46 protein-coding genes and 3 CRISPR repeat arrays are annotated in these 57671 nt (G+C 69.8%); of the genes, 20 read left to right on the plus strand and 26 right to left on the minus strand.

Annotated elements, in window-relative coordinates; translation table 11 throughout:
- Positions 1–4 precede the first annotated feature (4 nt).
- Positions 5–549: a CRISPR direct-repeat array (repeat unit 30 nt; unit sequence GTTGCGACCCCTCTCAGGGGCGATGAGGAC).
- A gap of 132 nt (positions 550–681) precedes the next feature.
- Genes cas2 through AB0H21_RS10060 form a run of 8 tightly spaced genes read right to left on the minus strand, consistent with a single transcriptional unit; the run spans position 682 to position 8627 of the window.
- A complete protein-coding gene (gene cas2, locus AB0H21_RS10025) occupies positions 682–945 on the minus strand; it encodes a CRISPR-associated endonuclease Cas2 (protein WP_358514062.1) in 264 nt (87 codons plus the stop codon).
- 6 nt (positions 946–951) lie between these two features.
- On the minus strand, positions 952–1932 hold the full coding sequence (gene cas1b / locus AB0H21_RS10030; RefSeq protein WP_358514064.1) for a type I-B CRISPR-associated endonuclease Cas1b: 981 nt from the start codon (positions 1930–1932) through the stop codon (positions 952–954).
- Entirely contained in the window at positions 1933–2430 is a 498-nt protein-coding gene (locus AB0H21_RS10035) for a CRISPR-associated protein Cas4 (RefSeq protein WP_358514066.1), read from the minus strand.
- Positions 2427–4775, minus strand: a complete 2349-nt coding sequence (cas3, locus tag AB0H21_RS10040; RefSeq protein WP_358514068.1) for a CRISPR-associated helicase Cas3' — start codon at positions 4773–4775, stop codon at positions 2427–2429. The genes AB0H21_RS10035 and cas3 overlap by 4 nt, the downstream gene beginning before the upstream one ends.
- Before the next feature lie 2 nt (positions 4776–4777).
- Entirely contained in the window at positions 4778–5446 is a 669-nt protein-coding gene (cas5, locus tag AB0H21_RS10045; RefSeq protein WP_358514070.1) for a CRISPR-associated protein Cas5, read from the minus strand.
- On the minus strand, positions 5443–6477 hold the full coding sequence (cas7i, locus tag AB0H21_RS10050; protein ID WP_358514072.1) for a type I-B CRISPR-associated protein Cas7/Cst2/DevR: 1035 nt from the start codon (positions 6475–6477) through the stop codon (positions 5443–5445). The genes cas5 and cas7i overlap by 4 nt, the downstream gene beginning before the upstream one ends.
- Positions 6478–7902, minus strand: a complete 1425-nt coding sequence (locus tag AB0H21_RS10055) for a hypothetical protein (RefSeq protein ID WP_358514074.1) — start codon at positions 7900–7902, stop codon at positions 6478–6480.
- Positions 7899–8627 carry a CRISPR-associated endoribonuclease Cas6 gene (locus tag AB0H21_RS10060; protein ID WP_358514076.1) on the minus strand — a complete coding sequence of 243 codons (729 nt, stop codon included), beginning with the start codon at positions 8625–8627 and terminating at the stop codon, positions 7899–7901. The genes AB0H21_RS10055 and AB0H21_RS10060 overlap by 4 nt, the downstream gene beginning before the upstream one ends.
- 299 nt (positions 8628–8926) lie before the next feature.
- Positions 8927–9672: a CRISPR direct-repeat array (repeat unit 30 nt; unit sequence GTCCTCATCACCCCTGAGAGGGGTCGCAAC).
- Between the two features lie 207 nt (positions 9673–9879).
- Here AB0H21_RS10060 and AB0H21_RS10065 point away from each other — a divergent pair.
- The 8 genes from AB0H21_RS10065 to AB0H21_RS10100 all read left to right on the plus strand — a co-directional run bounded on the left by AB0H21_RS10065 (position 9880) and on the right by AB0H21_RS10100 (position 23008).
- The gene (locus AB0H21_RS10065; protein ID WP_358514078.1) at positions 9880–10968 is read left to right on the plus strand and encodes a hypothetical protein; all 1089 of its coding nucleotides are present in this window, start codon (positions 9880–9882) and stop codon (positions 10966–10968) included.
- Positions 10953–12560, plus strand: coding sequence for a hypothetical protein (locus AB0H21_RS10070; protein WP_358514080.1), 1608 nt, complete (start codon positions 10953–10955; stop codon positions 12558–12560). The genes AB0H21_RS10065 and AB0H21_RS10070 overlap by 16 nt, the downstream gene beginning before the upstream one ends.
- On the plus strand, positions 12557–14878 hold the full coding sequence (locus AB0H21_RS10075; RefSeq protein WP_358514082.1) for an RAMP superfamily CRISPR-associated protein: 2322 nt from the start codon (positions 12557–12559) through the stop codon (positions 14876–14878). The genes AB0H21_RS10070 and AB0H21_RS10075 overlap by 4 nt, the downstream gene beginning before the upstream one ends.
- On the plus strand, positions 14875–16557 hold the full coding sequence (locus AB0H21_RS10080; protein WP_358514084.1) for an RAMP superfamily CRISPR-associated protein: 1683 nt from the start codon (positions 14875–14877) through the stop codon (positions 16555–16557). Before AB0H21_RS10075 ends, AB0H21_RS10080 begins: the two co-directional genes overlap by 4 nt.
- Positions 16554–17105: a CRISPR-associated protein Csx19 gene (gene csx19, locus AB0H21_RS10085; protein WP_358514086.1), complete on the plus strand. Its 552-nt coding sequence runs from the start codon at positions 16554–16556 to the stop codon at positions 17103–17105. Before AB0H21_RS10080 ends, csx19 begins: the two co-directional genes overlap by 4 nt.
- On the plus strand, positions 17102–19351 hold the full coding sequence (locus AB0H21_RS10090) for a TIGR03986 family CRISPR-associated RAMP protein (protein WP_358514088.1): 2250 nt from the start codon (positions 17102–17104) through the stop codon (positions 19349–19351). Before csx19 ends, AB0H21_RS10090 begins: the two co-directional genes overlap by 4 nt.
- The gene (locus AB0H21_RS10095) at positions 19293–21713 is read left to right on the plus strand and encodes a hypothetical protein (RefSeq protein ID WP_358514090.1); all 2421 of its coding nucleotides are present in this window, start codon (positions 19293–19295) and stop codon (positions 21711–21713) included. Before AB0H21_RS10090 ends, AB0H21_RS10095 begins: the two co-directional genes overlap by 59 nt.
- A gap of 434 nt (positions 21714–22147) precedes the next feature.
- On the plus strand, positions 22148–23008 hold the full coding sequence (locus tag AB0H21_RS10100; RefSeq protein WP_358514092.1) for a hypothetical protein: 861 nt from the start codon (positions 22148–22150) through the stop codon (positions 23006–23008).
- Positions 23009–23197: 189 nt separating this feature from the next.
- A CRISPR array of direct repeats spans positions 23198–23814; the repeat unit is 30 nt; unit sequence GTCCTCATCGCCCCTACGAGGGGTCGCAAC.
- A 67-nt stretch (positions 23815–23881) separates the two neighbouring features.
- On the opposite strand, the gene AB0H21_RS10105 is transcribed toward AB0H21_RS10100, so the two are convergent.
- A complete protein-coding gene (locus tag AB0H21_RS10105) occupies positions 23882–24103 on the minus strand; it encodes a hypothetical protein (RefSeq protein WP_358514094.1) in 222 nt (73 codons plus the stop codon).
- A 136-nt stretch (positions 24104–24239) separates the two neighbouring features.
- On the opposite strand from AB0H21_RS10105, the gene AB0H21_RS10110 reads away from it, so the two are divergent.
- Genes AB0H21_RS10110 through AB0H21_RS10125 form a run of 4 tightly spaced genes read left to right on the plus strand, consistent with a single transcriptional unit; the run spans position 24240 to position 27496 of the window.
- Positions 24240–25463 (plus strand): hypothetical protein, encoded by a 1224-nt coding sequence (locus AB0H21_RS10110; RefSeq protein ID WP_358514096.1) that lies wholly within the window; start codon positions 24240–24242, stop codon positions 25461–25463.
- Positions 25464–25521: 58 nt separating this feature from the next.
- Positions 25522–25953 (plus strand): BlaI/MecI/CopY family transcriptional regulator, encoded by a 432-nt coding sequence (locus tag AB0H21_RS10115; RefSeq protein WP_358514097.1) that lies wholly within the window; start codon positions 25522–25524, stop codon positions 25951–25953.
- A 3-nt stretch (positions 25954–25956) separates the two neighbouring features.
- The gene (locus tag AB0H21_RS10120; protein ID WP_358514099.1) at positions 25957–27066 is read left to right on the plus strand and encodes a M56 family metallopeptidase; all 1110 of its coding nucleotides are present in this window, start codon (positions 25957–25959) and stop codon (positions 27064–27066) included.
- A gap of 13 nt (positions 27067–27079) precedes the next feature.
- Positions 27080–27496, plus strand: a complete 417-nt coding sequence (locus AB0H21_RS10125) for a PPOX class F420-dependent oxidoreductase (RefSeq protein ID WP_358514101.1) — start codon at positions 27080–27082, stop codon at positions 27494–27496.
- Positions 27497–27698: 202 nt separating this feature from the next.
- Here the strand turns inward: AB0H21_RS10125 and AB0H21_RS10130 are convergent, their stop codons facing one another.
- From AB0H21_RS10130 to AB0H21_RS10140, 3 genes are all read right to left on the minus strand, one after another.
- Complete coding sequence (locus AB0H21_RS10130) at positions 27699–29369, minus strand: alkaline phosphatase D family protein (protein WP_358514103.1); 1671 nt, start codon at positions 29367–29369, stop codon at positions 27699–27701.
- A gap of 173 nt (positions 29370–29542) precedes the next feature.
- Positions 29543–31222 (minus strand): L-glutamate gamma-semialdehyde dehydrogenase, encoded by a 1680-nt coding sequence (gene pruA, locus AB0H21_RS10135; RefSeq protein WP_358514105.1) that lies wholly within the window; start codon positions 31220–31222, stop codon positions 29543–29545.
- An 8-nt stretch (positions 31223–31230) separates the two neighbouring features.
- Positions 31231–32148: a proline dehydrogenase family protein gene (locus AB0H21_RS10140; protein WP_358514107.1), complete on the minus strand. Its 918-nt coding sequence runs from the start codon at positions 32146–32148 to the stop codon at positions 31231–31233.
- 95 nt (positions 32149–32243) lie between these two features.
- Here AB0H21_RS10140 and AB0H21_RS10145 point away from each other — a divergent pair, with 95 nt between their 5' ends.
- Positions 32244–33329, plus strand: a complete 1086-nt coding sequence (locus tag AB0H21_RS10145; protein WP_358514109.1) for a helix-turn-helix domain-containing protein — start codon at positions 32244–32246, stop codon at positions 33327–33329.
- Here AB0H21_RS10145 and AB0H21_RS10150 read toward each other — a convergent pair.
- Positions 33307–34413, minus strand: a complete 1107-nt coding sequence (locus tag AB0H21_RS10150; RefSeq protein WP_358514111.1) for a family 16 glycosylhydrolase — start codon at positions 34411–34413, stop codon at positions 33307–33309. The two genes, AB0H21_RS10145 and AB0H21_RS10150, sit on opposite strands and share 23 nt — an antisense overlap.
- 110 nt (positions 34414–34523) lie before the next feature.
- Between AB0H21_RS10150 and sthA the strand changes: the two genes are divergently transcribed.
- Complete coding sequence (sthA, locus tag AB0H21_RS10155; protein ID WP_358514113.1) at positions 34524–35927, plus strand: Si-specific NAD(P)(+) transhydrogenase; 1404 nt, start codon at positions 34524–34526, stop codon at positions 35925–35927.
- 264 nt (positions 35928–36191) lie between these two features.
- The gene (locus AB0H21_RS10160; protein WP_358514115.1) at positions 36192–37103 is read left to right on the plus strand and encodes a GNAT family N-acetyltransferase; all 912 of its coding nucleotides are present in this window, start codon (positions 36192–36194) and stop codon (positions 37101–37103) included.
- 57 nt (positions 37104–37160) lie between these two features.
- Here the strand turns inward: AB0H21_RS10160 and AB0H21_RS10165 are convergent, their stop codons facing one another.
- From AB0H21_RS10165 to AB0H21_RS10175, 3 genes are all read right to left on the minus strand, one after another.
- Complete coding sequence (locus tag AB0H21_RS10165; protein WP_358514117.1) at positions 37161–37694, minus strand: hypothetical protein; 534 nt, start codon at positions 37692–37694, stop codon at positions 37161–37163.
- Positions 37695–37809: 115 nt separating this feature from the next.
- Positions 37810–38979 (minus strand): glycosyltransferase, encoded by a 1170-nt coding sequence (locus AB0H21_RS10170; RefSeq protein WP_358514118.1) that lies wholly within the window; start codon positions 38977–38979, stop codon positions 37810–37812.
- A gap of 213 nt (positions 38980–39192) precedes the next feature.
- Entirely contained in the window at positions 39193–41088 is a 1896-nt protein-coding gene (locus AB0H21_RS10175) for a SpoIIE family protein phosphatase (protein ID WP_358514120.1), read from the minus strand.
- A 169-nt stretch (positions 41089–41257) separates the two neighbouring features.
- On the opposite strand from AB0H21_RS10175, the gene AB0H21_RS10180 reads away from it, so the two are divergent.
- Entirely contained in the window at positions 41258–41989 is a 732-nt protein-coding gene (locus AB0H21_RS10180) for a GAF and ANTAR domain-containing protein (RefSeq protein ID WP_358514122.1), read from the plus strand.
- Positions 41990–42007: 18 nt separating this feature from the next.
- On the opposite strand, the gene AB0H21_RS10185 is transcribed toward AB0H21_RS10180, so the two are convergent.
- Complete coding sequence (locus tag AB0H21_RS10185; RefSeq protein ID WP_358514124.1) at positions 42008–42376, minus strand: STAS domain-containing protein; 369 nt, start codon at positions 42374–42376, stop codon at positions 42008–42010.
- A 225-nt stretch (positions 42377–42601) separates the two neighbouring features.
- On the opposite strand from AB0H21_RS10185, the gene AB0H21_RS10190 reads away from it, so the two are divergent.
- From AB0H21_RS10190 to AB0H21_RS10200, 3 genes are all read left to right on the plus strand, one after another.
- On the plus strand, positions 42602–43381 hold the full coding sequence (locus AB0H21_RS10190) for a SigB/SigF/SigG family RNA polymerase sigma factor (RefSeq protein WP_358514126.1): 780 nt from the start codon (positions 42602–42604) through the stop codon (positions 43379–43381).
- Between the two features lie 161 nt (positions 43382–43542).
- Positions 43543–43992, plus strand: coding sequence for an ATP-binding protein (locus AB0H21_RS10195; RefSeq protein ID WP_358514128.1), 450 nt, complete (start codon positions 43543–43545; stop codon positions 43990–43992).
- 43 nt (positions 43993–44035) lie between these two features.
- The gene (locus tag AB0H21_RS10200; protein WP_358514130.1) at positions 44036–45394 is read left to right on the plus strand and encodes an NAD(P)/FAD-dependent oxidoreductase; all 1359 of its coding nucleotides are present in this window, start codon (positions 44036–44038) and stop codon (positions 45392–45394) included.
- 94 nt (positions 45395–45488) lie between these two features.
- On the opposite strand, the gene AB0H21_RS10205 is transcribed toward AB0H21_RS10200, so the two are convergent.
- The 9 genes from AB0H21_RS10205 to AB0H21_RS10245 all read right to left on the minus strand — a co-directional run bounded on the left by AB0H21_RS10205 (position 45489) and on the right by AB0H21_RS10245 (position 55406).
- The gene (locus AB0H21_RS10205; RefSeq protein WP_358514132.1) at positions 45489–46454 is read right to left on the minus strand and encodes a sugar-binding domain-containing protein; all 966 of its coding nucleotides are present in this window, start codon (positions 46452–46454) and stop codon (positions 45489–45491) included.
- A gap of 121 nt (positions 46455–46575) precedes the next feature.
- The gene (locus AB0H21_RS10210; protein ID WP_358514134.1) at positions 46576–47568 is read right to left on the minus strand and encodes a D-ribose ABC transporter substrate-binding protein; all 993 of its coding nucleotides are present in this window, start codon (positions 47566–47568) and stop codon (positions 46576–46578) included.
- Between the two features lie 95 nt (positions 47569–47663).
- Entirely contained in the window at positions 47664–48818 is a 1155-nt protein-coding gene (locus AB0H21_RS10215; RefSeq protein ID WP_358514136.1) for an ABC transporter permease, read from the minus strand.
- A 2-nt stretch (positions 48819–48820) separates the two neighbouring features.
- Positions 48821–50383: a sugar ABC transporter ATP-binding protein gene (locus tag AB0H21_RS10220; protein ID WP_358514138.1), complete on the minus strand. Its 1563-nt coding sequence runs from the start codon at positions 50381–50383 to the stop codon at positions 48821–48823.
- Positions 50380–51054, minus strand: a complete 675-nt coding sequence (locus AB0H21_RS10225; protein WP_358514140.1) for a DUF2291 domain-containing protein — start codon at positions 51052–51054, stop codon at positions 50380–50382. The genes AB0H21_RS10220 and AB0H21_RS10225 overlap by 4 nt, the downstream gene beginning before the upstream one ends.
- A complete protein-coding gene (locus AB0H21_RS10230) occupies positions 51051–52520 on the minus strand; it encodes an FGGY family carbohydrate kinase (RefSeq protein ID WP_358514142.1) in 1470 nt (489 codons plus the stop codon). The genes AB0H21_RS10225 and AB0H21_RS10230 overlap by 4 nt, the downstream gene beginning before the upstream one ends.
- Positions 52520–53473, minus strand: coding sequence for a transketolase C-terminal domain-containing protein (locus AB0H21_RS10235; protein WP_358514144.1), 954 nt, complete (start codon positions 53471–53473; stop codon positions 52520–52522). The genes AB0H21_RS10230 and AB0H21_RS10235 overlap by 1 nt, the downstream gene beginning before the upstream one ends.
- Positions 53470–54378, minus strand: coding sequence for a transketolase (locus AB0H21_RS10240; protein WP_358514146.1), 909 nt, complete (start codon positions 54376–54378; stop codon positions 53470–53472). Before AB0H21_RS10240 ends, AB0H21_RS10235 begins: the two co-directional genes overlap by 4 nt.
- Positions 54375–55406, minus strand: coding sequence for a TIM barrel protein (locus AB0H21_RS10245; RefSeq protein ID WP_358514148.1), 1032 nt, complete (start codon positions 55404–55406; stop codon positions 54375–54377). The genes AB0H21_RS10240 and AB0H21_RS10245 overlap by 4 nt, the downstream gene beginning before the upstream one ends.
- Before the next feature lie 479 nt (positions 55407–55885).
- On the opposite strand from AB0H21_RS10245, the gene AB0H21_RS10250 reads away from it, so the two are divergent.
- A complete protein-coding gene (locus AB0H21_RS10250) occupies positions 55886–57496 on the plus strand; it encodes a nucleoside hydrolase-like domain-containing protein (protein WP_358514150.1) in 1611 nt (536 codons plus the stop codon).
- The last annotated feature ends 175 nt before the right edge of the window (positions 57497–57671 follow it).

Here is a 57671-nt window from a genome sequence, read left to right on the forward strand (position 1 = left end):
ACGTGTTGCGACCCCTCTCAGGGGCGATGAGGACCGGCGGGTTCCGCGAGGTCCGCGGCGTCGCCACCTTGTTGCGACCCCTCTCAGGGGCGATGAGGACAGCCCACCTCGCCCAGCTCGTGCACCTCATCGGGTTGCGACCCCTCTCAGGGGCGATGAGGACATGTGGGGGCCGAACGGGTCGACGACACAGTTCCTGTTGCGACCCCTCTCAGGGGCGATGAGGACCCTGCGCAAATACATGAACGAGGACATGGCCAAAGTTGCGATCCCTCTCAGGGGCGATGAGGACCACCGACGCCGAACTGCCCGAGAAGGCCGTCGAGGGTTGCGACCCCTCTCAGGGGCGATGAGGACCTGCCCGGTCTGCCGACAGGACAAGGTGAAGCGGTTGCGACCCCTCTCAGGGGCGATGAGGACCGCCACCGTGAGTCTGCTGACGCCGAGCGCCTCGCGTTGCGACCCCTCTCAGGGGCGATGAGGACGCCTGTACGGCATCGACCTGGACCCCGTGTCGGTGTTGCGACCCCTCTCAGGGGCGATGAGGACCCCACGGTAAAGTCGCAGTTCAGTGGCTATGTTGGCTCGTGGGTTCTGGGGGGTTTTGCAGTGGACCTCCGGTAGTGCGGGAAACCCGGGGGGTCTGCTGCAATTAGTCTTGATCACTCTCGTGCCAGGGTATTACAGGATGTCGCTTGGTGCGGGTTGGGCTATACCCCACTCCTGGCGTTCGGGGGTGGTGCCAGGCGGGAAGGTGAAGACGAGGACGCTGTCGTAGCCGGCGTCGATGACTCCTTCTACCTCGTGGCGGAACCGTCGTAACTGCGCAGGGCTCAAAGCGCCTTCGAATACGCTTCGCTGGACGTGGTGAAGGTATTGGCGGCACCGGCGCAGGATGGCGGCGTTGCGTTTGGCCAAGGTGTCGTACACCACGACCACGTACACGTGATGTCACCACCAGATCTTGAAGGGCTTGTACGGTGTGCCTTCCAGGCACGTGCGGGTCAGTTGCAGGGCTTCGAGGTAGAGCAGTTCGTCGTACGCGACGTTGCGGCCAAGAGCGCGGTGCTGGATCGTCACGGCGAGTTCGTCACGGACGGTCTGCACCACGAGCTTGCGTCCGGAGTCGCTCAGCATCGCCTGGTTGACGTCGACGTCGAAGTGGGCGGGTTTGAGCTGGCCGCGTCCTGCGAGCCGTAACAACAGTCGTTCGGCGAACAGTGGCTTGAAGACTTCGGCAAGATCTAGGACGAGGGAGTGGCGCTGGCGCTCCATGGTGCTGTGCAGAAACGCCACGCCCGAATGCAGCGGCGTGAGCCGTACCGCTGATAGCAGTCGCGCGTAGACGATGCCGTTGACGTAGCTGATGAAGGCGTTTCCGGCATTGAGGGGCGGCCGTCGGCTACGGCCGTTGAGCCGCAGCCATTCGGGTAGGCGCGTGTCCAGCACGGCCCAGGCCGAGCGGCGGAAGGTGCCTTCGGCGCCCATCAGTTCTTCACGCGTGGACGACTCGGCGACGGAAGCCTCCAGTACGTCAATGGGCCGCGCCAGCAGCTTGCGGTCCACCACCCTGCGAATGTTCGCCGCCGCGCTGGTCACGATCGAACGAGCGATGTTCAGGGAGGCCGACGGGTCGCCGGCCAGCCGGGCCTGGGCGATGACGGTCTGGCCGGAGGTACTCGTGTCGGAGGTCAGCAGCGATCCCGCGTAGTCGCCGTAGTGGCTGAGAAAGTGGATGTTGATCCGGTGCTGGTTGAGCAGGCTGATCACGGCGGTGTTGATGTCGACGGACTCGCACGCGACGATGTCTCGCACGTCGGTGATCGGGATGTGCACGGGCGAGCCGTCTTCCCGTTCGATGCGCAGAGACTGATCTTTTCGGCGGATCCGGCATGAGGTGGTGAGCCAGTACGTCCGGGAGGCAGTGGGCATCTATTCGTTCCAGCAGTAGTCGATGTAGGAGCAACCGCGGCAGGCCGGTCGCGTCAGCAGCGGCGGGGAGGCGCTCGCGGAGACCACATCCAGGACCACGGCGATATCGGCCCGGGCCTGTTCGGCGGCTTGAGCGGTGTAGGGCAGTCGTTTCGTGCGGCGGGTTTTCGGATAGTGCAGGATCGCGCCCTGAGCGGCCACCCCGACGACGCGCAGCCGGTAGCAGTAGTGCATGGCCTGGGCTTCGTCTGCCTTGCTGGGCTTCGATGACGACTTGATCTCGTGCACCCAGGCCGCGCCATCAAGGTGGTCCAGCTTCGCGGCACCGAGGTCGACAGGTGAGCTGCGCGTATAGGAGGTCTCGTGGACGGCTTCGCCCAGTTGCACCGAGGCGTTGAGGTGCTCCGGTCGAACCCCGCGCGCGTACAGCCACAACTGGCGACGGCAGTGGTACAGATACTTGACGTGTACCCCGCCTACATCCTCGGGTCCGATCACAGCACCTCACCTGCCTGGTAGACCGGCGCCGCCGGGCCGTGGATCTTGCTCAGGCCCAGCCGTTCGTCGTATTCGGCGTTGACGATGCGCAGCCCGAGCCTCCTCTCCCAGGAGGTCTGAGGAGTGGCCCAGTAAGGCATCGGGATCAGGTAGCGCTCGGCCAGCAGGCGTCCGGCGGCCTTGTCGTCGGTCACCTGGTTCAGGTCCGCCTCGTAGGCGTCACGGTCTTGGGCGAGGATCGCTTCCGTGCCGTTGAACAGTTCGTCGAAGCGTTCGGTGAGTTCGTCGCGGCTGACGAAGGGGTGGGCGAAGCCGAGGAACGCCTCGGAGAAGATCCTCTGATTCTTCTGTACGTCGTCGTACCACTCCTGGCCCCATGCCGTGCCGTACACCTCGTCCAGCCACAGCCGGGCGTCCGCCTCGTCGACCGCGCCTCCGTCGTGGCGGGTCAGGATCTCCCACCCCGTCTCGACGGGAATCCTCGGGTAGACGCCGTCGGCGTGATCGTCGCCGCCCGCGCGCCGGGGAGCGAAGGCGGCCGGATGGACGACGACGTCGGCGGGTGGTCGAGCGGCGACCCGGTTCACCCGGCCGAACCGCTGTAGCAGGGCCTCCAGCGGCGCCGCCGAGGTGAACAGGCAGTCGAAGTCCACGTCAAGGCTCACTTCGACGACTTGGGTGGCCACCACCAAACCTTTGTTCTTAGGCCGGCCGACGCCGAAGCGTTGCCCGATGGCCGTCTCCAGGGCGGACCGATCCATGCGGCGGAACCGGGAGTGCAACAGGAAGGCGGCCTCTTCATCGATCTCAGGCTGCAATTGGGCGAACAGGTGCTGAGCGTCCGCCACGTTGTTGGCCACGACGAGCACCGACTCCTCTCTCGCGAGCCGGGACTTGATCTCCTCGATGGAATCGGTGTCGGTAAGGTGCCTTTGACGCAGCGCGAGCCGATGCCGCAGCGGAGTACCGCCGGTCGATGCCTCGACCAAGCGTGCTTCCTGGTCCAGCGCACCGCGGAACAAGCGAACCAGCGCGTCCGGCAGGGTGGCCGACAGTACGGCGATCCGCCCGCCGAGTCGCTCCCACAGCCCGGCGGTCGCGAGGATGTAGCCCAGCCGCCGGGAATCGTAGGCGTGGAGCTCGTCCAGCACGAACACCGAGTTCGCGGTGTCGATCAACGTGCCCGAATGGGCCGGACCGGCCAGCACGCCGCGCAGGAGCTGGTACGGCGTGCCGACGCGTAACGTCTCCCGGAAGAGCCGGGTCGCCGCGGCGCGGGAGACGGCCTTCTTGGCGGCTTCTCCGCGCTCGTCGTCGCCGTCCTCCGGGCAGATGGCGGCGGCGAGGTGATAGGAAGCGGCACGTGAGTGCATCACTCCGACCAGGCCGTCGTCTCCCAGCAGGTCTCCCAGCCGCCCGGCCATGGCGTTGATCGAGGCCAGGTACGGCAGGGTGTAGAAGACCCTCGGCACGCCGCCCATCGCATCCGTGATCGCGGTGACCTGGGCGGTCACCCACAGCAACCCTGCCTCTGTCTTGCCCGAGCCGGTCGGGGCCCGCAACAGAAGGTGGCCGTTCACCGCCTCCGCCCGCGTCTGGTGCGAACGGAGACTCCGGCCTTTCTCGTTGAACGATTTCTCCAGCTTCGGCCGGAACTCGGCGTCCAACGGCTGTTCTGTATGCAACATACCGTGGGCGGAGGAGACATGGTCGGCCAATGTGACGGCTCCCTGCAGCAGGACCGCGGTAAGCCCTTCTTCCGCCTGGACGGGAAGCTCCCACGCGTCCAGCAATCGACCGAACAGCCGCCGCGCCTCATCCACCACGTCGAGGCCGTCCAACGCACGGGGGGTGACGGGCAGTCCCGCCGAGGTGGCCGTGTCGGCGAGCCAGGTTGCCAGCTCGGTCGCCACGTCGGCGAGGATGGGGTGAAAGCGCTGCCGCCACTCCTCCACTGAGGCTGTGCCGTAGGCCGGGGCCAGCGGGCCCCGCCCGCCCTCCAGCGACCGGTGGTGGGTGGCCACGCCTGTGGCGACCCAGAGGAGCAGGCGCCCGTCGCCGATCAGTCTCGGAAGGAAGCCGAGCGAGACGACCTCGTGCCGCTCGCCCCATCCCCTGGTGGCCCCCGCGAGCATCGCCTGGAATCCGTCCGGGATCTTCCCGGCGTCGTGGCACAAACCCGCAAGACAGACGGCCGACCAGAACATTCCGTCGGTCGCCTGCTCTGTCAGGGCGATTCGTCCCAGACGCCGCCGCAACTCGACGGCACCCGCAAGTGTGGCGGCCAGATGAGCGGTGAGTGTTTCCCTGGGCGCGCTCTTGGCCAGCATCCTCCTCAGCCCCACGTTCATGCTCCCACGCCGGCAAGCTGAACAGGGTGGACGGGCGGCAGGAACTCCACGGCTCTGCCGTCCGCATCGGCAAATCCCGAGGCGATCACAACGTCGCTCCGCCCCGAGGCGTCGAAGTGGTAACCATCCCAGCGTGTCCGATCCCGGCGCGTGGACACGGCGGTCGGGAGCCGCAGGATGGTTCCGGCCGGTAGGGGAGTGATCCCCTCCGGGAGAACGGCGTCCGCTTGGCGTCCAGGTCCGGCACGCAGCGAGACGCGACGAGTTCTGAGACCGACGAGGTCTTGGCTCCTGCCCAGGCGCAGTGGCCATACCGGCCTATGCAGCCTCCGCTCCCAGAGCACGACGTCGTCGGCGAGCCACACCGTGAGCGTGACATCGGCCAGGAACTCCCGCTCCCGTGGTGTCAGATTGGCCTTCCTCCCGGTGGCATCGAGCGGGTGGTAGGTCTCCAGATCCACCCCCTTGCCACGGGCGTGGAAGGTCATCGCGAACCGCAACCCCGGATCTACGGCGTCCCAGCCGCCGGCGGCCGCGGCGAGCATGCCGCCCACCGTCGCCGGAGGAGGACAAGGCAGTGCCACCTGAACCCCCGCGTACAGAGGATTACGGAAAGAGACGATCGGCGCGGTGACCGCCACCTCCAAGACCTCGACCGTGGTCATCCCTTCGGGTCCTCGAACCAGGTGTCCCGCTCTCCCCGCTCGATCCGCTCGGCGAGATCACCCAGCAGCACCCGGGGATGGCCGATGACCACGGTCTCGGTGGTGACCAGATCGGCGAGTTCGGAGCGGACCCGCTCCCGCTGCTCCGTGAGGAATCCGGGCGCCCATCCCAGGTACACGGGGCCCTCAAGCTCGTCGGCCCAGGCGTCGATCTCGGCACGCAGGACGTCGGCGTCGAACCGCACACGGTCATTTCGCACACCTAGCACCCGAGTGAACGGGTTGACCCCACCCTTGATCGGCGCGAGCAGGATCATGGCGGGCGTGCGATCCCCGTAGTGCATCGACTGCTTGGCACCGCCACGCACGGCGGTCAGCGTCCGCAGTAGCAGCGCCGCCCGGCGACGCCGCTCGTCCATCGTCAGTCGCAGCGCCGAAGACCCCCGGAAGGTGACCGGCTCGGCGCCGTTCTCCTGCGCCTCCTTGGCGGCGGGCTCCGGCAGGGCGACCTTCAGCCCCGTGCCGTCGGTCTCGAACACGCCGACTCGCGGCAGGTCCAGCAGCACGTCCCCGGCAAGCTCCGCGCTGTAGAACTCGTGCCCGTGCAGCACGGGGTTCTCTCCGGCGCCGAACCCGCGGCTCATCGTTCCGAAATCACGCTCCGGACGGCGCGGGGCTACCGACACGAAAGTGCCCGTGGCCAGCACCGTGTCCCGCTGGCAGGTCTTGGACTTGTCACCCTTGACCGCGACCATATAGCCGAACAGGTCGTCGTCGAAGTACCGATCGGGACGGCCCTGCGTGTACGCCTGCTGCTTCTGACCACTACCTGACCGCACGACCGGAGACGCCGGCTCCGCGGCGGGCAACGAGTCGCGCAGCCAGCGGCGAAACGCCTGCGCCGAGACGTACGGGTGGACATCGCGTCCGATCCGGAGCTGTTTCACCTTGGCGACGTTGTCTTCGCCCAGCCCGTTGTTGGGCGCCCCGGCCGTGACGTCCAGGACGATCTTCCCCACCAGGCAGGTCATCTACGACTCCTCGCCGTTCATGTAAGCGATGTCCTCGGGATGCTGTTCGTCTTCTTCGGCCGCCAGCGCCGCGGCCACCTCGGCGCGATCTTCCGGCTTGAAGCCCAGCTCGTGCAGCCTCTGGACCACCGACACGACGAGCAACTGCCGGTGAAACCATGCCTGCTCCACTTCTGGGTCGAAGAGGAGGCGGAACTGGTTCTCGGTGATGAGTGGACCCTCTATCGCGCTGTTACTGTCCAGCAGGGCGTCGATGTTTCGGCGCATCAGCCAGTGACGCATCCGCGGCTGATCCTTGAGGGTCGCGTTGAAGGCCCGAAGCCGGCCCGCGGAGTTCTCGGCCTTCAGCCAGGCCGCCACCTGGGCGCCGGCGGCCTTGATCTCGTCCATCTCGACTTTGTTCATTCGCATCACCTCGATCACTAGGGAAAAGCACAGCTCGGCCAGGTCCGCCGTTTCTTCGCGGATCACACCTTGGTGGAGGTAGGTGGTCAGGTAACGGCCGCACGCCCCGACGATCAGGTCCGGCGACCGGAACGCGTTACGAGCCAGCCCTACGATGCCCGGCCTGTCCGCCGTAGCGTGCGCACGGAGGAGAGCCGGAAAGCCGCGTCTTCGTGGAGGCCGCGACGAACGTCGCAGCCACTCCGCGATCGGTTGTTCCATGGAGTGGATCTCCAGCGTCTGGCCCCGGTTGTTGTTGCTGAAGACCAGCAGTTCCACCCCGGCGGCCAGCCTGTCCTCGTGGTTGCGTAGAGCCTGTAGCGCCAGGACCTCCCGGGCGGGAAGACCACGAGGGTCGGCCCTGCCAAGGGCGATCAGCTGCTTGTTGCGTTCCACCCGCCGCGACAGCGTCCGTGTCATGAACGGCTCGTCCCAGCTGTGCAAGGCGATCGACTGCCCGCCCGTCAGACGGCATCCGTACGGCAGGGCGTAGAAGCTGCACAGGCACGGCCAGCACAGCGCCATGCCCTCGTGGCCGCGCGGCGTGGTGTTGCGATAGAGATCGCTTTCGGCCAGGGGAACATCGACCTTCCCGAAGAACCCCACCGCCGCACGCCCGCACATCACGCACGCCGCCGCCGGCCAGGTCCCCCGCTCCGGACACCGGCGCCACGCCTGGACGGCGTCACCGATGGTGACGTCGTCCTTCTTCGCGTTGCTGTGATGGTTCATCTTGGAGTTCGGGAAGAAGGACAAGCTCGCCTTGAGCCAGAACCCGCGGTCGCTTTTCGTGTCTCGTGCCAATGCCGCCGTGACCGCGTGCTCGGTCAGTATGGAGACGGTCTTCTCGAACGCCTCCGGCGTCAGCCGCTCAGGCGTGGCGCCCTGCCCCAACGTCGCCAGTGCGAAGGCGCCGACCCGCTGCAGCGGATGCGGGCTCAGCACCAGCCGCGACTGCGCGTCCTGATCCGTATCGGTCACGCCGCGACCCAGCCGAAGCCCGCGGCGTTGGCCTGTCCCAGGCCCCAGCTCCAGATCGCCTGGAGCGTCTCCGGTGGCCCGGTCAGCTCGACCTCGATGGGCGCGCCCGGCTTTGCTCCCTTGCCCGCCGAGAAGGAGCGCTTGGCGCCCACCCAGGAGATCTCCGTCAGTGACACCTCGGGATCCATCCCCAGCGTCTCGGCCTTGCGCCGCAGGTTGCGCTGGAAGAACACCGGGAACTCCGGATCGGTCGGCAGCAGCCACGCCTGGCGCGTGACCCGCTGCCCCGTTTCATCACGGCCGGTGCCCTTCATCACCACCGGGGTGGCCGTCCTGAACCGTCCCCGGCCCGACGCGAACCCGGGCGGTTCGAGCGCCGTGACATTCAGAATCCGGAACGCGGCCCCGCCCCAGTCGAGAAGCTCCCGCTGCTTGATGCCCTGGGCCAGTACGGCCAGCACCTCCAGGTGCGGGCTGCCCAGCTCCAACCAGCCGCGTCCCCCGACGGCGTACGCTCCCCGGCGCCGTTTCGCTTGTGGGAATATCGGTGCACCGTGGCCGATCGGCACCATGCCGTACGGCCCGGATCCGTGGTCGTGGAACTCCCGTCCCAGATCCGGCGCCATCCGAGCGAGCAGGTCATACACCAGGGACCGCCCTGGCGCCAGCACGCTCGCCCACGTAAGCTCGGTGGCCGCCGTGGCGACGTCGATCCGCAACCTCACTGCTTCCTCCCGCGTCTTCGGCTCTCACTGAATACAGATGGACGAAGGTCGGACGAGAGGGCATTTCCTGAATGGGCGCAGCTCAAACGGTGAGACAGGAGAGATCGCCACCCATGACGGCTGCGAGGTCTCACCTTGGCCAAGGTGCCTCATAGAAAAGAAACGAGAGCGGTGATGCTCCCTCATGATCATGGTTTTGCAGCAGACCTCCGGGGTTTTCCGCACAACCGGAGGTCCGCTGCAAAACCCGCCCTCCATCCCTCGGCCTTGCACCTTCTCACCTGCGCCTTTACCGTGGGGTCCTCATCACCCCTGAGAGGGGTCGCAACACGTGAACGGCGCCCCGCTGATCGGCCCGATCAGCGGTCCTCATCACCCCTGAGAGGGGTCGCAACGTGATGGTGGTCGGCGACGGGTAGAGAACGGGAAAGTCCTCATCACCCCTGAGAGGGGTCGCAACGAAACCTCGAACTCCTGCACGAGATGCCGGAGGCGTCCTCATCACCCCTGAGAGGGGTCGCAACCGTTCCTCCGCGATCCCTCGCGCCATGGCGCGCGGTCCTCATCACCCTGAGAGGGGTCGCAACCCGTGATCCCACTCCCGGCCCGCCTAGAGGTGACGTCCTCATCACCCTGAGAGGGGTCGCAACCGACGCGACGATGCATCTATTGCCAGGAGGACGTCTGTCCCATCACCCCTGAGAGGGGTCGCAACCCGATATCTCCTACGGAGACTTCTGCCTTTCGCAGCGTTGTCCTCATCACCCCTGAGAGGGGTCGCAACATGAAGCGGGCGTGGGTGTCGTCGTGCTCGACGAGTCCTCATCACCCCTGAGAGGAGTCGCAACCCTACATGCGCCTGGTCGCCCGGGAGCTGCTCGTCGGCGTCCTCATCACCCCTGAGAGGGGTCGCAACTCAACGCGGACGATGGCCTGCTCCACGGTGAGGGTCCTCATCACCCCTGAGAGGGGTCGCAACGCGACGGCGAGCCCGGCCTCGACGGAGGCCTTGCCGGTCCTCATCACCCCTGAGAGGCGTCGCGACACTTGGTGATTCCAGCGGGCCGGGTGCGCGGTCTGGCGACTCGGGTGCCAGCTCAGTCATCGCCGCTCAACACGCCCGGTTTCGTCGTCCATCTGTAGTAGGTGGAGGGGAAATCAGGCTTGGAGGGGTGGCGGGATGGGGCTTTTGCCGGCTCGGGTCGGGAGAGGTAGGGCCTGGGGGGTGTTGGAAGGGGCGTCGCGTTGGGGGGTGGCGGCGCTTGCCGGGGTGGCCGCGGCGGTGTCCGCCGGGATGCTGCCGGATGTCATCAAGAGCTGGCTGGGTGATCAGAAGCCGTTCCTGACTGTGCTCTGCGTGGCCGCCGCCATGGTGTTCGCCGGCATCAACCTGTGGCAGCAGCGCAGCAAGGGCGTGGGGATCGTGCTCGCTCTCCCGAGGGAGAACTGGCGGGGACCTTGGAGCGGTCAGTGGACGGACGCCGCCGTCGATCATGCCCGGCGCCATCACGACTCGTGTTTCACCGTCCGGCGCACCGTCTCGGCGGCGAGGCCTGACGCCGACGCGGGAGACAAGGCCGCGGCCCGCGAAGCCCGTAAGGACACTCTGGACCTGGCGTACGAGCTGGTCACCGCACGCCTCACCGAGTTGTCCGAGGCCGACCCCACCACCCCGGTGTCGCTGTACGTGAATGCCGCCTTGCCCGATGCCTTCGAACTGGGTGCGAAGTTCAAGTTCAATGTGCAGCGCCGGCTGCGAGGAGTCGGCTCCGAGCCGGAACGGCAGGCCGATGAGCCTGTGCCGGCGGCCACTCCTGTCCTGCCGCAGCGTTCCGAACGCGCCCAGTCGGACTTCTTCGCCTCGGTGCGGATCAGCGGCCGGTTGAAGGAGCCGTTGAGCTCGGGGGAGGTCGCGCGGGCGGGCCGATTGGCCCGGGTGATCGAGGAACCGGATTACGAGGAGGTACCCGAAGGAACGGCCGTCGCCATCGTGGTGCATCTGTCGGACAACCCGCTCATGGTCGCCCAGGCTTTGCGAGCGGCGAGGGACGGCTGCGTGGACGCCGGCGGGCGCTGGGAGCGGTGCCGGGCCGCTCTGGTCATCGACGGCGGGCCGTCGAACCTTCCCGAGGCCACCGTCGACTTCGAACTGGCCGTCCGGCTTGTCTACACGGCATGGCGCGCGTGGATCGCGGCTCGCCCGCACCACACCGGCCTGAACCCCCGGCTGTTCATCGCGGCCCCGGCCAGTGTGACGTTCGCACTCGGCTGGCTGCTCGGCCACACGGTGACGGCCGTTCCCCATCCCTACGAGACAGGAGAGCCATGTATCTCGTCGTGATCAGTACGGCGGGCAACCAGCGCTACATCTTCGCCTCCGGCAAGCGTCAAGAGATCGTCGGGGCGTCCGGCCTGATCACCCGGGTGGACGGAACCTGGGCCGATGAGTCGCTGGAAGAGGTGTTCCCGGGCTTCTCCAGGAAGGACTGGCGGATCGGCGGCCACGACGCGGAGCTGCTCGTCGCCGGGGCGGGCGGGATCACGGTGTTGGTCAGGAACAGGGACGCCGGGCGGCGCCTTGTGACGGAGCTGACCTGCCGCGCGCTGAAGGAGGCGCCGGGGCTGGACATCTGCGGCGTGGTGATCGAATACACCCCCGGCACGCTGGCGGAGACGATGCGGAGGGCGCGAGTGGAACTGGCGGCCGTACGGGAAACGCGGCCGGGGCCGCTGGCACGATTCCTCCGCCTCCCGCTTGTCGAGGACTGCGGGTCGAGCGGGCTGCCCGCGACCGAAATCCGTCGCGAGGGCGAGGGGGAGCCCGCGCAGCCGAGGTCGGCGGCGGCCATGGCCAAGCTCGCCGCCCATCCCGCCGCGCTCAACAGGATGGCCGGGATCTCCGGTGCCGACCGGCCGACGATGAAGAAGATCGTCGACCGGCTGGGGCTGGAGGCGGAGTGGGTCGCGGTGGTGCACGCCGACGGCAACGGACTCGGTGAGGTCTTCCAGCGACTCGGCGAGCCGACGGCGGCGGGGAGCGGCGATGCGTCAGGGGAGGCGGGGATCGATCGCGATCGCCGATATGCGGACGCGATCCGGAACCTCTCCTCCGGCGTGGACGGGTGCGCGAAGAGGGCGTTCAGGGCGGCGTTGCGCCGCACGGCCGGCGAACTCGGCGAGGAAGCCTCCTCCCTGCCGGTGCTGCCGCTAGTGCTCGGTGGTGACGATCTCACCGTCGTCTGCGACGGCGCGGTGGCGCTGTCGTTCACCCGGCACTACCTGGAGGCGTTCGAGTGGGAGACGGCGCGTGATCCTCTGCTCGCTCCGACGCGGGCGAAGCTGGGCAGGGAGGATCTCAGCGCCGCCGCCGGTGTCGCGATCGTCAAGCGTAACTACCCGTTCCACTTCGCCTACGAGCTGGCGGAAAGGCTGACCGACGCCGAGGCCAAACGAGTGAAGGCATGGAGCTCGGCCGTGGCGTTCGTGGTGCTGTTCGAGAGCTCCGCTCCCGATCTTGAGCGGATTCGCCGCTCGGTCACCTTGTCGGGCGGCTCGGGTACCTCGGCCTCGCCGTACCTGGTGGGGCGGGGGAGCCGGGACGACCGGGCGCGGGGACGGCGGTGGGAGGACCTGGTACGGCGGGTGACGGCACTGACGCGACGCGACTCCGCGTCCGGGGAGCTGCTCATCCCTCGTGGCGCCGCACATGATCTTCGTGAGGGATTGCACCTCGGCGAGGAGGTCGCCGGTTCGAGGCTCGACCTGCTACGGCGCCGGTACGCCGGGGACGCGGTCCGTACGAGGGCGCTCGCCGAACTGACGGAAGAACAGGGTGGCCTGATGTGGACCGCCCCTGGGGAGGGCAGGGTGACGGGGTTGCTGGACGCGATGGCGGCGTTGCCGTTCCTCCGGGTGAGGGAGGGCGCGCGATGAGCGAGGCGGGCGATTTCACGATCTCACTGTTCATGGTGAGCGACTGGCGGGTGGGTACCGGGACCGGGATTCACGGGTACGCCGACCGGCTCGTCCAGCGGGAAGGAGAGGACCCGGGCGACGTCTCCAGGGGGCCTGCCGCCCCGGTCATACCGGCGAAGAGTCTGGTCGGAGTCTGGCGGGATGCCTGCGAACTGGCGGCGCACGCCCTGGACGGCGGGCCCGTCGGCGTGTGGCACGACTGGCTGGTGTTCCTGTTCGGAGGCTCGGGCATCACGGGCACCGGCGTGCTGCGGCCCGCCGCGCTCGCCCTCGAAGGGCCTCTGCGACTACCCGGGAGACTGCCCGACCTGCTGAGGAGCAGGCCGAGGGTCGCGTGGGCGGCGACGTTCCGCAAGCCCGGCGTGGCGATCGACGGCCATACCGGCGCGGCCAAGGCCGACATGCTGCGTTTCGAGGAGATGGCCCGCGCCGGGGTCACGTTGGAGGGCCGGGGCCGGATCGACGGGTTCACGGACCTGGACCAGCCCCAGCGGGACGCGGCCGTCGCGCTGCTGGACGCAGGGGCGCGTCTGCTGGAGACCATCGGCGGCAAGCGACGTCGAGGGGCGGGGCGGTGCCGCATGACCATCGAGGGGGTGGGGTTCGCGCCGGAGTGGACGCCACCGCCGTCGAACGATGTCGTCCCGCCGCCGACGGCCTTGCCATGCGCGGTCGCCGACGAGCCCGCCACGACGGCTGCGGCGACGCGGCCAGGGTGGGAGTGCGCGGAACTCGTCATCACCGTGGAGCAGCCGGTGCTCGCCGCGGCGACCGTCCTCGGCAACGTCGTGAAGGGCGCGGACCACATCCCCGGCTGGTGCCTGATGCCGGAGGTGACCCGGCGGCTCGGTGGCGCGGCCCACGCCCTTGTCCGCCGAGGGGACCTGGTCGTCACGGCCGCCACCCCGCGATCGGCACGCGGCGCTCGAACGCTCCCGGTGCCCAGGGTCCTCGTACACAGGAAGGGAGAGAGCCGGGTGTCCGGCAACCGGATGGCCGGTGACGGGCAACTCGGCAAGCCATACCGGAGCGGATATGTCGTGCCAGAAGGGGATGAGACGCACACCATCGTCATGCCGGCCTCCACGGTACGCATGCACAACAGCGTCCGGGATGACGTTCAGCGGCCCACCCGAGACATCGGCGGAGTCTACGTCTACCGCGCCCTGGCCGCCGGCACGGTGCTGCACGCCGAGGTGCGGGTCCGGGCGGGTGCGCTGGAGCCGGGCTGGCAGAACGGGCTCACCGGGCGGTGGCGGATCGGCCGGTCATCCAAAGACGACTACGGGCAGGTGACCGTGGAAGTACGTCCGGCCGCCGTCCGGCAGCGATCCGGGACAGGGCAGGGGAGCCTGCTTCGGGTGTGGCTGCTGTCCGATCTGCTGGTCCGGGACCTGAGGCTGCGGCCGAGCACCCACGTTGACGACGTCAGGCGCGCGCTGGAACAGGCCCTGGCCAGGGCAGGTGCCCGCGTGAGCCTGACGCGGGAGACGGAACGGCAGGACGGACGCGTCGGCGTCGCGCTCGGCGCGCATCGCACGGAGAGCTGGCACCGGGGCTGGGGCCTGCCCCGCCCCACCTTGTACGGCCTGGCGGCCGGGAGTTGCCTGACGTTCCGCGTGGACGGTGGCCCCATCGATCAGGCGGTGCTGGCGGAGGTCCGGACCTCGGGCGTGGGGGAACGCCGGGCCGAGGGGTTCGGGCAGGTGGAACTCGACCACGACCTGCTGCTCAGGCCTGTCGGAGACGACACCTCGTGCGCCCCTCTCGTACGGCCCGAGCCTGCTCCGGTTTCCGGCCCTCGGCTCATGGAACCAGGCGAGAAGGGCTACGAGGACGCGCGGATCTTCGAGCGGGCGGCATGGCGGTCCGAGATCCACCGGATGTGCGAAAGGATCAAGGGCGACGCCCGGCGGCGAAGCCGGATCATCCCCGCCGGGGTCTCCATCACGCAGGTGAACGCGTTACGCGAGATCACCCGTGAGCCCTCCCCCGAGCGCGCGGAAAGTCGCCTCCTGTGGCTCACCAGGACCAGGACGGGTCGTCCCGGCTGGCCACCGGAGGCGGTCGGATCGCTCCACGGCCTGTTCGCCGACCCCGGTACGATCTGGACGCTGCTCGGCCTGCCCGAGGAACAACTCGTCGTGACCCGCGACGGCGTGGCCTTCCTGCGAGCCGAGCTGCGCGGTGAGGCGCTGCGGGTCCTGGTCGACGCCTGCCTGGCCGCGCACGCCCGTGACGAGGCCGGCCAGGCGGCCGTGGGGGGCGAGAAATGACCGCCAGGGTGGGACGCCACGTGACCAGCAGGGTCAGGGCGCGTGGCTGGCTGCGCACCGAGTCGCCGTTGCACGTCGGCGGCCTCGGCGGTGGTCCGTCCGAACCGTTGCCGATCGCGGTGGACGGTCTCGGGCGTCTCTACGTTCCCGGCACCACGCTCGCCGGAGTCCTGCGGCACTGGTCGCTGGGCGCAGACCCGGACACCGGCGTTCTCGACGAGCTGTGGGGGTTCGTGCCTCGGCAGGGCGGTGAAGGCCAGGCCAGCCGGGTGGTCGTCGCCGACGCCCTCATCACGGCCGCCCCCCGGCTGGACGATCGGGGTCTCCCGGCCGACCCCCTCGACCCGGCGATCCTGGAGTTCCGGCCGTCGGTGGGCATCGACCGGGTGACCGGTACGGCGGCCCCGGAGTTCCTGTACGGCAGAGCGGTCGTGCCGGCCGGGTACCACATCCGGCTGGAGATGGACATCGAGTCCCGTCAGGACGGATCCGCCGACGAGGCCAGGATGGGGGCGCTGCTGGCAGCCCTGGGCGCGGGTGAGGTGCGGATCGGCGCGGCGACCGGACGGGGCCTCGGGGCGGTGCGGCTGCTCGACGACCCGCTCGACCTGGTCGTGGATCGGTTCGACTCCCCGGCGGGACTGGTGGCCCTGCTCAGGAACGACCCGGCCCGCAGGCGGACGGCGGCGGCTCTGCGCTCCGCCGACCCGCGGCTCCCGGCCCGGCGCGACCTTCTCGACGTCCGCGTCACATGGACTCCCAAGGCGCCGGTGATGGTCCGGGCGGGTACCGGCGGCCTGGTCATCGACACGCTGCCGCTCACCACCCGCGTCGACCGTCAACACCTGACGCTCGTCCTGCCCGGGGGATCGGTGAAGGGAATGCTGCGCAGTCACGCCGAGCTGGTGGAACGCACGGCCCGGCGCGCCGACGCGCCGACGGCCGGAACGGCGGCCTCCGCGGGCGAGCACAGCGCCGCGTTCCGGTCACAGCTCGATCAGTTGCCCGCCGTACGGGCGCTGTTCGGCTCGGCCCGTGACGACTCGGCGGATCGCGGGGCCGGAGCGTTGCGCGCGGAAGAGTGCACCGCATTGGTGACGATTCCCGGCACGCTGTGGAAGTCCGTGACCGGAGACGACGACCGGCGACCGGACCAGGACCGGCGGGAGCACCGCCACGGGCACGAGGACCGCGACCAACGAGCGGACCAAGTCCGGCGGCCGGACCAGTCGCACCGGGAAGCCCATGACGAGCGACGGACCACGCTGCCGGACTCCGTCCGCGATCGGCTGGAGGACCTCGGCATGGCACGGGCGGATCATGTGGCACTCGACCGCTGGACGGGCGGAGCCGCCGACGGTCGCCTGTTCAGCGTGCTGGAGCCGTACGACGTGGACTGGGAACCCATCCGCCTCTCCGTCGACCTCACCCGCCTCGGCGCCGAGCGTGACATCGCGCTGGCCCTGCTACTCCTCATGCTCCGGGACCTCGCCGGCGGACGGCTCCCGCTCGGGGCTTCCACGAACCGGGGGTTCGGCGACATCGAGGTCACTCAGATCACCCTCACCGGCGGCCCGTGGCCCGATCCGATCGCGTTGCCCGACGCACTGGACGGACCGGAGATCTCCGCCATCGCCCGGGCATGGACCGGCTACCTGGCACAGGAGGTGTCATCATGACGGCCCTGTACGGTGCCGCCGCCACCGGGATCACGTTGCCGGAGGCGCTGGAGGCGGCCCGGCTCGACGGCGGATGCGCACTGCTGACAGCGCCTTCGGCGTACCGCCTCGCCCGGGTCGCGGGGAGGGGCTGCGTGACACCCACCGGTCCGGCCGACCTGTCCGCCGTCTACGAGGCGCGGGTCTTCACCGCCCACGTCGAGCTGCGCTGGGTCGAGGCCGGATACGCGGTGCTGCTGACCGAGGACGCGAGCCTCCTGCCGGGCGCCTTTGGCGAGCTGTTCGACGCGCTGGACGCCGTGACCACGATAGAGACCCGTTATCTCGTCTGGGGAACGGCCACCGCGTCCACGCCGGGCTGGGCCATGCTCGCCTCCGCGCGTGTGGGCGCCATGGCGGTGCCCATGGCGGCGGCGCCGGAAACGGGCCGGATCCGGCTGGCTGTGCGCGAGTACGTCGTCGCGGACAAGGCCCACGGCAACGCTTACGTCGCAGAGGAACGACTCATCGGCTTCGAGTCCTACCCCCTGGAAGGAGCCGCGAGATGAGCGGTGATCAGACGTTCCTCAACCCCTATACGTTCGTCCCGGCGTTTCCCCGCGCCGGCCTGCCCGAGCCGCTGCGGGATGCCGCGCCGCCCGGCCGTGATCGCCTGCACGAGGACCGGTGGACCGGCCGGATCGGCGTCACCCTGACCGCCGAGACCCCGCTGCTGCTCCTGGACACCACCCGCGCCACGTCGCCTTCCACCGGGGATCCCGGACACCAGGTCTATCCCGTCCAGGGCCGCGACGGCCGTCCCCACCTGTCGGCCACTTCGGTCAAGGGCATGCTGCGCGCCGCCTTCGAGGCCGTCACCAACTCCCGTTTCGGCGTCTTCGACGGCCACGACACGCCGCTGGGATTCCGCCGCGACGCCGGCTACGCCTTAGGCATGGTGCCGGTTTACATCGCCGCTGACGGAGTGCTCTTCAGGTGCCAGGTGGCATCGCTCAAGATGTACGACAAGTCCGGGCAGAGTCTTCACGAGCCTGGCGAAGCCCCCGAACATCTCGCACGATTGCGGGCGCTGATCGCCGATGACGGGCGCAACGGCGCCAAGGTGGTCGCGTTCGTACCGCGTGACGCGCCGGAGAAGCTCACCGCCGGGCCAGGGGAAACCCTCGTGGAAGGGATCGCGTACGTCACCGGGCCCAACATCGAGAACAAGACATCCGAGCGACTCTTTTTCATGGAGCCGGGGAGGAAACCAGAGGCGCTTCCCCTGGCGCGTGAATGGAGTGCGCTGGTCGCCGACTGGAACCTTCTGATCCAGGACTATCAGCGCGCACACGACCACGAGCAACTCCATCAGCGCCGGACGCCGGACGGTCATCAGGCCGGTCCTGGCGAGAGGTTCGGAAACGGTCCCGGCCAGCTCGCCTGGAGCCCGCACATCCATGACACGGCGCGGATGGAGCTGAAACCCCGCACCCTCTGCTACGTCCGCTGCGACGAGGAAAACAGGGTCGACCGGCTGTATCCAGTACTGATCCCGCGTGACCTGTATCCGGTCGCACCCAAGGATCTTCTGGACCCCTCACTGTCACCGGCTTCCTGTTACGACGAACTCTCGCCCGCAGATCGCGTTTTCGGGTGGGTCGCTCCTCAAGGCTCGGGAGTACGGCCCTCGGCGTATCGCGGGCGATTGCGTATCGGCCCGGTGACCTGTGAGCAGAACGCCGAAGAGGCGGTCGAGCGATTCGACGGCGATGGGCTCCCGCTCGCGATACTGGGGCGGCCCAAGCCCCAGCAGGGACGTTTCTATCTCGCGGAGTCCCGGCACAGGCCTGACGTGCCGGTCGGAGACGGGACGCCGAAGGAACGGCTCTACCAGGCGGGACGTGGCCTGCGCGGCCGGAAGGCGTACTGGCACCAGGCCGGGCTGGACCCTCGGCAGCACTGGACCGAAGGCCAGGGAAAGGTCGACCCCGGGCAGGTGCGTATCGGCATTCACTACCGCGAGTACCGGCGGTCGCGCAGCTCGCCGGACGACAGCGGCCACCTGACTCCCGACGGCAGACGTTACCAGACGACCGGCAACGAGCAGCGGGACACCCAGAATCGGTCGATCAAGGGGTGGGTTCGGCCCGGGACGAGGTTCCGGTTCACGGTCGACGTTCGCGATCTCGATGCGTACGAACTCGGCGCGATCACCTGGCTCCTGAGCATGCCGCGCGGTCATTACCACCGGCTGGGCTTCGGCCGTCCGCTCGGCTTCGGCAGCATACGCCTCGACATCGACGCCGACGCCACCGATCTGCACTCCGGCGAGCAGTTCTCGGACTACTACCGGTCGCTGTCGGCGCCATTGCGGGACGTCGATGCGATGAAGATCCTTGATCAGGCGCGCGACGAGTTCACTCGGCTCGTCGACTCCTCTGATCACCTGGTCTCGGTCAGATCGGCCGTGCTCGCCGTGGCGCGGGGCAACCCCGACCTTCCTGTGCATTATCCCCGAGTGCGCCCGAGATGGCTCCCGGAGAACACGCAGGCGCCGCCCGATCCGCGTGGCCGGAACTACGAGTGGTTCACCCAGAACGAGAGGGTCGAGAAGGGGAAGATCATTCAAGGGCGCGGACGGTCTTTGCCCGGCCTCGTGGATCCCGCTCCGCCGCTGGCGGTCTACCCGGATAACGGGAACGCCGGCAATGGCGCTTCCCGAAGGAATGGGAACGGCCGAAAACCTTCGTCCAATGCTTCTCGTCGCCGGGATGCTGGAAAGGGGCGGGGAAACGGCGGCAGGCAGCGGTGACTCTCGGTATCTTACGGCGCATGCGACCGGCGATGAGTTAGCGTCGACACGGTTACTCCAATTGTGTCGGCCGTGGAGGGGATGCGCCATTCTGGGAAAGACGGACGGCGTGCTGCTCGTGCACGCGGTCGGTGGCGGAGACCTCGGGTTTCCCGGAGCACGGAGTTTCGCCGGAGCCGTTCCCGACGTGGAAGGCGATCCCGCCGCCCGTGGCAAGGACCGCCGTCCCCTGAGAAAGCTCTTCGAGGGCCTCGCCGCCGCCGACCTGCCCATCTCCCTGGTCGTCCTGCTGGGAACGACCACACCCGGTGGTCCCGGTGGCCGGACGTTCGCCGACTGGGCCGGCGACATGCGGGCGCGGCTGATCGCAGAGGAAGGGCTCTGTGGCGCGCGCTTCGACCCGGACGCGGTGGCCGTCGTCCGGGTCGAAGCGCTCACGCTCAACGCCGCCTCCGAGGCCCTCAACAGGTGGCTTGCGGGGTACCACCCTGAAGAGATCCTGATCAGTTGTGGTTCAGGGGCGTTCACGCTCAGCGTCGGCGCGCTTTGTGCCGCACTGAGGGCCCGCCGGCCGTCGCGTATCGTGCACATCGACACGCCTGGCCGGTCGTACTCTCTGGACCGGCCGGGCGATATGGCCGCGCACCTGGAATCCTGGCTGCTCAGGCACCGATTCTGGGACGCGCTCGCCGAAGTGGCACCCGGCGGGCAGGAGCATTGGAAGCTGCTCGCGGCCCGGCAGGCCGGCGACACGCGATATGCCGCCGAGTTACGGAGACGATCAAGAAATATCGGTATATCGAGCCTTTCGCCGGGGCAGCTCACCAAATTCACTGAACTGTGGCCCACTGCCCAGGCAGCCCTGTTCGAGCGAGTCGGCCGAGGAGAGGCGGCCGACTACGGCCTTTTGCGCGCATGGTATGCCGAACGTCTCCGCCGCCTGTTCGCCAACGAGGAGCAGAAGCTGTCTCCCCGTACGAGAGAACAGGTGCGGACACTCGTCACCGCGCTCGGCGACCGAGCGGGCGGGGAGGGACGCTTGGCAGGGCGGATCCGCAGCACCGCTCGTTCCCTGGTGGGTGACAGCATGGCCGGTTGCGTCCGGTTGATCAGAGATTCCGCGCTGACAGATCTCTACACCGCCGCCTCCACCCATCAGGCGCATCTGATGCCGGGCCCTCTGGACCCCGGGTCGCTACCACCGACTCTGCTGGCGGCCGCCGATCAGTGGGAGAAGAAGGACGATCCCGGCGTGGGTCTCGTCGCTGGCACGGGCAGGACCGGCTGGCCCGTCCTCGGCAGCGGCGACGTCCTGGGGTTGCTCGCCGTAGGACTGGACCGTGAAGACAGGGACGCCGAGGACCGGCAGGCCATCCATGTGGTCGTCGCTGAGCTGCGGAGACGGCGTGACACCCTGTTACGCCGAGGTGTGCTGCGGCTTCGCTTGCTGGCCAGCGCCGAAACCCTGGTACGGGCTCGTCGGCTCGCCGCGTGGGTAGAGGCCACCACCGCGGATGTGGACGCGCGGGTGATCGAGGACGTCTCGGGCGATCTGGACACGATCCGGGATGTCGTCGTCGCGGCTCTGAGGTCCGAGGCGGCGCCCACCGGGATGACGGGGTCGGGCAGCCTGCGGGACGTCGACGAGGTGGTGCTCGCGCTCAACCCCGGGCCGCCGATGACGAACTACGGCATGATCGCGGCAGGTGTGGAATGGTCGCTGACCGCCGCGTGCCCGCTTCGGGTCACCGAGCTCGCCCGCACATCGGAGACCTCGTCGGAACTGCGCGGTGGCCAGAGGGTCCTGGCCCGTCTCGGCGCGGATCAGGTGCTGGCCCGGCTCGCGATGAGCGCGGTCAAACGGCTGGACCTACGGACGGCCCGCCGCCTGCTGGAGCGTGGTTCGGACGCGTTGTACGGCGTGCACCCCGAAGTGGCGAGGCTTGAGCAGGACCTGTTCGGGTCCGGCTCCGACAGATGGACATGGCGGGAACGCGTGGCCGCTGCCAGACGGCGCCTGCTGCTGATCGCCGAGGCGTGCCGCGAACACCCCGGCCTCGCCGCCTACCTCGCTGTGGCCGCGCTGCGCCCGGCTTTGTTCACATGGGAGGAGTGGAGCCGTCTGCGTTCGGGGATTCCGGCCCTGGACGAACTCGGGCGGCAGGCGAACCGGTCCGTACAGGGCCATGCCCTGGATCAGCAGAGCCGTGGGAGCCATCGTGCGACCGGTGGCGAAATATCGATGTTACTAGAGCGCGCCGTACGTGACCTGGGAGGCCCGGTCAGAGCCGATGATATGCTTACTATTCGCTACAAATCGGTTATAGAGGCACTCTATCTACACTATCGGCAAAGCGGTTGACGCCCCTTAGGGCATGCTGCCAACCTGGACCAGTTCAACGGCTAACGCCCGCGAGCCTGAGCGGCTCCTCCCGCTCCTTCTGAGGGTCTCGAATTTCGAGGCCAGTGTCGGCAAGAAACGCGTTCACCGAGCGCGCTCTCTTGCCATGTCTCGGAAGGAGCGTCATGAACCTCGGCGCTGTAGCGGCCGTACGCGAATCCATCGCATTCCCCGCCTATGTTTCGTTGATCTCACCTGCCCTGCGCGACATCGCGCGTGGCCCGTTGCGCAGGGCCAGGCATGACGGCAGGCCCTGTAGCGGAGTAGACGGAACGCGCTGGTGCGACGAATGCGAGCAGACGATCCACGATCACCTCCTCATCGGATACGCCAGGTTGCGCCAGTCCCTCGCCGGTTCGCCACCCCGGACGCGAGGAGGTGATCCGATCCGTGAGATGGAGACGATCGTTCGATGGATGACCTCGCGGGAGGCGAGCACCACCGCCATTGAGCACATGGCCCGCCTCATCCGCGCAAGACCCAGCGAGGGAGAGCCCGTCGGCGTCCGCGCCGCCCGTGCGCAGCTCGTCCACCACATCCTGCGCAGTCTTGAGGCGCGCGTCCGGCGCGAGGACGCGCACAGTCGCGGCGCCTCCGCCAAGCCGGATCGCGATCTCCGGACCGCCGCCTGGGCGGCCCCCCTACGCGAGAACGAGATCGGATTCGAGCTCCTGGTCGACGCGGTCATCCGGCTGCGCTACGGAGCCCATGACATCTACGACATTCCGGTTGACCAGCTCGCCCGCCATGGTCTGGACCTCGCCGGCGCGCGGCGCGAACTGCGCGGAGCCCTCACTCGACTGCGAACGCTCCGCCCCGACTGGCACACGGCCAATGCGACCATCCATCTGGGCGAGGACGACCTGCTCCTCGGCCCGTCCCGCGCCTCGCGACTCACGCCCGAAGAACTGCACGTCCAGGGCGAAGAACAGCAACTGGCGCGGCACACTCTCGCGATACTGCTCACCGGCGAGCATGCGGCACCCCGAAACGAACTTCACAGATCGCTGTTGTCCCGCCTCAGCGCCGACACCCCCGAAAACGCCACCGAACTGCTCCAATGGACGGCTCGCGAGTTCGGTCTAACCCGACTCGGCGCGGAGCGATTTGTACGGCGCCTCATCCACCTGGCCTCCCAAGCCGGCCTCGACTGGCTCGCCACCCAATGCCGGCCCGCCCCCACCGCCCCACATCACCTTGGGCCTACACGCCCGTCCCGTTCCCCGCACCCCGTTCCCCGGCCGTCGCATTCTTGACCGTCTGTGGCGATGTGTGCGTCGACCGACTACTGTCGACATGTCCCCAGACGCGAGGCACTCGCCACAAGATCACTTACCCTTAAATGCAGCAAACCTCCGGGCCTTCCTGCACAACCGGAGGTTCACTGCAAAACACCACCCCCAACCCCTGATATTGTGCCCACTGACCTGCACCTTTACCGTGGGGTCCTCATCGCCCCTACGAGGGGTCGCAACAGCTTCATGGAGCCCGCCCCGACGTCGATGCGGTGTCCTCATCGCCCCTACGAGGGGTCGCAACGTGCACCTATGCCGGATGACACTCCGAATACTCCTGTCCTCATCGCCCCTACGAGGGGTCGCAACCAGGTCAAGGGGCCTAAAAAAAGTTCCATGATCAGGTCCTCATCGCCCCTACGAGGGGTCGCAACGTGAACCACTGGAAGTCGGCCACCTGGTCCAGGTGTCCTCATCGCCCCTACGAGGGGTCGCAACGCTGTCGGTCGAACGGCGCCGAACACTGTTGTGGCCGTCCTCATCGCCCCTACGAGGGGTCGCAACTGTCTACGAGAGCCATCTCCTGGAGATGAGCCTCACCCCGTCCTCATCGCCCCTACGAGGGGTCGCAACCCGTCGCACGGCCTGCACTTCTCGTGAACCAGGGGTCCTCATCGCCCCTACGAGGGGTCGCAACTAGATCTCCCGGGCTCCGATGGTCACGGGGCCGAGGTCCTCATTGCCCCTACGAGGGGTCGCAACTCTGCTGGTATGCGGCGATGAGTCTGAGGGCGGCTGTCCTCATCGCCCCTACGAGGGGTCGTAACATGTCGTAATTCTCTACATGCGCAGCACGACGCAGTCGCTGGTGAGGTGCGGCTTCTGGGGGTTGGGTCAGGGTTTGCGGTAGATTCTCGCGTCCTCGGCGGTGTCCAGGACGTCCTGCAGGGAGCCGCCGAGGCCGGCCTGCACGGCGGCGGTGTCGATCGGGCCGCGCAACTCCAGTCCCGGCAGGCGGCTCACCTCGTGCGTCAGCTCCATCGGCCGTAGCAGCGCCTTGCTCGGGACGCACGTGTAGTAGGCGCACTCGCCGCCGGCCAGGCGTTCCTCGATCACGGCCGCCGTCAGGCCGCCCCGTACGGCGCGGCCGCGGACATTCCACCGCTTGCTACTATTCGCGTGAGTAGTATCTACTGGCTGGTGTTCCTGGTGCGCCAGTGACCGTGTCCCCTTTTCTTTCTGGAGCGTGCGCATGGTGTCCACCTCTGCCCCACCTCTGCCACGGCAGATGGCGAACAAGGTGCCCCTGGTCACAGCGACCTTCTGGGTCATCAAGATCCTCTCGACGACGGTAGGCGAGACGTTCGCCGACTACCTCACGGTCAATGTCGGGCTCGGCCCGGTGCTGACCGATGGTCTGGTGTTCGTCGTCCTGGCGGCGGCTCTGGTCCTGCAGGCGTCTTCCCGCCGCCACACCCCGTGGATCTATTGGCTGTCCGTGGTCTTGGTGAGCATCTCGGGAACGCAGATCACCGACTTCCTCACCGACACGCTCGGGATCAGCCTGTACGTCAGCACGGCATTGTTCACGGTGCTTCTGGCCGTGGTCTTCATCGTCTGGCATCGGCAGGAGATGACACTGTCGATCACCGCGATCAACACGCCCCGGCGGGAGGCGTTCTACTGGGCAGCCATTCTGACCACGTTCGCGCTCGGCACCGCGGCAGGCGACCTGGCCACCGAGGCGTTGAGCCTCGGGTTCCGCAACGGTGCGCTGCTGTTCGGCGGCGCCTTCCTCATCACGCTGGTGCTGTGGCGGGTCGAGGCCTGGCAGGTGCCGGCGTTCTGGGCCGCCTACATCCTGACCCGCCCGCTGGGCGCCGCGGTCGGTGACCTGCTGACCCAGGACCATTCGCTCGGTGGTCTCGGCCTGGGCGCGACCAGGACCAGCATGCTGTTCTTCGCCGTCATCGTCGTGCTGGTCGCCCGCGAGCAGGTGGCCGCGACCAGGGCCAGCCGCGCGGGCTCGCACGCCGAGGGCAAGTCGGGCAGGGCTAGCCTGGGCCGGCCCGCGGACCTGGTGTGGGCGGCCGCCGGCATCGTGGTCGTCGTCGGGATCGGCAGTTGGATGTCAGCAGGCGCCGCAGGCCAACCCGCCGATTCCCCTGCGGGGGTGAAGCAGGCATCGAGTTCCAAGCTCGGGGACCTGTCTTCCTTCGCCGTCATCATCGACGACGTCAACGCACTCACCGCCAAGGGTGACCTGGCTGGGGCGAAGGCCCGGATCAAGGATCTCGAGGTGGCCTGGGACGCCGCCGAGGCTGGTCTCAAGCCCCGCTCGCCGAGTGACTGGCACGCTCTGGACGATGCGATCGACGGGGCGCTGACCGCGTTGCGGGCCGACTCCCCGAGCCAGGCGCGATGCGGGGCGGCGATGAAGACCCTCGAGACGACCCTGAAACACCTGCAGGCATGAGCCCGCACCTCTACGGCACAAGCTACGATTGCGGTCTGTAGTAGACCTGGGGGTGGGAATGACCGAGTCGCCGCGAAGGTCAGGCAGGCGTCCCCCGGGCGTCCTGGAGCAGGAGATCCTGGATTGCCTGACCGAGGCCGGTGGACCGCTGACTCCTGGTGAGGTGCAAACCCAGCTTGGTGGCGAACTCGCCTACACCACCGTCATGACCACCCTCGCCCGGCTGCACAAGCGAGGGCTGGCCGAGCGCGAGCCCGCCGGCCGCGCCTACGCCTACCGGGTGGCCTCCGACGCCGTGGCGGCGCAGTCGATCGCCGTGGCCGCGCAGATGAGCCGTCTGCTCGGGAAGGGCAGCGACCGTGCCGGTGTTCTTGCTCACTTCGTCGCCGACCTCGGTCTCGAGGACGAGCGGCTGCTCACCGAGCTGTTGCGCGGCCTCGAAGACGGTCGCCAGGGGCGGGGGAGTGCCCGCCGGACAACGGGCGAGTGAGCGGTGGCGTGGCTGGTGTGGTCACCGCTGGTGGTCAATCTCGTGCTCGGCCTTCTCGGTCCGTGGATCGCGCGAACCCTGCCGCCCGGGATGGCCGTCCGACTGGTCCCGATCGCGATGGTGGTCGTGGCCATGGGCACGGGGACGGTGCTGACCACGTTCGGGTTCCTGCTATTTGCGCAGGTACCTGAGGTGGCGTGGCTCGGCAACTGGTCCGCGAGCCGGCTCGGCGCCCAACAGCCGTGGCCGGTGGCGGCCGAGGCGATGGCTGGGATATGCGCCGCACTGCTGCTCGCCGCGGGTTTGCACACGACCGCGCGGATGATTCGCGAGCTGGTCAGATTCGCGGGCACGGCCCGGCGACTGGTACCGGGTCCCGACGGGGTGGTCATCGTGCCCGGTGCGGTGCCGGACGCCTACACGCTTCCAGCACTGCCCGGAACTCCCGCACGTGTTGTCGTGACGACCGCCATGCTGCGCGCTCTGGACGGTGAGGAAAGCCGTGTGCTGTTCGCCCACGAGGCAGCTCACGTCTCCGGCCGGCACCACATCTACGTCCAAGTGGCGCACCTCGCCTCCGCGACCAACCCCCTCCTGCGCCCCACCGCCCGCGCGGTGCGGTTCGCAGTCGAGCGAGCCGCCGATGAAGCCGCGGCGCACCGGCTCGGCAACCGCCGGCTGGTCGCCCGCGCGCTGGCCCGTGCGGCACTTGCCAAGGCCGCCGCGCTGCGCGCCGATGACCTCGGCCAAGGATCCACGGGCACCTCCTCCGTCAGCCTGTCGGCCACCGGTGGACAGGTCGCCCAGCGTGCGGCCGCCCTGCTGGCACCGGCACCACGCCCGCGCCGCGCCATCGCCGTCGGACTGCTGGCGCTGACCACCATCACACTCCTGGGCTCCTCGGTGGCAGTGGACCAACTCGACGATCGGCTCGACCAAGCCGAGCTGCCCGAGCCAGTCCTGTCATCCTCCCGTACGGGAGTTCCGAGTCCCTCGACCTGGTCGCGCTGCCCGGCGAGATCACGGTCATCGTCGGCGCGAACGCCTAGTTCGTCGCCGTCGTCGCCGTCCTGCTGGTCCTTTCCGGGTACGGGCCGACATGACGTAGCGTGACATTATGGAACGGATGAGTGATAGCGAATGGCGGCGGTTCGTGCTGGAGGGCACGCGGACGGGGAAGGTAGGGGTCACCCGGGCCGACGGCCGCCCACATGTCACACCCGTATGGTTCACGCTGGACGGCGATGATCTGATCTTCACGACCGGCCCCACCGGCCAGAAGGCCGAGAGCATCCGCCGCGACCCTCGCGTGGCGGTGTGCGTGGACGATGAGCGGGCGCCGTACGCGTTCGTCATGATCGAAGGCACGGCGACCCTCTCGGACGACCTGGGGGAGTTGCTGAAGTGGGCCACCGTCCTCGGCGGCCGGTACATGGGCCCCGATCGCGCCGAAGAGTACGGCAGGCGCAACGGCGCGCCGGGCGAGGTCCTGGTACGGGTCCGCATCGCCAAGGTGATCGCCGCCAAGGACATCGCCGTCTGAGCACCTGTGGGCCGACCGGTGCGGGCCGCAAGTGTCGTCCGGAAGCCGTGGTCCGAACGCGGGGACTGAAGACCGCGTGCGGTGGCGATGGCGGCTGCGGGGCTTGGAACTCCTCAACCGCACCCGGTGGCGCGGGAAGGGGCGGTTTCGGGACGCGGCGGCCCGAAGGCCGGGCGCCGCGGCGCCTCCGGGGTTCCGCGGGTCAGGGACGCTCGGTCTCCAGTTGGACGGTGTCCTCGACGGTCGTCCTCAGCGCGGGGTCGACCGGGCGCAGGTAGGTCTGCCGCACGCCGGGCACCCGGTCCTCGACGACGAAGGTCGCCTTGGTGTGCACCGGGGAGCCGGGCACCTGGACCTGGGGCACCACGCGGAAGTCGGCGGTGAGCTGCTCGCGGTCCACCTTGGTCAGCACGTAGCCGCGCTGGTTGTTGTAGAACTTCAGATGCGGGTTGATCCGCAGGAACGGGTGGGCGGCGGGGTCGGAGTCCGCGCCGTCGCCGCCCGTGCTGATCGAGGTGGCGACCAGCTCCGACCCGACCGCGGGGCTGCCGGGGTCGTCGTAGTCGAGCTTCAGGTCCCCGGCCCAGTGCGCGTGCACGTCCCCGGTGAGGACGACGGCGTTGCGCACCTCGGCGTCCACCCAGCCCTGGGTGATCCTCTGGCGGGAGGCGACATAACCGTCCCAGGCGTCCATGCCGGTCACCTTGGCGGGGCCGGGGTCGTTGTCGCGCCGGCCGAAGAAGACCTGCTGGCCGATGATGTCCCACTGGGCACGCGACTGGTGGAACCCGTCGATCAGCCACCGCTCCTGCTCGTCCCCGGTGATCGAGCGGGCCGGGTCGGAGGCCGCCGGGCAGTCGCGGTACCCGTCGCCGCAGGCCTGGTCGTCGCGGAACTGACGGGTGTCCAGCATGTGGAACGTCGCCAGGCGGCCCCACCGGATCCGCCGGTAGAGCTGCATGTCGATGCCGCGCGGGACGGACGTGCGGCGCAGCGGCATGTTCTCGTAGTAGGCGCGGAAGGCGGCCTCGCGGCGGGCGAGGAAGTTCGGCTGCGGGACGTCGGGCCGCTCGGGCACCTCGCCGGCCCAGTTGTTGTCCACCTCGTGGTCGTCCCAGACGACCAGCCACGGCGCGGTGGCGTGCGCGGCCTGCAGGTCGAGGTCGGCCTTGTACTGGGCGTGCCGCTGCCGGTAGCCGGCCAGCGTCTCGGTCTCCGGGCCCTCGTGGTCGCGGACGTTGCCGCCGGGGATGGTGTAGGTGTTCCTGGTGTACTCGTACTGGTAGTCGCCGAGGTGCAGCACGAGGTCGGGATGGTCCTCGGCCAGGCGCCGGTAGGACGTGAAGTAGCCGTGCTCGTACTGCGCGCAGGAGACGAACGCCATGACGAGCGGTCCGCCGAACGTCAGCGGGTGCGGCGCGGTCCTCGCCCGGCCGACGGGTGACACGTACCCGCCGAGGCGGAACCGGTACCAGTAATCGCGGCCGGGCTGCAGTCCCTCGACCTCGACGTGGACGCTGTGCCCCCATTCGGGGCCCGCCGTCTCGACGCCCGCGCGCACGACGTGGCGGCAGCGCTCGTCGGCGTACACCTGCCACAGCACGGCGAACGGGCGGGACGGCATGCCGCCCATGCCGTCCTCGGCCGGCGGCTGCGGGGCCAGGCGCGTCCAGATGACGAACCCGCCGGGGCCGGGGTCGCCTGAGGCGACGCCCAGCGTGAACGGGTCGGCGCGCAGGCCCCGGGAGGCGAGGCTTCGCGCCGTCTCGGCGGCGGGGGCGGGCTCGGCGAGCGCCGCGGTGGCGGGGACGGCGGCGACCGCCCCCGCGGCCAGTCCGGCGACCAGGAAGGATCGTCGATCGAGGTGCGGCACGGAGGACTCCCAAGGTGATCACGGGTGGGACATCCGTAGCCCTACCGACGATCATGACCCGTCAGTTAACGCAGATGGTCATGAAAGGGGCACACTTCTCCATCGCCGCGCCCCGGTGGCACCGGGGATGTTCCCGTCCGTCTCCTCCTCGGCCCAAGCACCCGGCAAAGCCTCTACTCCGAGTAGCCGAGCTTCGACAGGCTCGGCTGCTGCCAGCCGCTCTGCGGGATGTCGCCCCGGAAGGGCGGCGTGACGACCGGCGGCACGAACGTCTCCTTGATCGCGCGGGCGTTGACCCAGCGGACCAGGTTGAAGATCGAGCCGGCCTTGTCGTTCGTCCCCGAGGCCCTGGCCCCGCCGAACGGCTGCTGGCCGACGACCGCGCCCGTGGGCTTGTCGTTGACGTAGAAGTTGCCCGCCGCGAAGCGCAGCCGCTCGGTCGCCGAGGTGATCGCGTACCGGTCCTGGGCGATGATCGAGCCGGTCAGCGCGTACGGCGACACGCCCTCCAGTTGGTCCAGCACGGTGTCGTAGTGCCCGTCGTCGTACACGTGCACGGCGAGGATCGGCCCGAAGTACTCCTTGACGAAGATCTCGTCCTCGGGGTCGGAGCCGACCAGGACGGTGGGCCGCACGAAGTAGCCGGTGGAGTCGTCGTAGGAGCCGGTGAGCACCTCGACCGAGCCGGTGGCGCGGGCGCGGTCGATGGCGTCCCTGTTCTTGGCGAACGCGCGGGCGTCGATGACCGCGCCCATGAACGTCGACAGGTCGGCGGCGACGTCGCCCACCGTCAGCGACTCGGCGGTGGCCACGAAGTCGTCGCGGATCGCCGACCAGATCGAGCGCGGGACGTAGGCGCGGGAGGCCGCCGAGCACTTCTGGCCCTGGTACTCGAACGCGCCGCGGATCAGCGCCGTGGTCAGCACGGCCGGGTTGGCGGAGGGGTGGGCGAGCACGAAGTCCTTGCCGCCGGTCTCGCCGACCAGGCGGGGGTAGGACCGGTAGCCGGCGATGTTGGCGCCGACGGTCCCCCACAGGTGCTGGAAGGTCGCGGTGGAGCCGGTGAAGTGGATGCCGGCCAGGCGCGGGTCGGTCAGCGCCGCCTCGGAGACGGCCGCGCCGTTGCCGGTCACCATGTTGATGACGCCCGGCGGCAGCCCGGCCTCCTCCAGCAGGCGCATGGTGAAGTGCGCGGCGAGCTGCTGCGTCGGCGACGGCTTCCATACGACGACATTTCCCATCAAAGCCGCGGAAGTCGGCAGATTCCCGGCGATGGCGGTGAAGTTGAACGGCGTGATCGCCAGCACGAAACCTTCGAGCGGCCGGTACTCCATGCGGTTCCACACGCCCGGCGACGAGCTCGGCTGCTCGGTGAGCAACTGGCGGGCGAACGCGACGTTGAAGCGCAGGAAGTCGATCAGCTCGCAGGCGGCGTCGATCTCGGCCTGCTGCGCCGTCTTCGACTGCCCGAGGATCGTCGCGGCGTTCAGCGTCGCCCGCCACGGCCCCGACAGCAGGTCGGCCGCCTTCAGGAAGATCGCCGCGCGCTCCTCGAACGGCAGCGCCCGCCACGCCGGGGCGGCCTTCAGCGCCGCGTCCACGGCGGCCCGCACGTCGGCGGCCGAGGCGTCGGCCGTGCGCCCGAGCACGTGCGCGTGGTTGTGCGGCTGCACCACGTCGATCGGGGCGCCGGAGGCCATCCTCCGCTCGCCGCCGATCGTCATCGTCAGATCGATCGCCGGGCCGGACAGCTCCTTGACGCGGCTCTCCAGGGCGGCCCGCTCGGCGCTGCCGGGGGCGTAACCGTGGACCGGCTCGTTGGCCGGGACGGGGACGTTGGTGACGGCATCCATGGAAGACCTCACTTGGAGCGGAGTGAACGCAGGAAGAAGGCGACGTTGGCCGGGCGCTCGGCGAGGCGGCGCATGAAGTACCCGTACCAGTCGTCGCCGTAGGGCACGTAGACGCGGACCGTGGAGCCGGCGACGGCGAGCGCCTCCTGCTTGTCGGTCCTGATCCCGTAGAGCATCTGGTATTCGAAGGAGTCGCGGCCGCGGCTGTAGCGGTCGGCGAGCAGCTCGGTGATCGAGATGAGCCGGTCGTCGTGCGTGGCCACCATGGGGTAGGCCTTCCCCCGCATGAGGATGCGCAGGCACCGCACGTACGCCTTGTCCACCTCGGACTTCTTCTGGTGGGCCACCGAGGCCGGCTCGGCGTACGCGCCCTTGACCAGGCGGACGCGCGAGCCCTCGTACGACAGATCGCGCAGGTCGCCCTCGCTGCGCAGCAGGTACGCCTGGACGGCGACGCCGGTGGCGGGGAAGTCCTCGCGCAGGTCGCGCAGGATCGACAGTGTGGAGTCGACCGTGGTGTGGTCCTCCATGTCCAAGGTCACGACGCTGCCGGCGTCGCGGGCGGCGGCGCAGATCTCGCGCGCGTGGTCCAGGGCCATGCCCTGGTCGAGGCGCTGACCCACCGCCGACAGCTTGACCGACACCTCGGCGCGCTCGCCGAGCCCGAGCGGCCGCAGCGCGTCCAGCATCGCGACGTACGCCTTGACCGTGCCGGACGCGGCGCGCGCGTCGGTGGTCTCCTCGCCCAGATGGTCGAGGGTGACCGACAGGCCGGCGTCGGTGAGGCGGCGCACGGCGGACAGCGCGTCCCCGGCGTCCTCGCCCGCGACGAACCGGTTCACCACGTGCCGGGTGACCGGGAATCCCGAGACGGCGCGGCGCGCGAGAGGGCTCCGCGAGACCGCCAGAAGCAACGAACCGAGCATGTAAACCACCCTAAATCCGCAGTTCAGTGGGCTTCCATGGACATCCGCCACGCCCGGCGTCCACCCGATTCATACAGATGTATGACAATGTTCAGGTGGACCTGCAGGAAATCGTGGACGAGATCGCGCGCGTGCTGGACGCCCCCGCGACGCTGGAGGACCGCTCGCTCCAGATGCGCGCCTACGCGGCGCAGAGCGGCGACATCGACACCGTGCGGCGCGACTCCATCCTGCGCCGCCGCGCCACCGACGAGGTCCGCGCCTACTTCGAGGGCTACGGCATCACCTCGGCCGCGGGCCCCGTGCGCATCCCCGCCGACGAGGGCCTCGGCGTCCTCGCCCGCGTCTGCGTGCCCCTGCGCCACCGCGGCGTCACCTACGGCTACCTGTGGCTGCTCGACGCCGGCGCGCTCGGCGACGAACGGCTGGCGCAGGTCGTGCCCATGGTCGACCGGGCCGCCGCCGTACTCGCCCGCGAGGCGCGCAGCCGCCAGGACCTCGGCGAGCGCCTGCGCGACCTGCTGTCGGCCGACCCCGAGCTGCGCGCCGCGGCCCGGCTCGACCTGGCGGGGCCGGTCGCCGCGATCGCCGTGCAGAGCGCGCCCGGCGGGGTGGTGCCGCTGTGGACGCTGCCCCGCGGCGTCCTCGCCGACCCCGGCGACCCCCTCACCGCCGTCCTGGCCCCCGCCGCCCAGGCCGAGGCCGTCGCGTCCCGGGTGCTCGGCATGTACGGCACGGCCGCCGGCATCGGAGGCGTCAGGGAGGACCCCGGCGAGGCGTGGCGGAGCTGGCGCGAGGCCACCCTCGCGCTGCGCGTCGCCCAGAGGGTACCGAGGTTCGCGCCTGTCGCCCGCTGGGACGGCCTCGGCGTCCACCGCCTGCTGGCCCGGCTGCCCGGCGCGGAGCTGGCCGACCTCGCGGCCGAGGCGGCGGCGCTGGACGGCGAGCTCGCGCGCACCGTGGAGACCTACCTCGACCGCGGCGGGCACGTCGGCGAGACCGCCGCGCGGCTCGGCGTGCACCGCCAGACGCTGTACTACCGGCTGGCCAAGGCCGAGCGGGTCACCGGGCTCGACCTCGCCGACGGCGAGGACCGGCTCGTCCTGCACCTCGGGCTCAAGGCGGCCGAACTGCTCGCCGGACCGGCCCCGCGCGGGGTCAGGGCGCCCGGTAGATCTTGACCCAGTCGACGAACATCGACACCGTGGCCGGCGTGGTCGAGTCCCGGCAGGGCGACCACTGGTTGCAGACCACGTCGTTCTGCAGGGTGAGGTGCATCGGCCGCCCCGGAGGGACGTTCGGCCCGGTGTAGTCCCACGTCTTCCTGCCGTCCAGCCAGAACGTCAGCCGCCCCGGCAGCCAGTCGACGGCCACCGTGTGCCACTGGGTGAAGTCCGCGCGTATGAGGCTCTGCGCCTGCCGCGACTCGCCGCGATGGATGAAGATGCCGCCGGTCTGCCGCGACGCGTCGATCACCTCGGCGAAGTCGATCTCGGTGTACTCGGGGCTCTGGCTGTCCGGCCACAGCAGCGTGACCAGCGAGTACCCGCGGCCGGGCTCGCCGCGGAACCGGACCTCCCAGCGGCCATAGGTCTGCGCCAGGTGGCCGGCGACGCCGCCGGAGAGGTCCTGGCCGCCGTAGAAGCCGCCGGTCATGTGCAGCATGCCGTCGTGGACGGTGGTCGCCTGCGAGGTGCGCGGGTTCACCGCGGCGCCGGGGGAATGGTAGACGTCCCACTTGCCCCGGTCGATCTGCGTGCCGTCGAAGTTCTCCACGAGGACCGGCGTGCCCCACTTGGGATCGGTCTGCGCGGACACGCCGGCGCCCGCCGTGGGGCCGGGCGCCGGCGGCGCGCTCGTGCGGGGGGAGACGGTCGCGGCCGGGGGAGCCGTCCGGTCGGCGGACCAGGGGCCACCGGGAGGAGGGGCCGGAGAGTCGATGCCCCGGGGAGGGGCGGAGGCCGTGGGCGTGCCGCCGTACCTGCGGTCGTACACGGGAGGCGGGGGCCCGTCCAGCGAGTTCCCGCCTGGACGGCCGGCCGCGCCGCCGCCCGAGGCGGTGGGGCGGCTCGTCACCGGCGGCGCGTGGGGCGGGTAGACCGGGAGGGACGCCGTGGGCGCGGGGGACGTGGGGGAGGCGGGGGCCGCGGTGCGGGCGGCGGGAGGCCGCGATTCCCGGGACTGCTTCGGGCCCTGCTCGCCCGGGACCGGGCAGAGCGCCAACGTCGTCGCCGCTGCGATCATGTATGCGCTACGAATCGACATGCGCCCATGAAACCAAGCATCCTCCTGTGATCCCAGTGTTATAGCGAATTCGCGTCTCAATAGGATCCGGGGTATTCACCTTGCAACAGGCAGGCCCCACACTTGGCCTTGTGTCGGATTTCGAGGTACTTGTTCTGGGTTCTGGCCCCGGCGGTCAGAAGGCGGCCATCGCGGCGGCCAAGCTCGAACGCAAAGTGGCCATTGTCGAGCGGCGCGACATGATCGGCGGGGTGTGCATCAACACCGGCACGATCCCCTCCAAGACGATGCGCGAGGCCGTCCTCTACCTCACAGGCCTCAACCAGCGGGAGATGTACGGGCAGAGCTACCGGCTGAAGGAGGACGTCACCATCGCCGACCTCACCATGCGCACCGCGCACGTGGTGGGACGCGAGATCGACGTGGTCCGCAGCCAGCTCTCCCGCAACCACGTCACGATGCTGGTCGGTTGCGGCCGGTTCCTTGACCCACACAGCGTCGAGATCGCCGACGAGAACGGCAAGACCACCAAGGTCACCGCCGACAAGATCATCATCGCCACCGGCACCCGGCCCGCCCGCCCCGCCAGCGTGGACTTCGACGACCGCACGATCATCGACTCCGACGGGATGGTCCGGCTGGAGCGCGTGCCCGAGTCGATGGTGGTCGTCGGCGCCGGCGTCATCGGCATCGAGTACGCATCCATGTTCGCCGCGCTCGGCACCAAGGTCACCGTGGTCGAGCGGCGCGACCGCATGCTGGAGTTCTGTGACCTGGAGGTCGTGGAGGCGCTGAAGTACCACCTGCGCGACCTCGCGGTCACCTTCCGCTTCGGCGAGACCGTCGCCTCCGTCGAGCGCCGGGCGCGCGGCTGCGTCACCGTGCTGGAGAGCGGCAAGAAGATCCCGGCCGAGACGGTCATGTACTCGGCGGGGCGCAACGGGGTCACCGAGGGGCTCGGCCTCGCCGCCGCCGGCCTGTCCGCCGACGAGCGGGGCCGCATCGCGGTGGACGAGCACTACCGCACGGCCGTGCCGCACATCTACGCGGTCGGGGACGTCATCGGCTTCCCCGCGCTGGCCGCCACCTCGATGGAGCAGGGGCGGATCGCGGGCCACCATGCCTGCGGCGAGCCGCTCAACGGCATTTCCCACCTCCAGCCGATCGGCATCTACACCGTCCCCGAGATCAGCTTCATCGGCAAGACCGAGGACGAGCTGACCAAGTCGCTGATCCCCTTCGAGGTGGGGGTGTCCCGGTACCGCGAGCTGGCGCGCGGGCAGATCATCGGCGACACCTACGGCATGCTGAAGCTCCTGGTGTCCCCGGAGGACCGCGGGCTGCTCGGGGTGCACGTCTTCGGCACGGGCGCCACCGAACTGCTGCACATCGGGCAGGCGGTCATGGGCTGCGGGGGCACGGTCGACTATCTGGTGGACGCGGTGTTCAACTATCCGACCCTGGCCGAGTCCTACAAGGTGGCGGCCCTGGACGCGATGAACAAGATCCGCAGGATGGCGCGGTTCGCCGACTGAGCCTTTTCGGGCGGGACCATATTGAGGGGTGGCATTTCATGGAATGTCGCCCGTTACCTGCTTCGTAATAAAGGCACCATATGCTGCGCGATCATGCGCCGCATCCTCGGCCCCAAGGCGTGCAACACGTGGGAAGCCCCGGCCGGGACGTCGCCTGACCACGGCCCGGGGATGGGGACACCGCGCGGGACACGGTCGGACGCCTTGCGGGCCGTCGCGGATATTGGGAGGCGTGCCGCTGGGATCCTGCGGCAGACTTCGTTCATGACCTTCGTCTCGGCCTTTGTGAGCGCGCCGGGTCCGCGAGGCCGGGTGAGCGCCCGCTGGTACGCCGGGCCGCCCGACCTGCGCGCGATGCAGGAGCTCACCTCGCGCGTCTGGACGCCGGGATCGCGGTGGCACGTCGGCGACCTGGCCTGGGGGCGGTTCCAGCACACCGGACGCGAGCCAGAGTGGCCGACCATGCTGTGGCACGCGGCCGGGCGCACGCTCGCCTGGGGCTGGATCGAGACGCCGGGCCATCTCGACCTCGCCGTCGACCCCGAGGTCCCCGAACTCGCCGACGAGGTCCTCGCCTGGTTCGCCGACACCGCCCCGGCCGCCGATCGGACGGTGGTCGTGTCCAGCGCCGAGCGGCACTTGCTCCCGGCGCTCGACCGTCACGGGTACCGCCCGGCGGGCGAGGGGCCATTCTTCACGATCATGTCCCGGAGCCTCGACGCGCTCCCGCCCGCCGAACCGCCGCCCGGCTACCGGCTGCGCCCCGTCACTGACGCGGACGTGCCGGGACGCGTCCACGCCCACCGCGCCGCGTTCCACCCCTCGCGGGTCACCGAGCAGAGCTACCACGCCGTGCGCGCCGCCTGGCCGTACCGCGCCGGCCTGGACTGGATCGCCGAAGCCGAGGACGGTGAGGTGGCGGCCTTCTGCCTGGCCTGGCTCGATGAGGCCGACGCGGTGGCACTGATCGAACCGGCGGGCACCGTCCCGGAGCACCGCCGCCTGGGATTGGCCCGGGCCGTGTGCGCGGCGGCCCTGCACGCGGCACGGGACGCGGGCGCCCGCGTGGCTGTGGTCGGCCCGCGCGGCGATGACGCCCACCCCGTGCCCGCCCGGCTGTACCGGGGGCTCGGGTTCGGCGACGAGGCCATAACCCTCTTGTTCCACACCGCCTGACGCCCGCCATCGTCGTCCGATGACATCGACAAGAGCGGACCCGAGTCGCCGGACGGGTCAGGCGTACGCAGCGGCCACGCCGATGACGACCAGTACCAGGGACGCGCCCGCGACGACCACGCCGAGCCTGCCCGCGATGCGGCGTCCCCGCCTGACGCCGAGCGCGAACATCGTCGCGTACGGCAGCCCCGCGTACACCAGGGGCGTGAGGCCGATGAGCGCGAACTGGGCCAGCACTCCGGCGGTCCCGGTGCGCACCACGCGGCCGGTTTCGACGTCGAGCCGAGCCCGGTAGCTCTGACCGGCCCGTGAGTCCGGCGAGGCCTGGAAGGTCTTGGTCTTCAGCGCGTCGTCGTCGGGGACGAACAGGCCCTCGCAGTCGTACCGCCCCTTGCCGAGCGCCTGGCAGGACGTGACGGTCAGGCTGCCGGGGGCGCCCGCCCTGCCGGTCGCGAGCATCAGGTCGCGGGTGGAGAAGAGCACGGGCGTCAGTCCCAGGACCACCCAGCAGACGAGAAGGATGTACATGCCGACGGGCCCGGGCGTGCGGCCCTTCCCCATCGCCCAGCCGGACGCGCTCGGATGTGTCATGGCGCTCATGGTGGCGGGCCGGACTTGGAAGCGGCTTGCCCCCGGCTGGAGGCGCGGACGGCGGGAAACGGCGAAGCCCGTGTCACGCGACACGGGCTTTCGACGGGGAGGGAGGTCAGGCGGCCTCGACCTCGTCCGGCTCCACGGGCTTGGCGCGGCCCGTGACGTTCTCGTACACGCGGACGAGCTCGCGGCCGATGCGCTCTATGGTGTAGCGCGAACCGGCGCGGTCGGCGCCGGCGAAGCCGAGGGCCGTCCGCCGGGTGAGGTCGCCGAGCAGGGCGCGGGTGCGGCGGGCAAGCGCCGCCGGGTCCTGCGGGCGGACCAGCAGGCCGGTGACGCCCTCGACGACCGAGTCCAGGTGCGCACCGACGCCCGTGGCGATCACAGGGACGCCGCAGGCCATCGCCTCCAGGGCGACCTTGCCGTTGGGGGCGGCGGCGGGCAGCGTGAGCACGATGTCGGCGCCGCGCATCAGCTTGGCCATTCCGGTGTGGGGGACGTGGCCGAGCAGGGTGACGCGGTCCTCGACGCCGACTTCCTTGGCCAGCAGGGTCAGCCGCTCCAGGTCGCGCTCGGCCTCGGGGGCGTCGGGACGGGGGCCTCCGGCGATCAGCAGCTCGGCGCCCGGGACGCCGTCCAGCGCGCGGATCGCGAGGTCCGCGCCGCCGCCCGGCCGGATGCGGCCCACGTGCAGCAGGCGGGGCCGGTCGCCGCGCGCGGCCGACGGGCCCTGGCGGCGGAAGCGCTCGACGTCCACGCCGTGCGGGACGACCGCGATGTTCCTGCGCGGCACGCCCAGCTGGATCAGGTCGCCCGCCTCGCTCGCGCAGACGGCGACGACCGCGTTGGCCCGGCGTCCGATCGCCCGCTCCAGCCGCGCCCGCGCCGCCTGGTCGCGCTCGCCGGAGCGGGTCATGATCGAGCTCCTGCCGTGGAAGGTCTGGACGATCGGGACGTTGAGGCCGTCGGCCGCCGCCACGGCCGCGAGGCCGCCGGACAGGGAGTGGGCGTGGATCACGTCGGGGCGGTCCTTGTCCCAGCGTTCCCGCAGCCGGGCGCTGAAGTCGGAGATGTGCGGCATCACGGCGTTCTCGGGGAGCCGCCGTGCGGGGCCCGCCTCCAGGTATTCGATCGTCACGCCGGTTCCGGCCTTCGCGCGCGGCCTGCGGTCGGCGGAGTCACGGCGGGTGTGGACGGTGACCCGGTGGGAAGCGCTGAGCTCACGGGCGATCGCCGGGAGGTCGGAGGAAGGCTCGTGCACGGAGACGATGGCGATTTTCACGGCACACCTCAGGGAAGCCGGGCCGCGACGGGCCCGCGAAACGTACTGAGTTGTGCCTGCGTCTTAGGCACGAAATCTGTGTCTCAGTGTACCGATGTCGGTAAAGACGCAAACCCCTTCGGGTAAAAGAATTCTTGGAAAGTCCCGCCCAAGCTTGGCCTGCGGCCGTCGAAACCACAGGTCAGCGCATACGTCACCGGCACGCCGGGGCCGTCAGCGGGTGCGCCGCAGGGCCAGGATCGTCGTCTCGTCCAGCACCTGCCCGCCGGAGAACGCCTGGTGGTCCTCCTCCACGGCCTTGACCACCGCCGACGCCGGCTGCGCCGCGCACCGGGCCAGCACCTCCGTCAGCCTGCCCTCCCCGTACGCCAGTTCGGCCTGCCCCGACCGGCCCCGCGAGCCCGCCAGCCCGTCGGAGTACAGCACCAGCGTGTCGCCGAGCGCCAGGCCGACCTCCTCGACGGGGATCTCGGCGCCGATGTCGATGCCGAGCGGCATGCCGCCGCCCGAGGTGTAGGTGACCTCGCCGTCGCCCTTCAGCACGGCGGGCGGGTGGTTGCCCGCAGACGCCAGCCTGACGCGCCCGCCTCGGCGTCCCGGCGTGACGAAGCCCACCGCGACCATGACGAACATGCCGGTGTCCTGCACCACCACGGCATCGTTCAGCCGCGCGGCGACCGCTGCCGGGTCGTCCTCCCAGACGCTCAGCGTGCGCAGGCCGCCGCGCACCATCGCCGTGACCGACGCGGCCTCCTCGCCCTGGCCCACGACCCCGCCGACGGCGAAGCCCCAGCCGTCCTTCACCCGGAAGACGTCGTAGAACTCGCCGCCGATCGCGCGTGGCCCGGCGCCGGTGCGGTACGCCGCCGCCGTGTCGTACCCGGGGATCTCGGGCAGCGTGCGCGGCAGCACGCCGGTCTGCAGCGTGTCGGCGGCCTGCGACCGGTCCTGGAAGGTGCGCTGCGCGCGCAGGGCCAGCCCGATGTGGGCCCCGGCGTCCTCCATCAGGGCCAGGTCGGCCAGGCCGAACGTGGGCCGCTCGCGCAGCCTGAGCAGCGTCAGGACGCCGTGGACCTCGTCGCCCGCGCGGATCGGCACGCTGAGCACCGAGCCCGCCCGCGTCGCCTGCAGGACGGGCGCGCCGTCCGGGAGGGCGCCGAGCAGCGAGTCGTCCTCGACCATCTCGTACACCACGCCGCCACCGGTCTCCAGCACGTGGGAGACGAGCGGCGCGGCGGCGGGTGCGAGGCGCTCCAGGGTGCGCACCAGGCGCGCCACCGGCTGGTCGGTGGGCCCGAGTACCAGCGCGCGCCGGGCCACGCCGTCGCGCACGACGTCGGCGAACACCCAGTCGGCGGTGTGCGCGGCCAGCAGGCGGCCGGAGCGGATGAGCGCCACCGGCCGGCTGAGGCTCTCCTCGTCCAGCAGGAGGCGGGTGAGCTGCGACAACAGCTCCTGGCGGCGGGCCGTCGCCAGGATCATCGGCTCGTCGGGCGTGGCCTCCGGCTCCTGGTCGCGGTCCGGCTCGGGCGTGCGCGACTCCACGGGCAGCGCCACCGCGGCGATCATCTCCTGCGGCTCGCCGGCCATGCGGAGCCGGGTCAGGACGAGCTGCACATTGTGGGCGCGTCCCTGGTGGGCCAGCCGCGTGGGGAAGGCCGCCGACTCGCCCGTGTGGAGCACCGACGTCAGGTGCGAGCGGAAGGCGGCCCGCCGGGACACGTCCACCAGCAGCGGGAACGCGCGGCCGGTCAGATAGCCGTCGGGGCTGCCGAGCAGGCGGGACGCCTCGGCGTTCACCCGCCGCACCGTGCCCGTCGCGTCCAGGACGATCACGGGCACCGGCATCGCCCGGTAGAGCGCGCGCAGCAGCTTGAGCTCGCGGTTCCCGCCGTCCTTGCCGCCGCCCGGCCTGCGGCGCGACTTGCCCAGCTCGCCGAGCGCGCCCCGGAGCAGGTCACGGGCGGTGTCCAGCTCGACGAGCGCCGCGTCCAGCGTCGGACCCGGGTCGGCGGGGTAGGCCGAGCGGGCCTGGCGCAGCGACGAGATGCGGGCCGTGAGGCCGCTGAGCGCCTGTTCGAGCGCGGGCAGGTCGGTGGGGCCGGCCAAGGGACGTCCTTCGTATGCGGGCGCGGGCGTTTCCTGCTAGACGGTACGTCACGAAGGCGCCGCGCGACCAAGGGCATCTCTCGGGTGGAATTGCCCTCGTGCATCGACGGCGAGGAGCTGCAAGCTCGGTCGTTCACGACCGAGAAGCTGACGGAAGCGGAGGATCTCGATGGAGACGATGCGCGGCATGTTCAGTCCGGCCCTCGCCCGGGACCTCGCGGCGCTCGGCCGCGTCAACGAGGGCACCTCGATCGAGAGCGTCCTGCGGGGCATCACCGGAGCCGTGGCCGTCGGGGTGCCGGGGTGCGCCGGCGGCGCGGCCGAGCTGCGGCGCGACGAGCGGCTCATGTTCTCGGCCTCCCACAGTGACCTGATCGCCTTGGTGGACCGCGAGCAGGCCCTCGGCGAGGGGCCGTCGCTGGAGGCGCTGGCGACCCGCAGGAACGTCCTGGTGCCCGACGTGCTGCTCGACACGCGCTGGCCGCGGTACGCCGCGACCGCCGTCCGGCACGGTGTGCGCGCGACGCTCGTGCTGCCGATCGAGATCGAGGACGCCACGCTGGTGCTCGGCCTGTACGGGGTGCGGCCGGGCGCGTTCACGGGCGGCTCGGCCGGCCCGATGGCCGCCCTGCTCACCGAGCACCTCACCGTGGCGCTGGCCAACATCTCGGAGTACGACGAGGTGCTGACCGACGCCGCGCAGCTTCAGGAGGCGCTCGCGGGGAGGTCGGTGATCGACCAGGCCAAGGGCATCATCATGCACGCCAGCGGGTGCTCGGCCGAGGCGGCGTTCGACGAGCTGCGCCGCCTCTCGCAGCACCACCAGGTCAAGGTCGCGGACCTGGCGCGGCTGCTGGTCGGCGAGCACCAGAGCAAGCACGGCGGCGCGGCCCCGTCCTGACGGCGGGGGTGGCCGGTCTCAGCTCTTGAAGGCGGCGAGCGCCTCCTCCAGCGTGTCGTACAGCGGCAGCCGCTGCGCCAGGCCCGTCACCCACATCACCTTGGAGTTGGAGTACTGCACGCCGACCAGGGCGAAGTGGCCCTGCGCCGCCATCGTGCGCTGCCAGTGGTGCACGATCAGGCCGAGCGCCCGCGAGTCCATGAACGTCACGCCCGCGAGGTCGAGCACCAGATCGGACCCGTGATCGCCGGTGATCTCGGCCAGGCGGTCGGTGAACCGCCGGCGCGTGGTCGCGTCGAGGATGCCGCCCACCCGCACGACCGGCACGCCCTCGGTAACGGCCGAGGTCAGGGTCAAGGCCGATTCGGCCCTACCTGGAATGGTCACCACGCGCCTCCTCACCGCTTCCTGGCGCATGGCGCCAACCCCATCGGGGGGTCATCCGCAACATTACTGTTGCCCCGGGGGTGGCAATACTCTTGATTTGGGGGGAATACTGGAGCCGAGGTCCAGCAGAGGGCCTCGTCTCGATCGTGGTACGCGAGGCGATGCCGGCTCTGCATGGGTTCAGTCGGCTCTCGCCTCGCTTGCAAGGCATACGAGGGAGCAGCGATGGCTGCCGAAGACCGCGTCTTCCCCCAGGCCGACGTCACCGCCGAAGACCTCCTGCGTGAGCTGGCCGAGCCCGGCACCACCGAGGAGCGGGGGGCGCGGCTGCGCGAGATGATCGTCGAGATGCATCTTCCCATGGCGCGGGAGATCGCCTGCCGCTACCGCCACCGGGGTGAGCCCATGGAAGACCTCCTCCAGGCCGCGTACGTCGGCCTGATGAAGGCGATCAACGGGTTCGACGCCGAGCTCGGGTACGGCTTCAGAGGCTATGCCATGGTCACGATGACCGGCGAGGTGAAGCGGCACTTCCGCGACCGCACCTGGGCCGTACGGGTGCCGCGCCTCTACCAGGAGCGCCGCTCCGAGCTCAACCGGCTCGTCGCCGACTTCACCCAGGAGCTCGGCCGGTTCCCCACCGTGGCCGAGCTGGCCGCGAAGATGGGCATCTCCGAGGAGGACATGCTCCTCACGATGGACGCCTCGGCCGCGTACACCACTCTGTCGCTGGACGCCCCGATGGGCGCCGACGACGCCGCGGCGCTCGGGGACGTGATCCCCGATGAGGATGACGAGCTGGCCACGCTGGTCGACCGCGAGGCGATGAAGCCGCTGATCGACCGGCTGCCCGACCGCGAGCGCGACATCCTCCTCCTGCGCTACTACGGCAACATGACGCAGGCCGAGATCGCCGCCGAGTTCGGCATCTCCCAGATGCACGTCTCGCGCATCCTCCGCAAGGTGCTGGACCAGCTCCGTTCGCAGCTCGTCGGCGCGAGCTGATTAGGCGGCCCTTCCGAGGGCACACAGACCCGCGGAACAGGGCTTACGCGAAGGAGTACTTCCCTCGCGAAGCGGCATCCCGGGATACCTTCGCCGAGCTCGGCGCGGATGCCCCGGACGCCGGACGACCTAGGCTGATCGCTCTTGGAGGCGGTTATCGGGTGAACGAGGACGATATCCCTCCTCCCCGTTTCTGCGCGGACGGGAGCGGGGGGTCGTCGCTCCCGGGGGGCGTGACCGTCCGGGAGCTGACCTTCTGCGTCGCCGACCTGCCCGAGGTGCGGGACTTCGCGGCGCTCCAGGCCCGCGGGGCGGGCATGGCGGAGGAGGACATCGGCGATTACCTCGTCGCCGTCAACGAGGCCGCCACCAACGCCGTCACACACGGCTCGGCCAAGGCACGGCTGCGCGTGTGGCGCGAAGGTGGCGACCTGTTGATCGCCGTCCACGACAACGGGCACTGGATCATCGAGGACCAGCCCGGCATGATCGCGCCGCACGACTACTCCACGAGCGGCATGGGCCTGTGGGTGGCGCGAAGGCTCGCCAAGGAGTTGGTCCTCCGCACGGGGTTGAATGGGACAAGTCTGACAATGCGCTTTCAAATCTGACAAATCACACTGCGCTGCGCTCTGGCGGGGTACGTCAAGAAGCATGTGGCAGCGAACTCCACGCATACTCGTCGTGGGCGGCGGCCACGTCGGCATGTTCGCCGCCCTGCGGCTCCAGCGCCGCCTGCGCCGCGGCGAGGCCCGCGTCACCGTCGCCGACCTCGACTCGTACATGACCTACCAGCCCTTCCTGCCGGAGGCGGCCGCGGGGAACATCGAACCCCGGCACGTCGTCGTCTCCCTGCGCCGCGTGCTGCCGAGCTGCGAGGTCCTCAGCGGCCGCGTCGAGAACGTGCACCTCGGGTCGCGAACCGCCCGGTTCCAGCCCGCCGCCGGGCCCGCGCGGCACCTGGAGTACGACTACCTCGTGTTCGCGCCCGGCTCGATCTCCCGCACCCTGCCCATCCCGGGCCTCGCCCAGTGCGGCATCGGCTTCAAGACCCTGGAAGAGGCCATCCACCTGCGCAACCGCGTCCTCGCCCAGCTCGACCTGGCCGTCTCGACCACCGACGAGCGGGTACGGCGGCGGGCGCTCACCTTCCTGTTCGTGGGCGGTGGCTACGCCGGCGTGGAGGCCCTGGCCGAGCTGGAGGACATGGCGGCCGACGCCTGCCGCTACTTCCCCGGCGTCGCGCGGCGGGACATGCGCTGGACGCTGGTCGAGGCCACCGGCCGCATCCTGCCCGAGGTCGGCCCCGAGATGGCCCGGTGGACCGCCCAGCAGCTGCGCCGGCGGGGTATCGAGGTGCGCCTGGGGACCAGGCTCGAGTCGGCCGTCGACCACCACATCATCCTCAGCGACGGCGACGAGTTCGACGCCGGCACCCTCGTGTGGACGGCAGGCGTCAAACCCCACCCGCTGTGCGCGAGCGGGGACCTGCCGCTGGACGAGAAGGGCCGGGTCAAGGTCGACCCCTTCCTCACCGTCGAGGGCACCCGGTTCGCCTTCGCCGCCGGCGACTGCGCCGCCGTCCCCGACCTCACCCGGCCGGGGGAGACCACCCCGCCCAACGCCCAGCACGCCGTACGGCAGGCCGCCCGGCTGGCCGACAACCTCGTCGCCACCCTGCGCGGCGGGTGCCGCCGGCCGTACGCGCACCGCGACACGGGCTCGGTGGCGAGCCTCGGGCTGTACCGGGGGGTCGCCAACGTCCATGGGCACGAGCTGCGCGGGTACCCCGCCTGGCTGCTGCACCGCGTCTACCACCTGTCGAAGGTGCCGACCCTGGACAAGAAGTCGCGCGTCCTCGCCGACTGGGTCATGGGGTTCTTCTTCCGGCGGGAGATCGTCCCGCTCGGCGCCATGCAGGACCCGCGGCAGGAGTTCGAGTACGCGGCGCGCACGGCCCGCCAGGAGGCCGCCGAGCGCGTCCTGGCCCGGCCGGGGATCCGCACCGGCTGAGGAACCTCCTCACCGGCGCCGTGTGCAGGTCGTGAACCGTGCGGGAACAGGCGACCGCCGCGCGCCTGGATCCGGACGTGCCGGCCCTTCTCGGTCAGCCGCGGTTCAGGAGGGCCCGGGCGACGTCGACGTCGGTGATGAGGATGTTGATCCAGCCGCCGCGGGCCGCGCCGCGGATCGCGGCGAGTTTGGAGGCGCCTCCGGCGACGCCGATGCGGCGATCCACGGCACGGAGCTGGTCCGGGGTTATGCCGATGATGCGGTCGTCGAAATCGGCTTCGACGGCTCGTCCCTCAGCGTCGAAGTAGCGGGTGCAGACGTCGCCGACCGCTCCGAGCTCCTGGAGCTGGCGCTGGTCTTCGAGGGTGATCGCGTTGCCGGAGCGGCGGAGCAGCGGGGAGGGCTCGAGGGTGCCGATGCCGACGAGTGCGAGGGTGAGGCGTGACCAGGTCTGCATGACCTGGGCGACGGTGGGCTCCTTGGACAGCAGGTCGCGGAGTTCGCGGCTGCCGACGAGTGCGGCCGAGGGCGCGAAGACCGGTCGTGCGCCGGTGAGTTCGGCGAGGCGGCTGGTGAGGCGGGTCGCGTGCAGTTGGACCTCTGGGCTTCCCGATCCGCCGACGATCTGGACGACCTCTTCCGCGACGGGGGTGGCCTTGGCGCGCATGACGTTGACCGATTCCAGGAGCGTGGCGCTCCAGGAGGAGATCCCGATGGTGTCGCCGCCCTTGAGGGTGGCGTCGAGGTAGGTGGCGGTCGCGGCGGCGAGTGCGGGAATGACGTCGGTTCCGGCGCCTTCGGCGTCGACGACGACGGCGTCGCGAAGCCCGTACTGCTGCACGAGGGCGTCTTCGAGTTCGGAGTGCACGCCGTCGGGGGAGACGACCACGGTGCGGACGACGTTGCGGTCGGCGGCTTCCTTGAGGAGGCGGGACACGCGCGGCTGGGACATGTTGAGCAGGGCGGCGATCTCGGGTTGACGTAGCCCGCGCTCGTGGTACATGCGCGCCACCTTGACCAGCAGTCGCAGGTGGTCGGGGCTGGGAGTCGAAGCGATCACCACGTGGTGTCCTGTTCCCTCTCGTTCAGGCGGGCGCGCCGGCCGGATGATCCGGTCTGCATGGTAAACGTTGCGAAGGCCAGGGGCGAGGCGCTGTGCTGCGCCCCTGGCGGTCGGCGGCTCAGAGCTTGGCGAAGACACCGTACTGGTCGGCGTTCTCCTTGGTGATGAGCTCGCAGTCGATCGACTGCTTCTCCTGCGCCCCGGTCGAGCCGGTCTTGACGAACTTGTCGGCCTGTTCGACCGCGGTCTCCGCGCCGAGCGCGGCCGGCTGCAGCGCCGTGGCGAGCATGGCTCCGGCCTTGATCTGCGCGATGGCGTCCGGGCTGCCGTCGAAGCCGACGACGACCACGTCGGTCTTCTTGGCGGCCTTCAGCGCCGCCACCGCGCCGAGGGCCATGGTGTCGTTGCCGGCGATGACGCCCTGGATGTCGGGGTTGCGCTGGAGGATGGTCTCCATCTTGCTGAAGGCCTCCTGCTGGTCCCAGTTCGCGGTCTGCTGCGCCACGCGCTTCATGCCGGGGTACTGGGAGATGACGTCGGCGAATCCCTTGGAGCGGACGCCGGCGTTGGTGTCGGACTCCTTGCCGGTGAGCTCGACGTAGTTGCCCTGCTCCTTCATCGCCTTGACGAACTCCTGGGCGGCGAGCTGGGCTCCCTGGGCGTTGTTCGACACGATCTGGGCCTTGGCGATGCCGGTCTTGTTGATCTCCCGGTCGATCAGGAAGACCGGGATCCCGGCGTCGGCGGCCTTCTGGACGGGGCCGATCGAGGCGTCGGCGCCCGCGTTGTCGAGGATGATCGCCGCGGCCTTGCGGGAGATGGCGGCGTCGATCAGTTCGCTCTGCTTGTTGGGGTCGTCGTCGTGCGAGGCGACCGAGGTCTGGTAGCCGAGGCCCTCGGCCTTGGCCTTGGCGGCGTCGGCCTCCGCCTTGAAGAACGGGTTGTCGGGCGACGGGGTTATGATCGCGATCAGGTTGCTCTTGGGAGCGGTGGCGCTGGAGGCCCCCGCACCCTCCGGCTTGTCGGACGATCCGCACGCGGTGAGCGTCAGCAGGCCCGCGGTCAGGGCCGCGGCGGCCTGGACGACCAGACGGCGGCTGGGGTGGGACATGACTACCTCCTGTTGGGCACGTCGGCATCGACGATGGATGGGAATCGTGGAGAGCCGGACACCGAATCGCGCCGGTTGGTGGGTGAAAGTGATGGTCAGGGAGCCGTGTCTTCGGGCCTGACCTTGGTCGCGCCGAGGTCGGTCGGCTCGTTCGTGGTGGCGACGGCGACGGCCGACGCCGCGGCTCCGCGGCGCTGGAAACGCTGCTGGCTCTGGTCGAGGATGACCGCGACGATGATGACGGTGCCCTTGATGAAGATCTGCCAGAACGTCGAGACGCCGAGGATGACGAGGCCGTCGGCGAGGAAGCCGATCACAAAGGCGCCGACGAGCGTGCCGCGTACGTTGCCGCGTCCGCCGGACAGGGCGGCGCCGCCGATGACGACGGCCGCGATGGCGTTGAGTTCGAAGCTGTCTCCGGCCTGGGGGGCGGCGGAGGTGAGTTCGGAGGCGATGATGATGCCGGACATCGCGGCGCAGGCGCCCGAGATCATGTAGACGATCGTCTTGACCCGCTTGACGGGCACACCCGTGAGTTCGGTCGCCCGCTCGTTGCCGCCGGTGGCGTAGAGCCAGCGGCCGAACGGCGTAGAGCGGAGCAGGACGGCCACGACGGCCACCAGGATGACCATGATCCAGATGGCGACCGGGAGACCGAGGGGGCGGCCACCGCCGATCCAGTCGAAGCCCGTGTTGTGCGTGCTGGGCTGTCCCGCCAGGTTGGGGTAGGTGGTGCCTCCGGAGATCAGGAGGGCGGCTCCGCGCGCGACGTACAACATGCCGAGGGTGGCGATGAACGGCGCGACGTTCAGCCTTGTGACCAGGATTCCGTTGACCGTGCCGACCACGGCGCCGACGGCGATGCACAAGATGACCACGGCCCACACCGGCGGGTAGGCGATGACGCCGAAGAGGCTCAGGTGCACGCCTTTGAGGAGTTCTCCGGCGACCACGCCCGACAGGCCCACGATGGAGCCCACGGACAGGTCGATGCCGCCCTTGAGGATGACCAGCAGCATGCCGAGCGCGAGGATGCCGTTGATGGCCACGTGCTTGGTCATGGTGATGAGGTTGTCGACGGTGAGGAACGAGTCGGACAGGAGGCTGAAAACGATGATCAGGACGCCGAGCGCGATGAACGCCCGCAGTTCGAAGATCGAGTTGAGCGTCTTGAGCCGACGGGCCTCCGCGGCCGCCTGACGGCGCTGCTCCAGGACGGTCGCGTGGTCGTGGGTCAGGGTGTCGGTCATGGTCACGCCTCTTCGGTGGTGTCGGCGCCGTCGGCCAGGCTCATCAGCCGGTCTCGGGTGATCTCACCCGCGCGCAGGTCGGCGACCAGGCGGCCGCGGACCATAACGAGCAGCCGGTCGGGAATGCGCAGCGCCTCTTCGGTCTCGGATGTGGTGAACAGGACGGCCAGGCCGCGTTCGGCCTGCTCGGCCATCAGCTTGAAGACGTCGGCCTTGGCGGCGACGTCGACTCCCCGGGACGGCTCGTCGAGCAACAGCACGCGCGGGCCTGTCATCAGCGCCTTGCCGATGACGACCTTCTGCTGGTTGCCGCCGCTGAGCGAGCCGATCGGGGCGTCGGGGCCGGCGGTCTTGACGGTGACATCCGAGATCATCGACTCGACCGCGGCGCGTTCCCGGCTTCGGTTCACGAAGAGGCGCCGGACGAACATGGTCAGGGCGGCCAGGGAGAGGTTCTGGCCGACGCTCATGGTCTGGACCAGGCCGTCGCGCTGGCGGTCCTCGGGGACCAGGGCCAGTCCGGCCCGGATCCGTTGGCGGACGTTGCCGGTGAGCGTGCCGCCGTGCATGAGCACCTGCCCGGAGTCGGCGTGCAGCCGACCGGCCAGGCATTCCAGCAGTTCGGTACGGCCGCTGCCCATGAGTCCGTAGATGCCGACCGTCTCACCGGCGCGGACACTCAGCGAGACGCCGTCGACGGCGAGACGGTCGGGGTTGGCGGCATCGGCGACGGACAGCTCGATCGTCTCGAAGACGACCGGCCCGAGGTGGGGATCGCGGACGGGGAAGAGCTCGTCCTGCTCCCGTCCGACCATCTTCCGCACGACCCAGGCGAGGTCGACGTCAGCCGCCGCGGCGGCCGCGACCATGGAGCCGTCGCGGAGCACGGCGACGTCATCGGCGATGTCGAGCGCCTCTTCGAGATGGTGGGAGATGTAGACGATCGCCACACCCTGGCCGGTCAGTTCGCGGATGACCTGGAAGAGGGTCTCCACCTCCGGCGCGCTGAGCGCGGAGGTCGGCTCGTCCATGATCAGGATCCGGGCCTTCTGCAGCAACGCGCGGGCGATCTCGACCAGTTGCTGCTGGCCCAGCCGCAACTCCCCGACCGGCTGATCAGGGTCGAGAGCCTCGTCCAGGCGCCGGAGCACGGTCGTGGCCAGCGCGCGCTCGGTGGAGCCGTCGACGAGGACGCCGCCGCGGGTGCGTTCGCGTCCCAGGAACAGGTTGTCCTGGATGCTCAGGTTCGGGCACAGGCTGAGTTCCTGGTGGATGATCGAGATGCCGCGGTCGGCCGCGTCCCGCGCACTGCCGAACTCGACCACCTGCCCGTCCAGCTCGACGTACCCGGTCGTGGGCGATTCCACCGCGCTGAGGATCTTCATCAGCGTCGACTTTCCCGCGCCGTTCTCGCCGAACAGCACCGTCACGCGTCCCGGAGCGATGTCGAGGGAGACGCCCTTGAGCGCCTGCGTTCCGCCGTACACCTTGGTGACGTCGACGGCCCGCAGGACGGGCGCGACCGGAGCCGTGGTGATGCCGGGGCGAGGTGTCGTGGTGGTCATGACACGGCCTCGATGGAGATCGGCGTGATCGTGAGCACGTCGGCGGTCAGCGGGGTCATCGCTCCCACGACCGTGATCTTCTTATCCTTGAGCGAGGCGACGTCGAGGGACGCCAGGACCTTGGACTTCACCTGGTCGTTCAGGGCGGTGCCCGCGTCGGCGTAGTCGACCTGGTTGGTGAACTGGCCGAACTTGATGAATCCGACGGCGTCCCGCAGGGCCGTGCCGTTGATGGCCGGACCGATCTGCACAGAAACGCGGGTCTTGCCGACCCCGGGCACCGTCACCGGGAGGAGGCCGCTCTCGGCCGCGCCGGCGGTTCCGGTCAAGGTGACCGCGTAGCTGTAGGGTCCTGTGCCCTCGCGGTTGCCGTACTGCTCGCCGGCCGCGTCGGCGCCGGCCGCGATCGCCTTGTGCAGCGTCACGATGTCGACGGCCTTCTGCCGGATCGCCGGCACGACCTTCGGCTCGTAGGTCTGCGCGCCGTAGCCGGCCGGGTCGAACTTTCCGGTCTCCTCGGCTCGCGGGGCGCTGTCGGAGCGGTAGGTCGTGCCGGCCAGCATCGCGACGACCAGGAGCGCGAGCGCGATCAGGCTGCCGCGGCCGAGAGTGAGCCGGCCGTGGCGGTCCGGAGTGTTCCAGCCGGATCGCGGTTCCTGCGCTGTCGTCATGACATCCTCTCAATCGCGTGCGCGCCGAGGTCGCGGGCGGTCCTCAGAACCGCATGCCACCGCGCGACGGCGGTGCCGCGCCGCTCGTCGCTCCAGGCCGGAGTGAAGACCTCCAGGCCGCTGTCGGCCCGCTGTTCCAGGTCGCCGGTGGTCCAGAGCCCCAGGCCCAGACCGGCGAGGTCGGCGACACCGGCGGCCGACAGTTCGTGGTGCCGGGTACGGGCCACCTCGACCACGCTGAGGTCGGCCTGCAGCTGCATCAGCGCACCGCTACGGGTCAGGCCGCCGTCGGCGAAGACCCGATCGGCATCGGGCATGCCCGCCAGCACGTCGTCGACCTGATGCGCCACCGATTCCAGCGCGGCGCGGGCGAGCTGTGCCCGCCCGGTGCCGAAGCCGAAGCCGGCCAGGACCGGCACCGCCCGGGAGTCCCACCACGGGGCGCCGAGACCACCGAAGGCGGGTACGAGTGTGACGTCACCGGCGTCCGCTCCCGCCGCCAGGTCGACGAGCACGTCCATGGAGATGCCCAGCAGTTCGGCGAGCCAGGTCAGCGTTCGCCCGCTGGAGCGGATGTTGGCCTCGCAGGCGAAGGTCGGCCGCCCGGTGGACCAGGCGATCGTGTCGCACACGGCGCCCGCCGGACCGCGCGTCCCGGCGACGGTCATCACCGATGACCCGGTGCCGTAGGTCGCCTTGACCACGCCCGGTCTCCAGCCCGCGTGCGCGAACAACGCGGCGTGCGAGTCTCCCAGCACCGCCAGCACCGGCACCCCCGCCGGGAGCGGGGCGAGATCACCGGTCTCGCCGAAGGGCCCGGTCGAGGGCACCACGCGGCCCAGCGCCGCGCGGGGAACACCGAAGATCTCCAGCAGTTCCTCGTCCCAGTCCCCGGTTTCGAGGTCCAGGAGCTGGGTCCGGGAGGCGTTGCCGATCTCGGTGACGAAGCTGCCGGTGAGCGACGTGAGCAGCCACGCGTCGACGGTGCCGAGCCGCAGTTCGCCGCGTTCGCTGCGTTCGCGTGACGGGTCATGGCGGTCGAGCAAGGCCGCCATCTTCAGCGCCGAGAACATCGGGTCGAGCGGGAGCCCGGTCCGGCGCCGGACCAGGTCCCCGTACCCCTTGTCGATGAGCTCGGCCGCCCGGACCGCGCCTCGCTGATCCTGCCAGCTGATCAGCGGCGCGACCGGTCTGCCCGTCACCGCGTCCCACAACACCACCGACTCACGCTGGGTGCTCAGCCCGATCCCCGCCACGGCCCGGGCGTCGAAGCCGCGCAGACAGGCGGCGACCGCGTCGCGGACGCTGCCGAGCAACTCCCCGGCGTCCTGCTCCGCCAGTCCGGGCGCCGGATGGCTCTGGGACACCGGCACGCTCGCACGCGCGACGAGCTCTCCGGCGGCGTTGACCAGCAGGGCCTTGGTGGAACTGGTGCCCTGGTCGATGGCGAGGACGAGCGATTCCATCAGACTCGTCCCAGGGCCTCACGGGCGGCCGCGGCGATGCCCGCGGCGTTGAGACCGAAATGGTCGAGCAGGAAGGACGTGCTTCCCGTCGGCGCGAACGTGGGCACGCCCAGCATGCGGACCGGGACGGGCCGGTTCTCCGCGACGACCCTGGCGACCGCGGCCCCGAGGCCCCCGGAGACCAGTCCCTCCTCCACCGTGATGATCGCTCGGGTGTCCTGGGCCGCGGCGAGGACCTCCGCCACGTCCAGCGGTTCGACGAACGTCATGTTGACCACCCGTGCCGCCAGACCCTGTTCGCGCAGCGACGCCGCGGCTTCGAGAGCTCGGGAGACCATCGTCCCGATCGCGATCAGGGTCACGTCGGCGCCGTCGACGAGCCGGGTCGCCCGGCCCGTCTCGAACGGCGTGTTCGCGGGAGTGACCGCCGGCACCTTGAAACGAGGGATACGTATATATGAAGGACGGCCGCTTTCGACGGCCCAGCGGACCGCGCTTCGCGTCTCCAGCGGGTCGGCGGGGACGACGATCTGCAGCCGGGGAACGGCCCGCATCCAGGACAGGTCCTCGATGGAGTGATGGGTGGGGCCGAGCTCGCCGTAGGCCATGCCCGGGCTCTGTCCGCACAGGACCACGTGCCGGCCGCTGTAGGCGACATCCGCCTTGATCTGCTCCATGGCGCGTGCGGTGAGGAACGGCGCGGCGGCGGACACGAAGGGGATGAAGCCCGCGTTGGCCAACCCCGCCGAGACGCCGACGAGGTCCTGTTCGGCGATGCCGACGTTGATGAGCCGGTCGGGGAACTCTTCACGGAACTTGACCAGGTTGCTCGACCCGACGGAGTCGTTGCACACCGCCACGATCCGTTCGTCGGCGCGGGCCAGGATGGCGAGCTCGTCGGCGAAGTCGGCCCGGCAGTCGAAGGTGGGGGTCTTCTCGGCCACGGCGGTCATCGGCTCAGCTCCTCGAGCGCGAGGCGGACCTGCTCGTCGGTGGGCACCTTGTGGTGCCACTCGACCCGGTCTTCCATGAACGACACGCCCTTCCCCTTGACGGTGTTGGCGACGACGGCGACGGGCCGGCCCGTCGACGACGGCGCGAACGCCTGCTTGATGGCCTCGTGGTCGTGGCCGTCGATGACCCGGACCTCCCAGCCGAAGCTCGCCCACTTGGCGTCCAGCGGCTCCAGCGACTTGGTGTCCTCGGTACGGGCGCCCTGCTGCAGCCGGTTGCGGTCGACGACGGCCGTCAGGTTGGCCAGCTGGTAGTGGGCGGCCGTCATCGCCGCCTCCCAGTTGCTGCCTTCCTGCATCTCCCCGTCACCCAGCACGACGATGGTGCGCCAGGTCTCGCCGCGGAGCTTGGCGCCGAGCGCGCAGCCCGTGGCGACCGGGAAACCGTGCCCCAGCGGGCCGGTGTTGGTCTCCACCCCGGGCACCTTCACCCGGTCCGGGTGGCCGTTCAACGGCGACAGCGGCGCCATGAACTCCGTCAGCCGTCCCTGCGGGAAGAACCCGCAGGACGCGAGCGTCGAGTACAGGGCCGCCGCGCAGTGCCCCTTGCTCAGCACGAACCGGTCGCGCAGCGGGTTGGCCGGAGCGTGCGGGTCGAGCTTGAGGGTGCCCCACATGGCGGTCACGAGCAGGTCGGTCACCGACAGGTCACCGCCGACGTGTCCCATCTGAGCCGCCTGGATGGTGGTGAGAACGTCACGCCGGATCCGGGTGGAGATTTCGGCCAGCTCCGGAGCCGCCTGCGCGGGAGAGGCGGCACGAAGGCGAGCGCTCTTCTCGACGTACACCGCGGCGGCGTCCTCGTCGAGCTGGAGCGGCCGGGGCGCGACTTCCAGGGCGGTCATGCGGACTCGCTTTCCGCAAGCGCCCGGTAGAGGGCTCGCTTCGCGATGCGCTGGGCGCCGAGGGCGTCCTGCGCGGCCTGCGCCTCGGCGAGTTCCTCGCGGTCGAGGTGGCCGAGCGCGTGGTGGAAGGCACGCATGGTGCGGATTCCCGCGCGTGCCGCCTCGACGGAGTCCTCACGGAACGGGAACTGGTCGAGCTGCCAGACGCCCTGCCAGCCCGCGTCGCGCAGGGCGAAGAAGAACTCGAAGGTCTCCAGCAGGTGTACCGAACCGACGACCATGTCGTCGTCCCAGCCCCGGAAGTTGTCATTGACGTCGATCGCGAACAGCTTGTTCCGGGCGATCGCCATCCGTGCCGCCTCTGCCGGTGTCTCTCCGCCGTACAGGGAATGGCCGAAGTCGAGCAGAACGCCGACGTTGTCCACCCCCATGTCCTCGATCGCGAGCAGCGTGCGTGCGACGGAGGAGAAGACCATCCGGTTGCGCGGCTCACGCGGCTTGTACTCGATCGCGAACTTCAGGTCGGGGAACGCCCGCGCCAGCTCCCGAACGGCGCCGACCGACTTGTCCCACAGGTCGGTGTAGTCGGCCTGGAAGGGATAGTCATGACCATCCTGACCGGGCCACAACTTCACGTAATCGATCCCGAGCTCGCGTCCGACCTCGGCCGAGGCCGCCACCAGGTCGATGGCGTCCTGGCGAACGGCGGGGTCAGGGTTGGTGAACCCGCCCTTGGCGAACTTGCCGGTGTAGATCTCCGGCGTGACGGCGATGGCGCGCAGGCCCTGCGCGTCGAGCGCGTCCTTCACCTCGGCGGTACCTATCCCACCGGGAGGGAAAGGCCAGTTGAGGTCGACGACCGACAGATCCCCGACCGCTCCGGCGAGCTCGATGGCATCCAGCACCGTCCGCGGCTCGCCGTACCCGTCGGTCGCGTACCGGTCGACGTACGTCGCGAAGTGCCAGATGCCGGCCCCGAAGACCGGCTCACCCTCACCTTGAATGTTTATGCGATCACGATCAGACATGCGTGCAAGTTACGGGAGGATTAAAGCGAGTGTCAAGGATCCGAGGGATGCCATCGCAGGGCTTCATCGTCACCCTGCGTGCCCGGTGAGGTCCGTTGTCATGAGCCTGGGCTTGGGTGTTCCCTCGCGTTGATCGCGAACAGTGATGAACCAGACCTCGCCTGCGCGGGCCGTGCCGGGCGGTGCGGGTCGGGGGGGCGGAGTATGCCTGGTCGGAGGGGTGATTCGGAGCGATCCCCGGGGTCTGCGGGTGTGACCGGGCGACGGCTCGATGTGGGGGCCGCCCGTTGCCGGATCGACGGGATGCGACAGGGCGAAGCCGACATCCGGGTACGATCCACCGATCTCCAAACCCTTGACATTTGTTTCCGGCTGGTTAATGGTTCATCTCAAGTCGGGCCCGCATAAACATTCACCCCCCGTTTCGCGGAGACATCCCCCTGATCGTGCGGGTGAACTCGGGCCACCAAGGAGGGTTCATGCACGCAACACCCCAGACAACCGCCAGACGCCCCCGGCGACGAGGGCGGCGTCTCGTCACCTTGATCGCGCTCGTGGGAACCATGGTCTCGATGGGCGGCGCCGCCTCCGCATCGGCGACGCCGCTGGATCCTCCGCTCGGCGTCGAGCCCCGAGGCGACAACGGGCACGGTGACAAGCCGCGCGTCATCCTCATGCACGACCCGGAGTTGGACGACCAGAACACGCTCATCCGCTACCTGCTGTACAGCAACGAGTTCAACACCGAGGGCCTGGTCTACTCGAGCAGTGGTGTGCACTGGGCCGGCGACGGAAAGGGCACCAAATGGTTCGTGCCGGGGCGCGAGTACACCCGGTTCGGACTGAACCTGTGCCCGTGCACGTCATGGCGGTGGAAGCAGGGCGAGCGCTTCATCGATGACGCGGTGGACATCTACGCGAAGGTCTACCCCAACCTGCGGGTGCACGCCGGCGGATACCCGTCCCCGCAGGAGTTGAAGTCGAAGATCTTCACCGGCAACATCGAGTTCGACGGCGACATCTCCAAGGACACCCCCGGATCCGAGCTGGTCAAGCGGTCGCTGCTCGACGATCGGCCCGGCCCCGTCTATCTGCTCACCGGCGCGGGTCAGAGCACGATCGCCCGGGCGCTGAAGTCGATCAAGGATCAGTATCAGAACACGCCACAGTGGGCCGCCATCTACAAGAAGGTGTCGCAGAAGGGGATCATCCAGTCCTTCGGCGACCAGGACGGCACCTACGCCAGTTACATCAAGCCCAACTGGCCGGACCTGGAGTTCCGGCAGATGTCCACCAGCATCTGGGGCTATGGCGCCCGGGGTGCGGTGCTCCCGCAGGACGCCAAGTACCTGTCCGCCGAGTGGACGAAGGCCAACGTGTCCGGCGTCGGGCCGTTCGGTGAGTTCTACCGGGTCTGGGGCGATGGGAAGCAGATGGTCCCCGGCGACATCTTCGACTTCTTCGGCTTCTCCGGGCTGACCACCGAGCAGCTCAAGGCGATGGGCTATGTGGTGTGGACGGCGCCGCAGGAGAAGGGATCATGGATCTCCGAGGGTGACACCTCGATCTACATGAACCTGCTCGACAACGGTCTGCGTGGTTACGTCGACGCGAGCTACGGCGGCTGGGGCGGGCGCAACGGGGCGGATGTCAACGCCTCCGGCACGCCGTCCACGTCATACGCCGCGAGCCGTTGGTTCGGCGCGGCCCAGCAGGACTTCGCCGCCAGGTTCAAATGGAGCGTCACGCCGAAGTACTCCAAGGCGAACCACGAACCGACCGTCAAGGTGGCCGGGCCGCTGGACCGGACCGTTTCGCGCGGCCAGTCGGTGGTCATCAACGGGCTGACCGATGACCCGGACGGCGACCAGCTGACCAGCACGTGGTGGCAGTACACCGACGCTGACACCTACCCCGGCACCGTGGCGCTCACCCAGAAGTCGGCAGGGCGACAGCTGAACAGCGTGCGTTTGCAGGTGCCCGAGGACGCGCTGCCCGGCCAGACGATCCACCTGATCCTGCAGACGACCGACAACGGCTCGCCTGCGCTCACGTCGTACCAGCGTGTGGTGCTCACCGTGAAGGGCTGAAACCCACCTCGGCCCGAACGCCGATAGCACTCGCCGGCCGGGTTCGATGAGCCCCGGGTGATCGCGCAGCCGCGACATCCCCTCATCGAGCCCGGCCGTGCGCCGTCATCCGCTCGCAGCGCCGAGCCGGCCCGCTTGAGCGTGTCGATGAACCCGTACGCAGCCCTGATGATCT

It is taken from the genome of Sphaerisporangium sp. NPDC051011 (assembly GCF_040653595.1).
Lineage (GTDB): Bacteria > Actinomycetota > Actinomycetes > Streptosporangiales > Streptosporangiaceae > Sphaerisporangium.

Bases quoted from the DNA above. Each gene is read 5' to 3' on its own strand.
- cas1b (WP_358514064.1), bottom strand. From the start codon at position 1,932: ATGCCCACTGCCTCCCGGACGTACTGGCTCACCACCTCATGCCGGATC.
- cas5 (WP_358514070.1), bottom strand. From the start codon at position 5,446: ATGACCACGGTCGAGGTCTTGGAGGTGGCGGTCACCGCGCCGATCGTC.
- cas7i (WP_358514072.1), bottom strand. From the start codon at position 6,477: ATGACCTGCCTGGTGGGGAAGATCGTCCTGGACGTCACGGCCGGGGCG.
- AB0H21_RS10070 (WP_358514080.1), top strand. From the start codon at position 10,953: ATGTATCTCGTCGTGATCAGTACGGCGGGCAACCAGCGCTACATCTTC.
- AB0H21_RS10075 (WP_358514082.1), top strand. From the start codon at position 12,557: ATGAGCGAGGCGGGCGATTTCACGATCTCACTGTTCATGGTGAGCGAC.
- AB0H21_RS10080 (WP_358514084.1), top strand. From the start codon at position 14,875: ATGACCGCCAGGGTGGGACGCCACGTGACCAGCAGGGTCAGGGCGCGT.
- csx19 (WP_358514086.1), top strand. From the start codon at position 16,554: ATGACGGCCCTGTACGGTGCCGCCGCCACCGGGATCACGTTGCCGGAG.
- AB0H21_RS10090 (WP_358514088.1), top strand. From the start codon at position 17,102: ATGAGCGGTGATCAGACGTTCCTCAACCCCTATACGTTCGTCCCGGCG.
- AB0H21_RS10095 (WP_358514090.1), top strand. From the start codon at position 19,293: ATGCTTCTCGTCGCCGGGATGCTGGAAAGGGGCGGGGAAACGGCGGCA.
- AB0H21_RS10100 (WP_358514092.1), top strand. From the start codon at position 22,148: ATGGAGACGATCGTTCGATGGATGACCTCGCGGGAGGCGAGCACCACC.
- AB0H21_RS10110 (WP_358514096.1), top strand. From the start codon at position 24,240: ATGGTGTCCACCTCTGCCCCACCTCTGCCACGGCAGATGGCGAACAAG.
- AB0H21_RS10115 (WP_358514097.1), top strand. From the start codon at position 25,522: ATGACCGAGTCGCCGCGAAGGTCAGGCAGGCGTCCCCCGGGCGTCCTG.
- AB0H21_RS10125 (WP_358514101.1), top strand. From the start codon at position 27,080: ATGAGTGATAGCGAATGGCGGCGGTTCGTGCTGGAGGGCACGCGGACG.
- pruA (WP_358514105.1), bottom strand. From the start codon at position 31,222: ATGGATGCCGTCACCAACGTCCCCGTCCCGGCCAACGAGCCGGTCCAC.
- AB0H21_RS10140 (WP_358514107.1), bottom strand. From the start codon at position 32,148: ATGCTCGGTTCGTTGCTTCTGGCGGTCTCGCGGAGCCCTCTCGCGCGC.
- AB0H21_RS10150 (WP_358514111.1), bottom strand. From the start codon at position 34,413: ATGTCGATTCGTAGCGCATACATGATCGCAGCGGCGACGACGTTGGCG.
- AB0H21_RS10160 (WP_358514115.1), top strand. From the start codon at position 36,192: ATGACCTTCGTCTCGGCCTTTGTGAGCGCGCCGGGTCCGCGAGGCCGG.
- AB0H21_RS10165 (WP_358514117.1), bottom strand. From the start codon at position 37,694: ATGACACATCCGAGCGCGTCCGGCTGGGCGATGGGGAAGGGCCGCACG.
- AB0H21_RS10180 (WP_358514122.1), top strand. From the start codon at position 41,258: ATGGAGACGATGCGCGGCATGTTCAGTCCGGCCCTCGCCCGGGACCTC.
- AB0H21_RS10190 (WP_358514126.1), top strand. From the start codon at position 42,602: ATGGCTGCCGAAGACCGCGTCTTCCCCCAGGCCGACGTCACCGCCGAA.
- AB0H21_RS10200 (WP_358514130.1), top strand. From the start codon at position 44,036: ATGTGGCAGCGAACTCCACGCATACTCGTCGTGGGCGGCGGCCACGTC.
- AB0H21_RS10210 (WP_358514134.1), bottom strand. From the start codon at position 47,568: ATGTCCCACCCCAGCCGCCGTCTGGTCGTCCAGGCCGCCGCGGCCCTG.
- AB0H21_RS10215 (WP_358514136.1), bottom strand. From the start codon at position 48,818: ATGACCGACACCCTGACCCACGACCACGCGACCGTCCTGGAGCAGCGC.
- AB0H21_RS10220 (WP_358514138.1), bottom strand. From the start codon at position 50,383: ATGACCACCACGACACCTCGCCCCGGCATCACCACGGCTCCGGTCGCG.
- AB0H21_RS10225 (WP_358514140.1), bottom strand. From the start codon at position 51,054: ATGACGACAGCGCAGGAACCGCGATCCGGCTGGAACACTCCGGACCGC.
- AB0H21_RS10230 (WP_358514142.1), bottom strand. From the start codon at position 52,520: ATGGAATCGCTCGTCCTCGCCATCGACCAGGGCACCAGTTCCACCAAG.
- AB0H21_RS10235 (WP_358514144.1), bottom strand. From the start codon at position 53,473: ATGACCGCCGTGGCCGAGAAGACCCCCACCTTCGACTGCCGGGCCGAC.
- AB0H21_RS10240 (WP_358514146.1), bottom strand. From the start codon at position 54,378: ATGACCGCCCTGGAAGTCGCGCCCCGGCCGCTCCAGCTCGACGAGGAC.
- AB0H21_RS10245 (WP_358514148.1), bottom strand. From the start codon at position 55,406: ATGTCTGATCGTGATCGCATAAACATTCAAGGTGAGGGTGAGCCGGTC.
- AB0H21_RS10250 (WP_358514150.1), top strand. From the start codon at position 55,886: ATGCACGCAACACCCCAGACAACCGCCAGACGCCCCCGGCGACGAGGG.